This is a genomic window from Azospirillum endophyticum (assembly GCF_016595245.1).
In the GTDB taxonomy this organism is placed as follows: Bacteria; Pseudomonadota; Alphaproteobacteria; order Azospirillales; family Azospirillaceae; genus Azospirillum; species Azospirillum endophyticum.
On record NZ_JAENHM010000080.1, the window covers coordinates 1 to 48,453 of the forward strand.

Annotated in this window: 41 protein-coding genes; 19 read left to right on the forward strand and 22 right to left on the reverse strand. The window is 68.5% G+C overall.

What is annotated here, in order from left to right:
• Positions 1 to 840: 840 nt before the first annotated feature.
• Entirely contained in the window at positions 841 to 1,962 is a 1,122-nt protein-coding gene (gene ald, locus JHL17_RS32420; RefSeq protein WP_200198787.1) for an alanine dehydrogenase, read from the reverse strand.
• Positions 1,963 to 2,167: 205 nt separating this feature from the next.
• On the opposite strand from ald, the gene JHL17_RS32425 reads away from it, so the two are divergent.
• Entirely contained in the window at positions 2,168 to 2,647 is a 480-nt protein-coding gene (locus tag JHL17_RS32425; protein ID WP_200198788.1) for an Lrp/AsnC family transcriptional regulator, read from the forward strand.
• Positions 2,648 to 2,654: 7 nt separating this feature from the next.
• Here JHL17_RS32425 and JHL17_RS32430 read toward each other — a convergent pair whose 3' ends face one another.
• The 3 genes from JHL17_RS32430 to JHL17_RS32440 all read right to left on the reverse strand — a co-directional run bounded on the left by JHL17_RS32430 (position 2,655) and on the right by JHL17_RS32440 (position 8,267).
• Entirely contained in the window at positions 2,655 to 3,854 is a 1,200-nt protein-coding gene (locus JHL17_RS32430) for a DNA polymerase IV (protein ID WP_200198789.1), read from the reverse strand.
• Positions 3,855 to 3,955: 101 nt separating this feature from the next.
• A complete protein-coding gene (locus tag JHL17_RS32435) occupies positions 3,956 to 4,642 on the reverse strand; it encodes a LuxR C-terminal-related transcriptional regulator (RefSeq protein WP_200198790.1) in 687 nt (228 codons plus the stop codon).
• A 55-nt stretch (positions 4,643 to 4,697) separates the two neighbouring features.
• Positions 4,698 to 8,267 carry a NahK/ErcS family hybrid sensor histidine kinase/response regulator gene (locus tag JHL17_RS32440; protein ID WP_200198791.1) on the reverse strand — a complete coding sequence of 1,190 codons (3,570 nt, stop codon included), beginning with the start codon at positions 8,265 to 8,267 and terminating at the stop codon, positions 4,698 to 4,700.
• 504 nt (positions 8,268 to 8,771) lie between these two features.
• Here JHL17_RS32440 and JHL17_RS32445 point away from each other — a divergent pair.
• A complete protein-coding gene (locus JHL17_RS32445; RefSeq protein WP_200198792.1) occupies positions 8,772 to 9,023 on the forward strand; it encodes a hypothetical protein in 252 nt (83 codons plus the stop codon).
• Between the two features lie 106 nt (positions 9,024 to 9,129).
• On the opposite strand, the gene JHL17_RS32450 is transcribed toward JHL17_RS32445, so the two are convergent.
• The 3 genes from JHL17_RS32450 to JHL17_RS32460 form a co-directional block, all read right to left on the reverse strand.
• Positions 9,130 to 9,420: a hypothetical protein gene (locus JHL17_RS32450; RefSeq protein WP_200198793.1), complete on the reverse strand. Its 291-nt coding sequence runs from the start codon at positions 9,418 to 9,420 to the stop codon at positions 9,130 to 9,132.
• A gap of 93 nt (positions 9,421 to 9,513) precedes the next feature.
• Positions 9,514 to 9,762: a hypothetical protein gene (locus JHL17_RS32455; RefSeq protein WP_200198794.1), complete on the reverse strand. Its 249-nt coding sequence runs from the start codon at positions 9,760 to 9,762 to the stop codon at positions 9,514 to 9,516.
• 323 nt (positions 9,763 to 10,085) lie between these two features.
• Positions 10,086 to 10,613 carry a hypothetical protein gene (locus JHL17_RS32460; RefSeq protein WP_200198795.1) on the reverse strand — a complete coding sequence of 176 codons (528 nt, stop codon included), beginning with the start codon at positions 10,611 to 10,613 and terminating at the stop codon, positions 10,086 to 10,088.
• Between the two features lie 278 nt (positions 10,614 to 10,891).
• Here JHL17_RS32460 and JHL17_RS32465 point away from each other — a divergent pair, with 278 nt between their 5' ends.
• The 3 genes from JHL17_RS32465 (at position 10,892) to JHL17_RS32475 (ending at position 13,093) form a co-directional block, all read left to right on the forward strand.
• Complete coding sequence (locus tag JHL17_RS32465; protein ID WP_200198796.1) at positions 10,892 to 11,536, forward strand: DUF47 domain-containing protein; 645 nt, start codon at positions 10,892 to 10,894, stop codon at positions 11,534 to 11,536.
• 13 nt (positions 11,537 to 11,549) lie between these two features.
• A complete protein-coding gene (locus JHL17_RS32470; protein WP_200198797.1) occupies positions 11,550 to 12,563 on the forward strand; it encodes an inorganic phosphate transporter in 1,014 nt (337 codons plus the stop codon).
• 164 nt (positions 12,564 to 12,727) lie between these two features.
• The gene (locus tag JHL17_RS32475) at positions 12,728 to 13,093 is read left to right on the forward strand and encodes a hypothetical protein (RefSeq protein WP_200198798.1); all 366 of its coding nucleotides are present in this window, start codon (positions 12,728 to 12,730) and stop codon (positions 13,091 to 13,093) included.
• Between the two features lie 46 nt (positions 13,094 to 13,139).
• Here JHL17_RS32475 and JHL17_RS32480 read toward each other — a convergent pair whose 3' ends face one another.
• The gene (locus JHL17_RS32480; protein ID WP_200198799.1) at positions 13,140 to 15,923 is read right to left on the reverse strand and encodes a response regulator; all 2,784 of its coding nucleotides are present in this window, start codon (positions 15,921 to 15,923) and stop codon (positions 13,140 to 13,142) included.
• Positions 15,924 to 16,215: 292 nt separating this feature from the next.
• On the opposite strand from JHL17_RS32480, the gene JHL17_RS32485 reads away from it, so the two are divergent.
• The gene (locus JHL17_RS32485) at positions 16,216 to 16,641 is read left to right on the forward strand and encodes a tellurite resistance TerB family protein (RefSeq protein WP_200198800.1); all 426 of its coding nucleotides are present in this window, start codon (positions 16,216 to 16,218) and stop codon (positions 16,639 to 16,641) included.
• Between the two features lie 49 nt (positions 16,642 to 16,690).
• Here the strand turns inward: JHL17_RS32485 and lysA are convergent, their stop codons facing one another.
• Genes lysA through argH form a run of 3 tightly spaced genes read right to left on the reverse strand, consistent with a single transcriptional unit; the run spans position 16,691 to position 19,637 of the window.
• Positions 16,691 to 17,950: a diaminopimelate decarboxylase gene (gene lysA, locus JHL17_RS32490; RefSeq protein WP_200198801.1), complete on the reverse strand. Its 1,260-nt coding sequence runs from the start codon at positions 17,948 to 17,950 to the stop codon at positions 16,691 to 16,693.
• A gap of 47 nt (positions 17,951 to 17,997) precedes the next feature.
• The gene (locus JHL17_RS32495) at positions 17,998 to 18,192 is read right to left on the reverse strand and encodes a hypothetical protein (protein WP_200198802.1); all 195 of its coding nucleotides are present in this window, start codon (positions 18,190 to 18,192) and stop codon (positions 17,998 to 18,000) included.
• Positions 18,189 to 19,637 (reverse strand): argininosuccinate lyase, encoded by a 1,449-nt coding sequence (gene argH, locus JHL17_RS32500; RefSeq protein ID WP_200198803.1) that lies wholly within the window; start codon positions 19,635 to 19,637, stop codon positions 18,189 to 18,191. Before argH ends, JHL17_RS32495 begins: the two co-directional genes overlap by 4 nt.
• A gap of 90 nt (positions 19,638 to 19,727) precedes the next feature.
• Between argH and JHL17_RS32505 the strand changes: the two genes are divergently transcribed.
• Both JHL17_RS32505 and JHL17_RS32510 read left to right on the forward strand, forming a co-directional pair.
• Positions 19,728 to 20,360, forward strand: coding sequence for a TlpA family protein disulfide reductase (locus tag JHL17_RS32505; RefSeq protein WP_247893981.1), 633 nt, complete (start codon positions 19,728 to 19,730; stop codon positions 20,358 to 20,360).
• A gap of 60 nt (positions 20,361 to 20,420) precedes the next feature.
• Positions 20,421 to 21,176: a cyclic nucleotide-binding domain-containing protein gene (locus tag JHL17_RS32510; protein ID WP_200198805.1), complete on the forward strand. Its 756-nt coding sequence runs from the start codon at positions 20,421 to 20,423 to the stop codon at positions 21,174 to 21,176.
• Positions 21,177 to 21,258: 82 nt separating this feature from the next.
• Here the strand turns inward: JHL17_RS32510 and JHL17_RS32515 are convergent, their stop codons facing one another.
• On the reverse strand, positions 21,259 to 22,191 hold the full coding sequence (locus tag JHL17_RS32515; protein WP_200198806.1) for a LysR family transcriptional regulator: 933 nt from the start codon (positions 22,189 to 22,191) through the stop codon (positions 21,259 to 21,261).
• 121 nt (positions 22,192 to 22,312) lie between these two features.
• Here JHL17_RS32515 and JHL17_RS32520 point away from each other — a divergent pair, with 121 nt between their 5' ends.
• On the forward strand, positions 22,313 to 22,864 hold the full coding sequence (locus JHL17_RS32520; RefSeq protein WP_200198807.1) for a hypothetical protein: 552 nt from the start codon (positions 22,313 to 22,315) through the stop codon (positions 22,862 to 22,864).
• Positions 22,861 to 23,844, forward strand: a complete 984-nt coding sequence (locus tag JHL17_RS32525; RefSeq protein ID WP_200198808.1) for a zinc-binding dehydrogenase — start codon at positions 22,861 to 22,863, stop codon at positions 23,842 to 23,844. Before JHL17_RS32520 ends, JHL17_RS32525 begins: the two co-directional genes overlap by 4 nt.
• Positions 23,845 to 23,912: 68 nt before the next feature.
• Here JHL17_RS32525 and JHL17_RS32530 read toward each other — a convergent pair whose 3' ends face one another.
• From JHL17_RS32530 to hyi, 3 genes are all read right to left on the reverse strand, one after another.
• A complete protein-coding gene (locus tag JHL17_RS32530; RefSeq protein WP_200198809.1) occupies positions 23,913 to 25,190 on the reverse strand; it encodes a glycerate kinase type-2 family protein in 1,278 nt (425 codons plus the stop codon).
• A 450-nt stretch (positions 25,191 to 25,640) separates the two neighbouring features.
• Positions 25,641 to 26,525, reverse strand: a complete 885-nt coding sequence (gene glxR, locus JHL17_RS32535; RefSeq protein WP_200198810.1) for a 2-hydroxy-3-oxopropionate reductase — start codon at positions 26,523 to 26,525, stop codon at positions 25,641 to 25,643.
• A 36-nt stretch (positions 26,526 to 26,561) separates the two neighbouring features.
• Complete coding sequence (gene hyi / locus JHL17_RS32540; RefSeq protein WP_200198811.1) at positions 26,562 to 27,356, reverse strand: hydroxypyruvate isomerase; 795 nt, start codon at positions 27,354 to 27,356, stop codon at positions 26,562 to 26,564.
• A gap of 282 nt (positions 27,357 to 27,638) precedes the next feature.
• On the opposite strand from hyi, the gene JHL17_RS32545 reads away from it, so the two are divergent.
• From JHL17_RS32545 to JHL17_RS32580, 8 genes are all read left to right on the forward strand, one after another.
• Positions 27,639 to 29,684 (forward strand): NADPH-dependent 2,4-dienoyl-CoA reductase, encoded by a 2,046-nt coding sequence (locus JHL17_RS32545; RefSeq protein ID WP_200198826.1) that lies wholly within the window; start codon positions 27,639 to 27,641, stop codon positions 29,682 to 29,684.
• Between the two features lie 146 nt (positions 29,685 to 29,830).
• A complete protein-coding gene (locus tag JHL17_RS32550) occupies positions 29,831 to 30,667 on the forward strand; it encodes a GntR family transcriptional regulator (RefSeq protein WP_200198812.1) in 837 nt (278 codons plus the stop codon).
• Positions 30,667 to 31,704 carry a Gfo/Idh/MocA family protein gene (locus JHL17_RS32555; protein WP_200198813.1) on the forward strand — a complete coding sequence of 346 codons (1,038 nt, stop codon included), beginning with the start codon at positions 30,667 to 30,669 and terminating at the stop codon, positions 31,702 to 31,704. The genes JHL17_RS32550 and JHL17_RS32555 overlap by 1 nt, the downstream gene beginning before the upstream one ends.
• Before the next feature lie 262 nt (positions 31,705 to 31,966).
• Positions 31,967 to 32,605 (forward strand): TerC family protein, encoded by a 639-nt coding sequence (locus JHL17_RS32560; protein WP_200198814.1) that lies wholly within the window; start codon positions 31,967 to 31,969, stop codon positions 32,603 to 32,605.
• A 534-nt stretch (positions 32,606 to 33,139) separates the two neighbouring features.
• Complete coding sequence (locus JHL17_RS32565) at positions 33,140 to 34,144, forward strand: TRAP transporter substrate-binding protein (protein WP_200198815.1); 1,005 nt, start codon at positions 33,140 to 33,142, stop codon at positions 34,142 to 34,144.
• Positions 34,145 to 34,227: 83 nt separating this feature from the next.
• Positions 34,228 to 34,767 (forward strand): TRAP transporter small permease, encoded by a 540-nt coding sequence (locus JHL17_RS32570; protein ID WP_200198816.1) that lies wholly within the window; start codon positions 34,228 to 34,230, stop codon positions 34,765 to 34,767.
• Positions 34,758 to 36,041, forward strand: a complete 1,284-nt coding sequence (locus JHL17_RS32575) for a TRAP transporter large permease (protein ID WP_109096368.1) — start codon at positions 34,758 to 34,760, stop codon at positions 36,039 to 36,041. The genes JHL17_RS32570 and JHL17_RS32575 overlap by 10 nt, the downstream gene beginning before the upstream one ends.
• Before the next feature lie 938 nt (positions 36,042 to 36,979).
• Positions 36,980 to 39,562, forward strand: a complete 2,583-nt coding sequence (locus JHL17_RS32580; RefSeq protein ID WP_200198817.1) for a DUF4347 domain-containing protein — start codon at positions 36,980 to 36,982, stop codon at positions 39,560 to 39,562.
• 233 nt (positions 39,563 to 39,795) lie between these two features.
• Here JHL17_RS32580 and hydA read toward each other — a convergent pair whose 3' ends face one another.
• The 5 genes from hydA to JHL17_RS32605 all read right to left on the reverse strand — a co-directional run bounded on the left by hydA (position 39,796) and on the right by JHL17_RS32605 (position 46,210).
• The gene (gene hydA / locus JHL17_RS32585) at positions 39,796 to 41,238 is read right to left on the reverse strand and encodes a dihydropyrimidinase (protein ID WP_200198818.1); all 1,443 of its coding nucleotides are present in this window, start codon (positions 41,236 to 41,238) and stop codon (positions 39,796 to 39,798) included.
• A gap of 14 nt (positions 41,239 to 41,252) precedes the next feature.
• Complete coding sequence (locus tag JHL17_RS32590) at positions 41,253 to 41,975, reverse strand: TetR/AcrR family transcriptional regulator (RefSeq protein WP_200198819.1); 723 nt, start codon at positions 41,973 to 41,975, stop codon at positions 41,253 to 41,255.
• Between the two features lie 173 nt (positions 41,976 to 42,148).
• The gene (locus tag JHL17_RS32595) at positions 42,149 to 43,417 is read right to left on the reverse strand and encodes a Zn-dependent hydrolase (RefSeq protein WP_200198820.1); all 1,269 of its coding nucleotides are present in this window, start codon (positions 43,415 to 43,417) and stop codon (positions 42,149 to 42,151) included.
• A gap of 165 nt (positions 43,418 to 43,582) precedes the next feature.
• Positions 43,583 to 44,869 carry an NAD-dependent dihydropyrimidine dehydrogenase subunit PreA gene (preA, locus tag JHL17_RS32600; RefSeq protein WP_200198821.1) on the reverse strand — a complete coding sequence of 429 codons (1,287 nt, stop codon included), beginning with the start codon at positions 44,867 to 44,869 and terminating at the stop codon, positions 43,583 to 43,585.
• An 18-nt stretch (positions 44,870 to 44,887) separates the two neighbouring features.
• Positions 44,888 to 46,210 carry an NAD(P)-dependent oxidoreductase gene (locus JHL17_RS32605; protein ID WP_200198822.1) on the reverse strand — a complete coding sequence of 441 codons (1,323 nt, stop codon included), beginning with the start codon at positions 46,208 to 46,210 and terminating at the stop codon, positions 44,888 to 44,890.
• Between the two features lie 355 nt (positions 46,211 to 46,565).
• On the opposite strand from JHL17_RS32605, the gene ogt reads away from it, so the two are divergent.
• Positions 46,566 to 47,099 carry a methylated-DNA--[protein]-cysteine S-methyltransferase gene (gene ogt / locus JHL17_RS32610; protein WP_200198823.1) on the forward strand — a complete coding sequence of 178 codons (534 nt, stop codon included), beginning with the start codon at positions 46,566 to 46,568 and terminating at the stop codon, positions 47,097 to 47,099.
• A gap of 74 nt (positions 47,100 to 47,173) precedes the next feature.
• Here the strand turns inward: ogt and JHL17_RS32615 are convergent, their stop codons facing one another.
• Positions 47,174 to 47,962: a hypothetical protein gene (locus JHL17_RS32615; protein ID WP_200198824.1), complete on the reverse strand. Its 789-nt coding sequence runs from the start codon at positions 47,960 to 47,962 to the stop codon at positions 47,174 to 47,176.
• A gap of 123 nt (positions 47,963 to 48,085) precedes the next feature.
• Complete coding sequence (locus JHL17_RS32620; RefSeq protein WP_200198825.1) at positions 48,086 to 48,322, reverse strand: hypothetical protein; 237 nt, start codon at positions 48,320 to 48,322, stop codon at positions 48,086 to 48,088.
• Positions 48,323 to 48,453: the final 131 nt, after the last annotated feature.

The window sequence follows — 48,453 nt, forward strand, 5'->3', positions numbered from 1 at the left end:
TGTAGCCGATCGCGATCAGGCCGTAGATCGCACCGAGCGACAAGCCGTTGATCAATTGCTGTATGAAATATTCCATCAGGCAGGCTTCTCCCACTCTCCCAGATCACCGAACGGGCGGATGCCGAACAGGCAAGTGTGCGAATTTTGGTTTGAGCCGTGTGCGGCGGCGGAGTTCCGATCCGGATGAACGGGGGAGAACATCCAGGACCGAGGCAGGGGACGCTTGGAACCCAGCCGCCGCACCCGGTTCTTGCCGAAGCCCCGCCGGATGCGGGATCCGGCGGGGCTTCGGTCAAAGGCGGACCAGAAAAGTCGCTATAGGGGACCCTCGCGGGCTGGCATGCGGAGGGCCGGGCTCATCCGGCGGCCTGGAAAGGGGCCGACCGTCATCCATGCACGCAACGAAGTCGCGGGAGCGCGCTTCCGCGCCCGGGCGTCGTTCCGTTTTTCGACCATAGCCAACAGCTCCCCTTTGCGCAGCACGGCTTGCCGCCGTGGCGCCCCCACCGGCATCGCTGCCGGGCGACCATGGTGTGAATCAGCCGGATCGGACGGAAAGATCGTCCAGCCCGGTTCAGTCGGCGACGAACGCCGAGCCTTGCCCTGTTCTATTCTGTTCTTGGCTTCACACCCCGGCACTTTGGTGCCGGTGGCGGATGCAACCCTTTTTCTTGCCACAGACAGGTAAAGCAACTTGATCCGTGGACGCAACACTCTCTTTCCGGCAGACAAAAAAAACAACATTCCTCGTGCGCTCTTCGTCGAAATCAGAACGAAATTTCCAGGAAGACCAGTCCGGGAAAATTTCGTTCAGTCCTTTGTCAAAAGCTGTTCACATCTTCAGCGGACGAGGTTTCGCGGGTCGGTGAAGGGCTGGCCCAGCGCGTCGGCCACCGCCTCGTAGGTCAAGTGTCCGGCATGGACGTTCAGCCCGGCGAGCAGGTGCGGATCCTCGGCCAGCGCCCGTTTCCACCCCTTGCCGGCCAGTGCCTGGACGAAGGGCAGGGTGGCGTGGTTCAGCGCCTCTGTGCTGGTGCGGGCGACCGCGCCCGGCATGTTGGCGACGCAGTAATGGACGACGCCGTCCACCACATAGGTCGGGTCGGAATGGGTGGTGGCGTGGCTGGTCTCGAAGCAGCCGCCCTGGTCGATGGCGACGTCGACCAGAACCGAGCCGCGGCGCATGCCGGCCAGCTGGTCGCGGCGCACCAGCTTCGGCGCCGCGGCGCCTGGCACGAGCACGGCGCCGATCACCAGATCGGAGTCGGCGACCAGCCGGTCGAGCGTGTCGGCCGAGGCATAGACGGTCTTCAGCCGCGGCCCGAACAGGTCGTCGAGCTGGGCCAGCCGGGGCATGGAGCGGTCGGCGATGGTGACGTCGGCGCCCAGACCCATCGCCATGCGGGCGGCGTTGGCGCCGACCACCCCGCCGCCGATGACCAGCACCCGGCCGGGCAGCACGCCGGGCACGCCGCCCAGCAGGATGCCGGAGCCGCCGTTGCTCTTCTGCAGGGCGACGGCGCCGACCTGGATCGCCATGCGGCCGGCGATCTCCGACATTGGCGCCAGCAGCGGCAGGCGCCCGGCGCGGTCGGTCACCGTCTCGTAGGCGATCGCGGTGCAGCCGCTGTCCATCAGCAGCCGGGCCTGTTCGGGATCGGGGGCGAGATGCAGGTAGGTGAACAGCACCTGGTCGGGGCGCAGCCTGCGACATTCCGCCGGCTGCGGTTCCTTGACCTTCACGATAAGCTCGGCCTTCGCGAAGACCTCCTCGGCGCTGCCGGCGATCTCGGCCCCCGCCGTCCGGTAGGCTTCGTCGGAAAAGCCGATCTCGGCACCGGCGCCGCTCTGCACCAGCAGGGCATGCCCGTCCGCCGCCAGTTCGCGGACCGATGCCGGCGTCAGGCCGACCCGGTATTCGTGGTTCTTGATTTCCTTGGGAACGCCGATGCGCGTGACCATGCGAGATCTCCCCGATCCGAACTCCCGCTCCAGCCAATCCGGCGGAAACCAACTGGTATCCTAAGAAACCATCAGCTAGGCGGATTGTCTCAGTGATGTCACTATACGGCCGGCGGAGCGGGTGAATCTCTGCAAAGCCTTGCATGAATCTCCCATAGTGTGGTGGAGCTTTCGCATGATCCACCACGTCTTCGAATAAAATTGCATGCACGCCCTGGACGCCCTGGACCACAAGATCCTGCGCCTTCTCCGCAAGGACGGCCGGATGAGCAACGCCAAGCTGGCGACGGAGGTCGGGCTGTCGCCGTCGGCCTGCCTGCGCCGCCTGCACATGCTGGAGCATTCCGGCGTGATCCGCGGCTATACCGCCATCATCGAGACGGCGGACGAGGATCGGTCGGTCACGGTCATCGTGCAGATCACCCTGGAGCGGCAGACCGACGAGTATCTGCGCCGCTTCGACGCCGCCGTCCGCCGCTGTCCGGAGGTGCGGGAATGCTATCTGCTGTCCGGCAGTTCCGATTACCTGTTGCGGGTGGTGGCGCGGGACCCCGCCGACTACGACCGAATCTACAAGGATTCGCTGTCGCGCCTGCCGGGCGTGGTTCGCATCCAGTCGAGTTTCGCCATCCGCAGCGTCGTGCGCCCTGGCAGCTTGCCGGCACTGGAGGACTCCGCCGGCTGAGCCCCGCTCACCCGAACAGGTCCAGCTCCGGATCCGGCGCGGTTTCCGGGTGGGTCAGGTCGGTGCAGCCGATGCCGATCAGGCGGAAGGCGCGGCCGTCCACCTCGCGCTCCAGCAGGGCCATGCCGGCGGCCAGGATGGCGTCGGCCGAGCGGGTCGGCTCCACCCGGCGGGAGCGGGTGAGCTGCTGGAAATCCTTGGTCTTCAGCTTCAGCACCACGCTGCGGCCCAGCAGCTTCTCGCGTTCCAGCCGCCGGGAAACCTTGTCGGCCAGCGGGCGCAGTTCCTGCGCCAGGGCGGGCAGGGTGGTGACGTCCCAGTCGAAGGTCTCCTCCGATGAGATGCTCTTGCTCGGCGACTCGGGATGGACCCGGCGGGGATCCTCGCCGCGGGCATAGTTGTACAGCACCCGGCCCATGGCGCCGTAGCGCTTGACCAGCCAATGCTCGTCCTTGCCCTGCAGGTCGCCGACGCGGGTGATGCCGTCGGTGAACAGCTTGCGCTCCAGGGCCGGGCCGACGCCCCACAGGATGGTGACCCGCTTGGGAGCCAGGAAGGCGGCGGCCTCCGCCCGGCCGATCACGGAGAAACCGCGCGGCTTGTCGAGGTCCGACGCGATCTTGGCCAGCAGCTTGTTGTAGCTGAGCCCGATGGACGCGGTGATCCGCAGTTCCCGTTCGAAGCGGCGGACGATCTCCACCAGCGCCTGGGCCGGGCTGATGCTGAGGCGGTCCTCGACGCCGGCGAGGTCGAGATAGGCCTCGTCGATGCTGATCGGCTCGACCAGGGGGGTGAAGGCCTCCATGATCGCGCGGGCCTGATGGCCGACTTCCTTATATTTGGCGATGTTCGGACGGATGATGGTGGCGTCGGGGCAGCGGTCCAGCGCCTCCCGGATCGTCATGGCCGAACGCACGCCCGATATCCGCGCGACATAGCAGCAGGCGGCCACCACCCCGCGATGGTCGTCGCCGCCGACGATCACCGGCCGGCTCGCCAGCTCCGGCCGGTCGCGTTTCTCCACCGTGGCGTAGAAGCTGTCGCAGTCGATGTGGCCGATCGGCAGGCCGTGCAGTTCCGCATGGCGGAACAGCCGCCGGCTGCCGCATTTCGGACAGCGCGTCATCTCGCCCGGACCTACACCGGGCAGGGCGGCGGCGCAGTCGCGGCAGACGCTGTGCTGCGCACTGTCTTGGGGCGCGGTCATGATGGCGCCAGCTTAGCAAAGGCGCGTCCGAACCGCCAGCTTATGCGTACAAAGGAAGAACGGGCGGCAGGTTCGGCGGATCGAAGCGGGGGCGGCGGACATCACCGCAGCACGTCGCCCCCCACCGCCAGCCGGCCGGCGACCACGGCGGCCTGGGTGCGGCTGACCACGTTCAGCTTGCGCAGGATGCTGGAGACGTGGACCTTCACCGTCTGCTCCGACACGCTCAGTTCTCCGGCGATCTGCTTGTTCAGCTTGCCGTCGACGATCATCGTCAGGATGCGCAGCTGCTGCGGCGAGAGAGAGGCGAAACGCCGGGCGGAGTCCGCCTCGTCGGCCTCCGGCGAGCCGGCCGACAGCGGCGGCGCCCAGGTCTCGCCCGACAGGATGGCGCGGATGGCAGCCGCCATCGCCGGCATCGACAGCGATTTCGGGATGTAGCCCGAGGCGCCATAGGCCAGCGCCCGGCGGATGGTGTCGGAATCCTGCAAGGCCGACAGGATGGCGACCGGAACGGTCGGGTGGTGGGCCAGCATCAGGAACAGGCCGGCAAAGCCGTGGGTGCCGGGCATGTTGAGGTCGAGCAGGACGAGGTCGATCTCGTCCGGCCGCGGCCCCACTGCGGTCATCACCGAGTCGAGGTCCGGGCATTCGATCACCCGCACCTCCGGCATCGCCTTGCCCAGCGCGTCGCGCAGCGCCGCCTGGACCAGCGGATGGTCGTCGCCGATGACGATTGTCGTTCTTCCAGCCGGTGTCGATGCGCCTGCTGCGCTGTCTTCGCCCATGGCTTCCGCAACTCCCCCCAATTCACGGCCGCCCGGCTTTTGTCCGGTTCCGGCTTCAACGCTCGGTCACGGCGGCGGTTTGCAGCGCCGCCCCGTTCAGGAAGCGGCGCAGCGACGCCGGCTTCACCGGTTTGTAGAGCACGCCGCAGCCGCAACGCTCCGCCTCGGCCCGCACCGCTTCGGAGCGGTCGGCGGTCAGCAGCAGCCCCTTGACCGGACGGTCCCACAATTCCCGCAACCGCTCCAGAACCGCAAGTCCCGTCTGCCCGTTGCCGACGTGATAATCGACACAGACCACGTCGGGGAGCGTCCCGTCGAAGGGGGCCATCGCCGCCAGCGCGCCGGCCACGTCCGACGCCGTCGCCACCCGGCAGCCCCATTGGCCGAGCAGGGCGCGCAGGCCCGCCAGGATCGGTTCCTCGTTGTCGATGCACAGGACCAGCAGCCCGGCGGACAGGGCGGCGGGGGTGGAAACCGGGCGGTCGACCGGGGCGGCACGCGCCTGCTCCATCGGCACCTCCACCGCGAATCCGGTGCCGCGCCCGACGGTGGAGCGCAGGGTGACGGGATGGCCGAGCAGCCGGGCGATGCGGTCGACGATGGCGAGGCCGAGGCCGAGGCCCTTATCCGCGGGATTGCCGCCGCCATTCTCGCCACCCAGCCGGCGGAACTCCTCGAACACCTCGCGACGCTTGGTCTCGGGGATGCCGGGTCCGGTGTCCCACACCTCGATGCGCAGCCGGTCTCCTCCCATGGGATCGCCATGACCGGCGTCGCGGCGGCGGCAGCCGAGGAGAATCCGCCCCTCGGGGGTGTAGCGGACGGCGTTGGACAGGAAGTTCTGCAGGATACGGCGCAGAAGCTGCGGATCCGACCGCACGACGGCACTGCAGCCGACCACCTTCAGCGTCAGTCCGCGTTCCTGGGCCAGGGCGGAGAATTCCACCCCCAGCCCGCCCAGCAGCTCGTCGATGGCGAAGCTGCGCACCTGCACCCGGACATTGCCGGCATCGAGCGAGGAGATGTCGAGCAGCCCGCCCAGCAGCATCTCGGTGGAACGCAGGGAGGCGGCGGCGTTGTCGATCATGCCGCATTCGGCCGTCCGCTGGCCGGGCGTGGGCAAAGGCCCGCGCACGCTCTCCTCCAGCGCCGAGACGAACAGGCGGGCGGCGTTCAGCGGCTGCAGCAGGTCGTGGCTGGCGGCGGCGAGGAAGCGTGTCTTGCTGGCGTTGGCCGCCTCGGCCTCCGCCTTCGCCTGCTGGAGGGCGTCGGTGCGCTCCCGCACGCGATGCTCCAGGCTTTCGTTGGCTTCGCGCAGAGCCTCGGCGGCGCGGTAGCGCTCGGTGACGTCGGTGTAGGTCGAGACGTAGCCGCCTTCCGGCAGCGGATTGGCGAGGATCTCCAGCACCGTGCCGTCGGGACGGCGCCGTTCGTACCTGTAGGGCCATTGCAGATTCGCGGTGTCGCGGTTGGTCAGCAGCGCCTTCATGTCGTGGGCGCTGTATTCGCCGCGCTCGGTGTTGAAGCGGATCAGGTCGGCGAAGGGTACGCCGACCCGCACCATATCCGCCGGCAGGTCGAGCAGTTCCAGATAGCGGTGGTTCCAGGCGGCGATGCGGTGGTCGGCGTCGATCACGCAGATGCCCTGGCCGACATTCTCCAGCGTCGCCTGCAGCAGCTTGCGGTTGAAGTGCAATGCTTCCGAGGCCTCGTCCAGCATCGCCATGGCGTCGCCGCGCGACAGCGAGCGGCCGTTGGCCGAGCGGCCCTGGAGCGACGCCGCCATCACCACGCGCGCCGATGCCGCGCCGATGGCGCCGGCGATCAGCGTTTCCGTGAAGCGGACGGCGTCGAGATCGGCTGGTCCGGCCTCGCCCTTGCGGCCGGCGGCATAAGCGTCGAAGGCGGCGTTGCCGCGCTCCGCCCCGACGAAGCGGATGGCCAGTGCGCGCAGATCGGCCAGCCTGGCGGGGGCGTGGGGGGCGTCCTCGTCCTCTTCCTCGGCGGTGGCGGTGGTGTAGGAGACGGCCTGGGTGCGCTCCACCGCGCTGGGGCGGGCCAGCAGGGAGCCGGCGACGAAGGCGATCAGGTTGGCCAGCAGGCTCCACAGGCTGGCGTGGGAGATGGGGTCCAGCCCCTCGATCCCGAACAGCGCCTGCGGGCGCAGCCAGCCGATGCCCCAGGGGCCGAGATCGAGGAAGGCGTCGGGCACCGGCACGATGCGCGCCATCGATGGCACCAGCAGCGTGTAGACCCACAGCAGGAACCCGGCGCCCAGGCCCGCCAGCGCCCCCACCCGGTTGGCCCGCGGCCAGTACAGCCCGCCGAAGAAGGCCGGTCCGAACTGCGCCACCGCGACGAAGGAGAGCAGGCCGATGACGGTCAGCGGGTAGTCATGGTCGACCAGCCGGTGCATGACGTAGGCCAGCAGCAGGATGCCCAGCACCGAGAGCCGCCGCACCAGCAGCAGGGTGCCGACCATGTCGCGCCGGCCGACGCGGGCGGCGAAGTGCTTGCGCCTGAGCAGCAGCGGCATCACCACGTCGTTGCACAGCATGGTGCTGAGCGACACCGCCGCGACGATGACCATGCCGGTCGCCGCCGACAGGCCGCCGATGAAGGACAGCAGGCTGAAGCCGCCGGCCCCCGCCGCGATGGGCAGGGTGATCATGAAGGTGTCGGGGTTGATGCCGTCCTCGAAGGTGACAAGGCCGGCCACCGCGATGGGGATCATCAGCGCGCTGAGCGCCAGAAGGTAGGTCGGGTACATCCAGGCGGCGGCGCGCAGATGGCGGGGGCTGTCGTTCTCCACCGTCATCACATGGTACATCTGCGGCAGGCAGAGGAAGGCGATGATCGAGATCGCCGTGTTCGACCACCAGGTCGCGTCGGTGAAGTCGGGCGACAGCAGCGGTTCCGCCTGCGGCCGGGTGATCAGGTCGGCGTAGCCGTCGAACATGCCCCAGACGATGAAGGCCGCCACCGCCAGGAAGACGGTTAGTTTTACCAGGCTCTCGAAGGCGATGGCCAGCATCAGGCCGCGGTGGTGCTCGCTGGCGTTGATGTGGCGGACGCCGAACAGGATGGTGAAGACCGCCATCGACAGCGCCACCGCGAAGGCGGTGTCGCCCCAGACCGGCGGAGGCAGGGTGGCGGGCGCCGCCAGCGAGGGGGAGGTGAGCACGTCGAAGCTGGCGGCCACCGCCTTCAGCTGGAGCGCGATGTAGGGCAGCACCCCGACCAGCGCCGTCAGCGTCACCAGCGCCGCCACCGCCTGGCTCTTGCCGTAGCGGGCGCCGATGAAGTCGGCGATGGAGGTGACGTTCTGCGCCTTGGTGATGGCGATGGTCTTGGTCAGCACCGGCCTTGCCACCAGCAGCAGGATCATCGGCGCCAGATAGATCGGCAGGAAGTCGAATCCGCTGGCCGACGCCCGTCCGACCGAACCGTAGAAGCTCCAGCTGGTGTTGTAGATGCAGAGCGTCAGCGCATAGAGGATGCCGGTCGCCCGGGGCGAGGCCGACAGCAGCGCACCCCCGGCGGTGCGCCGGTCGCCCCACCAGGCGATGGCGAACAGCACCCCCAGATAGGCCGCCGAAACGGCCAGCACCAGCCAACTCTGCACGACCGACGGACCTCTTTGGGCGGGAGAAACCTCCTTCTCCCGGAGTGGGAAGGGGCATTCAAGCGACCGTACCCCAAGGCTCCGGCCGCCAACAACGGGGGGACTCGAAGCTGCCTAAAAATCATGCATCATTGAACGAAGGTAGGGCCACATATGGCTAACTCCACGAACTATTCTGTGCCTGCCCTGCGCCACTCTTCCGGCCGCCGCCGGTGCGACGGTCGGGGTTCCCGCTCCGGCCCTGCGGCGTCCACACCGGGTCCGGAGACCGCCGAAGCGGCCGTTTCCGTCTCTCCCCTCATGCGGGTCGGCCGCTTCGGCGCTGCGCATCCCGCGCTGCGGGACATGGGACATTCGGGGGGCCCTGTCGGTTTACTGCGTCGTCATCGCTGGGAAAGCGTCGCGAACGGCCCAATCTATGGCAAGATGGTCCATCGTGAGGGAGCCCGGCCGTCAATGCCGGTCCCGGTGCGTGGCTGAAACGGAAGACGGACGCCCAAGAGAATGCTGATCGACGCCTATTTGGGGTTCCGGGTCGGGGACGTGGTCCTGGACCGTGCGGAGCTTGCGGCCGGTACCGCCACCATCAAGGAAATCCACGTCGTCCCCTGTGACTGGGCGCATGGCCTGACCGGCATTGCCGTGATGGAGAACGGTGCCGAACGTTTCATCGTCCAGCTGAAGAAGGTCCGCCCGACGGATGAAGAGGTCGAGACCGAAAGCAACGTCCGGCCCTTGCGCCACCGCGCGCGCTGACCGCCACCGCGCGCGCTGAACACGGCGCAGAATACGAGAAGGGCCGCCGCCCCTGATCGGAGCGGCGGGCCTTCGTTTTTCAGGCGGTACGGAGCCCGCCGTCCCGTCAGTGACGAAGCTGGACGCGGCCGCCGTTCATGCGCGCGTCGTCGACGCGGACGATGACGGGGAGGCCGCGCAGGAAGGCGGCGCCGGTGTCGGTCGCCTCGACCAGGACATGGCCCTGGCGGTCCTGGCCGCGCAAACGGGCCTCGGTCGCCATGCCGGCATTGCGGACGGCGGCCGACAGTTCGGACACGGCCTTCCAGATGCGGGCGCGGTGTTCGGCGGCGCTGGCGCAGCCTGTCGCATCGGCGGCGGCCAGCGTTACGGTAAAGGAATGAAGCTCGATCGCCATGGTGGCACCACGGAACTTGGAGTGCGGGATTGTAAAACCCGGATCGTTCCGGCCATCGGCCGGATACGGCGCCGGCCCTTGGGATCGAGAAACTCAGTCGTAACGGGGAAGCTTCGACAGGACGATGTCGCTGATGAGGCCGCGGAGCTGGCTGACCGGGAGTTGTTCGACCGGAATGCTCACGGCGCGGGCGTAGGTCTCGCAGACGTGCCAGACGTGGTCGGGTTCGACCAGGATGTGCCGGGCGAGATCTTGGTCATCGGCGTTCGCCCGACCGGGGAGCGCCTTTTCGCAGGCCAGAGCGGTTTGCACCATGTCGCTGGCCAAAGTGTGCAGATTCATGGATGGCACCTTCCCATGCTCGGGAATTGGTTGGGGACACGAACAGATTAGGCTTTCGGACCAGCTTTCACAACGGTATCTATGACGTTCGGCTGTGACAATTAGACGTTTGATCCAGCCGGGCGCCTCGACGAGACCGTCGGGAACCATGCCTATAGCGGCATCAACATAGGTCGGGAAGAATTATTCCGCCCGTGACCGTTTCGCGGGGCAGACGCGGCGGATTCCGACCGGGGTCCTCGGCGATCTCCTCTTGCGCCGAGTCCGCTTTTCCACATGGGCCGAGCGTGCTTCTGCACATGGGGAGAGACGCCGTCCGCCGCTCAGGTCCGGATCAGCCCGTCCTGCTTCGGCGGTTCCGCCGAGGGGGACGGCGCGGGCGTCGGCGATGGGGCGGCGGGTGGCGTCAGCTGCCAGTTGTCCAGCGCCCGCCTCAAGGAGTCGAGCCCGGCACCGGCCGAGGATTTCGCCTCGTCGGCGGCGCGGGTGATGGCGGCGCAGAGGGCGGCGCGGCGCTTGGGATCGTCGCGGCTTTCCTCCAGCGCCCGGCCGACATCGTCGGTGGTGCCGCCTTTGGCGTCGGGCGGCGCCGTCTTCGGATCGATGCCCAGCAGCGGCAGCAGATACTCCCGGCCCTTCTCGCGTGCCACCGCAACGGCCTTGTCGCCGAACCGCTCCGCCGCCGCCAGCCCGGTGTCCCAGGCGCCGAGTGCCGCCGAGACGGTCGGGCTGCAGCGGCCTGCCGGATCCTCCGGCGGCGCCGTCTGGGCATGCAGCGGTGCGGCACACAGCAGCAGGGCGGCGAATGCCGGCGCTGCAAGGTGGCAATTGGGCTTGAGCAGGCGCGTCATGCTGGAGAACCCTGTGGTCGAAGGGGGCTTTCGGGTCAATTGGGGAGGCGGCCGTAAGCTTTCCATAGGCTTCCACCCCCAGCTGCCCATGGGCCCTGCCCCAACCGGTTCGGCCGGCGAAAAGCGGTCCTGTGCCGCGACCTGTGGCGATTTTGCTACCAAATGACTGTTTCATGACCTTTACATGACATGCCGTCGCTGCACCGCACCGCGAAGCGTGGTAAGAGCAGCCCGGAATTTCACCGGTTCCATACTCAATCCAGGCGAGTCACCGTCCCATGCTGCTGCGCGCATTCCGTTCGCTGATGCCGAAGGAGGAACGCTTCGTCGACCAGTTCGTCGAGCAGGCCCGCCATATCGTGGCAGCATCCATTGCGCTGGAAGCGGTGATGGACTCCGGACCGGACGACCGCGCGCAGAAGATCGCCGCGCTGAAGCGGGTGGAGAAGGACGCCGACCGCATCGCCAAGGATGCCGGGCGCGACCTGCACCGCGCCTTCATCACGCCGTTCGACCGCTCCGACATCCTGGCGCTGATCAACGCGCTGGACGACGCCATCGACCTGATGGACGAGGTGCCGCGCCATGCCGGCCTCTATGGGGTCGAGGTGTTCGACGAGTCGATGCGACGCTCCGTCGCCCTGATCCGCCAGCAGGCCGACGTGATAGTGGAGTTGATGCCGCTGCTGGGCTCGATCGCCCGCAACGCCGAGCGGATCGACCATCTCTGCGGCCGGCTGTCCGACCTGGAGGACGAGGCCGACGACGTGCTGCGCGACGCGCTGAAGGCGCTGATCGCGGAGAAGCCGGACATGATCGCCTTCCTCGGCCGGCGCGAGCTGTACGAGATGCTGGAGGCGGTGACCGACCGCTGCGACGACGTCGGCGACCTGGTCGCGGGCATCACGCTCGATCAGGTCTGAGGCGGCCGCGGTCATGGAGGCCCTGCAACTCGGCCTGCCGGCGATCGTCGTCATCATCCTGGTGGCGCTCGCCTTCGACTTCATCAACGGCCTGCACGACGCGGCGAACTCCATCGCCACGGTGGTGTCGACCCGCGTGCTGTCGCCCAAGCTGGCGGTGCTGTGGGCGGCCTTCTTCAACTTCATCGCCTTCCTGTTCTTCGGCCTGCATGTCGCCACCACCATCGGCACCGGCTTGGTCGATCCGCTGGTGATGGATCCGGCGGTGATCCTGGCGGCGCTGATCGGCGCCATCGGCTGGAACCTGATCACCTGGTGGCTCGGGCTGCCGTCCTCGTCCTCGCACGCGCTGGTCGGCGGCATCGCCGGGGCCGGCATCGCCAAGGCGGGGTTCGGCGCCATCATCGCCAGCGGATTCACCAAGACCGCGGTCGCCATCGTGCTGTCGCCGGGCATCGGCCTGCTGCTGGCCCTGCTGCTGATGCTGGTGCTGTCCTGGGCGCTGCGGCGGGCCGCCCCCTTCACGGTGGACCGGCAGTTCCGCCATTGGCAGCTTGTCTCGGCGGCGCTGTACAGCCTGGGCCATGGCGGCAACGACGCTCAGAAGACGATGGGCATCATCGCCGTGCTGCTGTTCAGCCAGGGCATGCTGGGCGACAGCTTCCACGTTCCCTTCTGGGTCATCATCGCCTGCCAGATCGCGATGGGGCTGGGCACGATGATGGGCGGCTGGCGCATCGTCCGCACCATGGGCTCGCGCATCACCGACCTGAAGCCCTACCAGGGCTTCTGCGCCGAGACGGCCGGCGCCATCACCCTGTTCGGCGCGACCTGGCTCGGCATCCCGGTGTCGACCACTCACACCATCACCGGCGCCATCGTCGGCGTCGGGTCCGCCCGCCGCACCTCGGCGGTGCGCTGGGGCCTGGCCGGCCGAATCGTCTGGGCCTGGGTGCTGACGATTCCCGCCTCCGGCATCGTCGCCTGGCTGTCCTACATGGTGGTGGCCGGCGTGCTGCGCCCGTAACGGCGCCGCCGCAGCCCACCCGCCGCCCTTCGGGGGCGGCGAATCGGGAAGAGAACACGGCGCGAACGGCGGGGCGGACGGATAAGGCCTTCGTGATGCAGCGCGGCCTTGACCCGCAAGGGCGGGAACGGCAGGATCGGTCCGGTGGAGACAGGATACCGGTCATGCCGCATATCGAACGCACCGACCAAGGCGAGCAGTATGTGCTTCCCGGCACCGAACGCCGGACGGCTCCCGGCTTGCCCTATGCGGCGGAAGCCGACGGCCAGCTGACCCTGCATTTCTACGCCCCGCCCGACAAGTCCGAACGCCGCCCCCGCCCGACGTCGGGGCGCAGCCTCGCGGCCGCTTCCTTGTCCGCAACCCAGATGGCTGCCGCCCAGATGGCAGGCGCGCCGCTGCCGGCCGGTCCGGCGATTCCTCCGGCCCAGATGGCGGGGCAGGCGGTCCCGGCGATGAGCGACGCCGCGCCGCAAAGCCTGTTCGGCCGCCGCCTCGCCCATTTCCCGCACGTGTTCGAGCAGCCCTGAACGGCCTGGATGGACGGCCCCGGGTGAACCGCCCTGCCGGCCGCCCTCAGGCTGCGCCGGTGCGGTTCCGTCCGGCCTCCAGGATGCGGGCCACCTGGCGCAGCAGGGTTTCGCGGTCGTAAGGCTTGCCGATGTGCCCGTTCATCCCGGCATCGCGACATTGGCGCCGTTCCGTATCGGACGACCCCGCGGTCAGCGCCAGGATCGGCAGGCTCCCCCGTGGCGGGGGCAGCGCGCGGATGGCGCGGCTGGCCTCCAGCCCATCCATGCCCGGCATCTGCACGTCCATCAGAACGAGGTCGTAGTCCCGGGATTCTACCGCCTGGACCGCAGCCGCTCCGTCGGCCACCAGATCGATGGCATAGCCGCTGTCGCGGAACAGGGCGGCCAGCAATTCGCGATTGATCGACAGATCCTCGGCGATCAGCAGGCGCGGCGGTCCGGAAGGTCGCATGGCCGATGCCGGGATGGCCGATGCCGGGGCAACCGGCGTTGGAGCTGCCGGCGTCGGGGCTGCCGACCCTGCCCGCCGTCCGGCGATGCGGACCAGTTGCCGGCGCAGATCCTCGATGGAAAAGGGCTTGGCGATCATCGCCACGTCGGGCCCGAAGGCGGCGGGGATGCCCACGGCATGGGCGGCGAAGCCCGAAGCCAGCAGCACGGGCAGGCCGGGACGCAAGCGGGTGGCCTGTCGCGCCAGCTCCGTGCCGTCCATGCCCGGCGGCATGACGACGTCGCTCAGCAGCAGATCGAGCCTTTCCTGTCCGTCCAGCACCACGAGCGCCTCGTTGGCGTTGGCCGCCGCGATCACCCGGTGCCCCCAGCCGCGCAGCAAGCCGGCCACCATGTCGCGCACGGTCGGGTCGTCATCCACCAGCAGGATCGACAGCGGCACCGTGGTCGATCCCGGGAGGGGGGCAGAGGGCATTGCGGGAGCGGGCTGAAGCATCAGGCCGCCCTCCGCGCCGCCGCCGACGCCGGTTCGGCCGGACCGGGGCGGCTTGTCCGTCGTCGCCGACAGCGACTCCGATGCGGCATGCGCCGCCGAACCGGGCTCCGCCGGCAGCAGGCGTCCGGCGGGCAGGCGCACCGTCACCGTGGTGCCGACACCCAGCGTGCTGTGCAGCGCCAGGGTGCCGCCATGCAGCTCGACCAGCCGCTTGGTCAGCGGCAGGCCCAGTCCGGCGCCCTCCACCCTGCGGTTGGCGGCAGTCTCGACACGGGTGAAGGGTTCCAGCACGCGGTCGACATCCTCGGGCGGGATGCCCAGCCCGGTGTCGGTGACGCGGATCACCGGCAGGCCCTCCTCGATGGCGGCCGACAGCGTCACCGACCCGCCCGACGGCGTGTATTTCACCCCGTTGGCGATCAGGTTCAGCAGGATCTGGCGAATGCGGCGGTCGTCGCCGCGCAGCTGCCGCGCCGCCGGCGCCACCGCCGCCGCCAGCAGCACGCCGGCGCGTTCGGCCCGCGGGGTCAGCATGCGGACGGCGAAGTCGGCGGCCTCCTCCAGGTCGCAGGGCCCCTCCTCGATCGTCAGCGCCCCGGCTTCGGCGCGCGCATGGTCGAGGATCTCATTGATCAGTTCCAGCACATGCTGGCCGCTGTCGCGGACATTGGCGGCATATTGCCGGTAGGTCGGCGTGCCGATCGGCCCCTCCGCCTCGCGGGCGATCAGGTCGGCGAAGCCGATCACCGCGTTCAGCGGGGTGCGCAGCTCATGGCTCAGCCCGGCCAGGAACTCGCCCTTGGCGCGGTTGGCGGCCTCGGCGGCCCGGCGTGCGGCCTCCGCCATGTCGCGGGCATGGTCGAGGGCGGCGGCAAGCCTGGCGCTCTCGTCGCGTTCGGCGCTGGTCCGCTCCACGGCGGTCCGCGCCTCGGCCAGCGCCACCTGCGCCTTGCGCTCGCGGTCGAGATAGCGCAGGCCCCAAGCCAGCATCCCGAGGATCGCCAGCAGCCCGACGACGGTCTCCAGCACCGTGTGCAGGGTGCGGGTGCGCCATTCGGCCATCGCCTCGTCCCGGTCGATGCCGGTCAGCACCACCAGCCCATAGTCGCCGACCGTCCGGTAGGCGGCGATGCGCAGCACCCCGTCCAGCACCGACGGCGACAGATACTGTCCTTCCGGCGCCTCGGGCAGCTTGGACCGGAACAGCGGTCCGGTGGCGACCGACCGTCCGGCCGAGGCCTCGGTCGCCGGGCGGCGGGCGACGACCTCACCGTTCGGGCGGTAGACGCCGACCAGCGGATCGAACGCGAATCCCAGCATGGAGTAGAAGTCGATCAGGGAGTCCACCCGGATCGACACGGATGCCACCCCGACGAACCGCCCCTCGTCGTCATGCAGGGCACGGGAGACCGGGAAGACCAGCGGCTGGCCGCCGTTCCGTGCCGGCTGGGCCGCGCCGATGTGCAGGCGCATCCCGCCGCGCAGGGACTCCAGTCCGGCCGGATCGGCGAAGCCGGCGATGCGGTTGGGGAAGCTGCCCGATTCCAGCACCGTCCGTCCGTCGGCGTCATGGATCCAGATCGCGTCCGCGCCATCGACCTGGGCGGCATATTCGCGCAGCCTGGACCAATGCTTCAGATCGCGGACGTTCCGGGGACCGCCGGCCTCCGCCACCATGCCCGCGGTCTGGTCGAGCGCGATGTCGGCGGTGCGGATGGTGCGGTGGACATGGTCGTCGACAAGTCGGGCCATGTCCCGGACCATGGCGAAGCGGTGCTGCAGCGTGTCCCGATAGTCGAAATAGATCCTATGGCCGGCGTTGCCGGCCAATGCGGCCAGCACGACCACCACCACCAGCGCGCCCCGTAGGAAGCGTCCCACACATCCCCCTTTTTGTGCCGATGCGCGATGCGGCCCCATCGACGCTTCGGGGGCAAACTATCATGAATCCCCTGGGGCCGGTGCGGTATTCGACGGAGCGCACCCTTGGGGTTTGTCCCGATGCCCGCATCGTCCGCAGCGATGATGGCGCCGGAAGGGCGGCGGCGCGGAGGGGGCCGCCGACCGAGGCCTTTCGCCGGACCCGGTGGAAAAATCACCCCTGCGCCGTCTTGCACGGCTTTCCCCATGGGCCCAAATGCGCGGGCATCCGAACCATAAGGGAGGCCGAAGGATGGGGCTGTTCGATATGTTCAAGGGCAACGCGCCGCTGGAGATGAATCCGCGGCGTGCGCTGGTGGTGTCGCTGGTCTACTGCATGGGATCCGATGGCGAGATCGATCCGGAGGAGGTCGGCCATCTCGTCTCCGTCCTCGGCCGCCGGGCCTCGCGCGAGGAGCTGGACGGCTGCCTCAAATATGCACGCGGCACCCCGCCGGACAGCTTCCTGGCCGAGGTGACGCCGAAGCTGAACCAGCAGCAGCGGCTGTGCATCCTGCTGAACATGATCGACAGCGCCATGGCCGACGGCGAGGCCGAGCAGGGCGAGCGCGACCTGATCATCCGCTTCCAGCAGGCCTTCGGCTTCGACGACGCGACGTTGCGGCCCTATTTCGAGGCGCTGACGGCGAAGAACAGCCGGTCCGTGCTGGACGCCTGAGGATGATCGCCCCCTCCCCAGCCTTTGCGAAGGGAGGGGGCGACGTCGTTTACAGCCAGTCCGGGACCCGCTCGGCCGCCAGCATCTCCTCGACCGTCGGGCGGGGGCGGATGACCGAGAAGCGGTCGCCGTTGACCAGAACCTCCGGCACCAGCGGCCGGGTGTTGTAGGTCGAGGCCATCACCGCGCCATATGCACCGGCCGACAGGAAGGCGACGAGGTCGTCGTCGGCCAGCGGCGGCAGCGGGCGCTGCACGGCGAAGGTGTCGCCGCTCTCGCACACCGGGCCGACCACGTCGTAGGGCTCCGCCGCGACGCCGGCGGCCGGCTCGGCGACGGGCACGATGCCGTGATAGGCGTCGTACAGCGACGGGCGGATCAGGTCGTTCATCGCGGCGTCGACGATGGCGAAGCGGCGGTGCAGACCCTGCTTCACGTAGATGACGCGGCTGACCAGGATGCCGGCATTGCCGACCAGCGAGCGGCCCGGCTCCAGCGTGATGCGGCAGCCGAGATTGCCGGTGATCGAGCGCACCATCGCGGCGTAGTCGGCCAGGTCGGGCGGCGCCTCGTTCTTGTAGGTGATGCCGAGACCGCCGCCGAGATCCAGGCGCTGGATGTCGTGGCCGTCCTCGCGCAGCTGGTGCAGCAGCGCCGCCACCCGCTCATAGGCCGCCCGGAAGGGGGCGAGGTCGGTCAGCTGCGAGCCGATGTGCACGGCGATGGCGACCGGCTTGACGCCCGGCAGGGCCGCGGCGCGGCGGTAGATCTCGCGCGCGTGGTCGTAATCGATGCCGAACTTGTTCTCTTTCTTGCCGGTGGCGATCTTGGCGTGGGTCTTGGCGTCGACGTCCGGGTTGACGCGGAAGGCGATGTCAGCCTCCACGCCCAGCGACGAGGCCACCTCGCTCAGCGCCTCCAGCTCCGGCACCGATTCGACGTTGATCTGGTGGATGCCGGCTTCGAGGGCGGCGCGCAGATCCTCGCGGGTCTTGCCGACGCCGGAGAAGACGATGCGCTCCGGCGGGATGCCGCCGGCCAGCGCCCGCTTCATCTCGCCCACCGACACCACGTCGCCGCCGGCCCCCAGCTTCGCCAGCGTGCGGATGACGGCAAGGTTGGAGTTGGCCTTCAGCGCGTAGCAGACGCCGGCATCCTGGCCGGCGAAGGCGCCGGCATAGGCGTTGTAGTGCGAGTCCAGCGCCGCGGTGGAATAGAGGTAGAAGGGGGTGCCCACCTCCCGCGCCACATCCTCCAGCGACACCGATTCGGCATGCAGCACGCCGTTGCGGTAGGCGAAGACACTCATGGGGGAACCGTTGGGAGAACTATGGGCGGGCGAACCGGTGCGAGCGGTCATGGGAACTGGACTCCGGAACCGGCCGGCTTACCGGGCTTCGGGTCCAGCGAGGGGTTGGGATAGCTGCGCGGGAAGGGATCGACCTGCCCCTCCGGAACCGGGCTGTCGACGAATTTCGGCTTCTTGCCGCAGCCGGCCAGCGCCAGGGCGCCGGCCAGGGCGAGGATCGTCAAAGTAACGCTGCGGTTCACAGGAAACGCTCCCGGGCGGCCTTCACCGCCTCCTGCACGCGGACGGGGGCCGGGCCGCCGAAGCTGGTGCGGCTGTTCAGCGACGCCTCGATGCTCAGCGCCGGATAGACGGCTTGCGTGATGCGCGGCTCGATGGCCTGGAGTTCGGCCAGCGTCAGGTCGGTCAGCCCGACGCGGCGGTCCTCCGCCGCCTTCACGGCGCGGCCGGTGACGTGGTGCGCCTCGCGGAAGGGCATGTCCAGTTCCCGCACCAGCCAGTCGGCGAGGTCGGTGGCGTTCAGGAAGCCGCGGTCGGCCGCCTCGCGCATCGCCGGAACGTTGGGCTGCATGTCGCGCACCATGCCTTCCATGGCGGCGATGCAGAGCGCCAGCGTGTCGTCGGCCTCGAACACCGGCTCCTTGTCCTCCTGCATGTCCTTGGAATAGGCCAGCGGCAGGCCCTTCATGGCGATCAGCAGGCTGTTCAGGCTGCCGATCACCCGGCCGGCCTTGGCGCGCACCAGCTCCGCGGCGTCGGGGTTCTTCTTCTGCGGCATGATCGAAGAGCCGGTGGTGAAGGCGTCCGACAGCTTGATGAAGCGGAACTGGGCCGAGCACCAGATCACGATCTCTTCGGCGAAGCGCGACAGGTGCATGCCGCAGATCGACGCCGCCGACAGATATTCCAGCGCGAAGTCGCGGTCGGACACCGCGTCCAGCGAGTTGGCGGTCGGCCGGTTGAAGCCCAGCGCCTCCGCCGTCATGAAACGGTCGATCGGGTAGGGGGTGCCGGCCAGCGCCGCCGAGCCCAGCGGGCATTCGTTCAGCCGGCAGCGGGCGTCGCGGAAGCGGCTGCGGTCGCGCCCGAACATCTCGACATAGGCCAGCAGGTGATGGGCGAAGCTGATCGGCTGCGCCGCCTGGAGATGGGTGAAGCCCGGCATCACCGTGCCGGTGTGCTGCTCCGCCAGGTCGATCAGCGCGGTCTGGAGCGCGGTCAGGCCGGCGATGGTCCGGTCGATGGCGTCGCGCACCCACAGCTTGAAATCGGTCGCCACCTGGTCGTTGCGCGAGCGGCCGGTGTGCAGGCGCTTGGCCGGTTCGCCGATCAGCTCGGCCAGCCGGGCCTCCACATTCATGTGGATGTCCTCCAGCTCCACCTTGAAGGTGAAGGCGCCGGCGTCAATCTCTGCCTTTACGCGGTCGAGTCCGCCGATGATGGCGTCGGCGTCGGCCTGGGTTATGATGCCCTGCTTGGCCAGCATCGCGGCATGGGCCTTCGACCCGGCGATGTCCTGGTCGGCGAGCCGCTTGTCGAAGCCGATGGAGGCGTTGATCTTCTCCATGATGGCGGCGGGACCGCGGGCGAATCGCCCGCCCCACATCTGGCTGGCGGCGGGCGCGGCGGCGCCGGTGGCGGCGCCAGTCGGGGTGGCGGAGTTCGGCGAGGTCTGATCGGCGCTCATGGGGACGGGTTACCGGGGCATTCGGGTGAAGGGGAGCGAGGAAGCGTGAGTATGCGGACTTTGGCGGCCGTCGCAACGGTTTGTGTGTGCATGGCCGGGGCCGGCCTGTGGTGGAGCGCCGGTGCGGCTCCCAACCCCGGCGCCACCACGCCGGAGGTGGTGCGGCTGGGCGCGGCGGATGCGCCATCGGGTGTCACGCCGGTCGCCTCCGGTGGAGCCGACAAGCTGGAGAAGTTCAAGGGTGCGGAGCCCAAGCCGATGCCACCCTTGTCCTTCGTCGACGCCGAGGGCCGGCGGATCGATCTGGCCGATTTCAAGGACCGGGTGATCCTGCTGAACCTGTGGGCGACCTGGTGCGGGCCGTGCGTGAAGGAGATGCCGTCGCTCGACCGCCTGCAGGCCCAGCTGGGCGGCGACGCCTTCCAGGTGGTGGCGCTGTCGCTGGACCGTGGCGGGCGGACGGCGGTGGAGCCCTTCTACAAGAAGACGGGGGTCGAGCATCTGACGGTGTTCCTCGATCCGGGATCGGAGTCGATGAAGGCGCTGTCCTTGCGCGGCCTGCCCACCACCGTGCTGGTCGATCCGGAAGGCCGCGAGCTTGGCCGCGTCGAAGGGGCGGTGGAGTGGGATTCGCCGGAGGTCGTCGCCTTCCTGCGCCAGTTCCTGGGGCGGGGTGGCGGCCCGGCGCGCGACCGTGGCGGGGTGATGAAGACGGGCGGCTGACGGGTTTCCGGCGATCGGGTACTCTGACGCATCGCTGTTCCGCCTGCCTTGAGCCACGCAATGACACCGTCCGCCGCTTCCGGTCCCAAGCGCTATACCATCGGTCCCGGCATCGTCATGATGCGGCAGGGCGAGCGCGCCGACCGGGCTTGGCTGATCGAATCCGGCGAGCTGGAGGTGCTGCTCACCGCCGCGGACGGCAGCGTCCGGCGGCTCAGCGTGGTCGGCAAGGGGGCGGTGGTCGGCGAGATGGCGCTGATCGACGACGGGGAGCGCAGCGCCACCGTGCGCGCGCTGACCGAGGTCGCTTGCGTCGAGGTAACGCGGGACGCCTTTCGCGGTCTGCTGAAGCGCAGCCCGCCGCTGGCCTCCTACCTGCTGCAGAGCCTGATCGCCGCCATCCGCCGCGACTATGGCCTGCCGCCGACCGAGCGGGTCGGCAACGCGGTGGATTTCCGCTCCACCAACTCGTTCCAGAAGGTGGTGGACCGCCGGATGATCCGCGAGGGGCATGTCTTCTTCAGCCCCAACGACCCGGTGAACGCCGCCTACCTGATCCAGTCCGGCCGGGTCGTGCTGCGCCACGGCCGTGGCACGCTGGGCGAGGACATCGCTACCGTCGGGCCGGGCAGCCTGTTCGGCGAGATCTACTTGCTGACCGGCCGGTTGCCGGACGTCACCGCCGTGGCGGTCGCCGGCGGCATCTGCGAGGTGATCGACAAGCGCAGCTTCGAGGAGGCGGTGGCGGCGATGCCTCCGATCCTGAAGTCGCTGACGCGGATCTACATCACGCAGGTGACGAAGAAAGCGCCATAGCGGCAATTTCGTCGAGCACCGCTTCATTGGGAGCTGCGGCGCTGGCGGGGAAGGCGGCGGCCGTCGCCCCGAAAAATCGGGATCAGGCAGCCCAGACCGGCGGCGTACCGATCACCGCACGGATGGCGCCGCTCACCACCCGGAATTTCGCGGAGGGTTGCGCCAGGGCGCGCAGCAGGTGGATGCCGGTATCCGACATGTTCCAGGACTCGGCTCCGGATTCGCTGTCGAGGGACAGGCGCAGGAGCGCGCCGTCCCGAACGTCGGCCCCCACGACCCAGTCCGGCAGGAAGGCAATGCCGATCCCGGAGAGGACCGCGCCCCGCATCGCCTCGAAATCATCGCAGCGGAAGACCACGCCGGCATCCTGCCGATGCCCCGCCGGATGGCCGAGGATGTCCGCCCAGCCGAGCAGATCGGCGCCATGCAGCTTGTCGATCAGCCGGTGGCCGGAGAGCGAGGCGCGGTTTGCCGGCGCCCCGTTGCGCGACAGGTAGTCCGGCGAAGCGACGAGAAGCCTTTTCTGTCCGGCGAGACGGGTGGCGATGAGCGTGCTGTCCGCCAGCTCTCCGATGCGGATCACCGCGTCGAGACGCTCGAGGACCGGGTCGGCCAGGCGTTCGGTCAGGTCGAGTTCGACCGTCAGCCGGGGATGGTCCCGCATCACCGCCTCCACCGCCGGAATCACGTAGCGCTTGCCGAAGGTGGGAAAGCAGGCCAGGCGGAAGACGCCGGTCACCGCCCCGTCGAAGGCGGCGATTTCCGCATGGGTGTCGGCCAGATCGTCCAGAAGCCGTTGCGCGCGTTCGAAGAGCCGCTCGCCGGCGTCGGTCATCGCCAGGGCGCGGGTCGACCGGACGAAGAGCGGCACGCCGACGCTGTGTTCCAGCGCGTCGATCTGGCGGGCGATGGCGGAGGGGGTGAGTCCGCGCCGCCGCGCCGCGTTGGAGAAGCTGCCGCCCCGGACCACGTCGACGAAGACTGTCAGGTGCTCCGCGAAGCGCGGATCGATCATCTTTGCGTTCCCGGCAAAAAGGTTTCGAGATCCGCCTGCATTCTCGCACCTGCGGGGGCTGGGTAAGCTCCATTCCACGAGCCGGGCGCTGGGGCCCGACCGGAGCGAAATGGAGAGTACAATGAAAGTTCTGGATCGCATCCTGTCGCAATCCGCCTATTCGGCCGAGATCGATGTGCCGCTGGATCGGGTGGACATCGAGGAATGGCTGTTTTCCCTGCCGGAGGCGGAATATCAGCGCTGCTGCGCGCCCGACCATATCGCCGCCGGCATCACCACGACCGACGACGGCCGCCGGATGTCGATCAATGTCGAGATGATCGGGACCGGGCTGGTGGTCCAGCATTACGTGGCCGAGGAAGCCGGCCCGGCCTATGTGCGGATGAATTCGATCTCGGACGTCTTCACGGCCAACGGCCGCACGCAGGTCAACGTCGTCTGGGAGTTGATGGCCGAAGCCATCGACAATGGCCGGACCCGCTACACGAACCGGGTGACCGCGCATCCGACGGATGCCTTCATGGAGTTTCTGGAGGCGCATCAGCTGTCCTACGAAGCCGCCGCCGCGGCCCGTCAAGCCGCCGGTGGCGACCACAACCGGCGCGAGACTCCCCTTTTCGCGGCCAGCATCGCGCGGCGTGCAAAGGCGCGGGCGCTGGAGGGCGTGAAGTGAAGGCCGCGGTCTTCCAGGATTTCGGCCGGGCGGATGTTCTCCGCCTCGCCGAAGTGCCGGCCCCCGAGATCCGGCCGACGGATCTGCTGGTGCGGGTGCGGGCCGCCGGCGTGAACCGGGCCGATCTTCTGCAGCGGCAGGGGGTCTATGGAACGGAGACTTACGGCGACAGCCCGCTTCTCGGTCTTGAACTGGCCGGCGAGGTCGTGGAGGTCGGCGGGGCGGTAACGGGGTTCCGCCGCGGCGACCGGGTGATGGCGATCACCGGCGGCGGCGCCTATGCGGAGGTCGCGCGCGTCGATCAGGCGCTGGCTGTCCATATGCCCGATCATCTCGGCTTCATCGAGGCGGCGGCGGTGATGGAATCCTTCGTCACCGCCTACGAGGTCGTCGGACATCTGGCGGGTCTCGGTGCCGGACAGACCATGCTCGTCCATGCCGCCGCGGGTGGCGTCGGCTCCGCCATGGTGCAGGTCGCCCGCGCCTTGGGGGGCCGTGTCCTGGCGACGGCCGGCGCCAGTCGCCTCGGCGATGTCCTCTCGCTGGGTGCCGAAGAGGTGGTCGACTACCGGTCGGGGGATTTCGAGGCGGAAGCCCGGCGGTTCACGGCAGGCCAGGGTCTCGACGCGGTGGTCGATTTCATCGGCGGCGATACGCTCGCCGCCAACCTGCGCAGCCTGCGGCCGGGCGGGATCCTGGTGCAGGTCGGGCTGATGGGAGGCGGAGGCGACGCGCCGATTCCTCTCGGCCTGCTTCTTCACAACCATCTACGGCTGGTGGGAACGGTGATGAAATCGCGGCAGCCGGATGAGAAGCGCGCGATGGTTCAGCGCTTTGCCGATCGCATGCTGCCGCTCGTCGCCTCCGGCACCCTGCGCGCCGTGGTTTCGCAGGTGTTTCCGCTGACGGACGTCGTGCAGGCGCACGAGGCGATGGAGCGCGGCGGCGGTTTCGGAAAGATCGTGCTCACAGTGCCTTGAGGTGGCCGTCAGAGGTGCACCTCTTCCAGTGTCGGCGTCTGCTGCCAGTCGATACCGGTCGCGATCGGTCAGGCTCGGTCGATCACGATCACCCGGAAGTCGTTGACGTTGGTCCGGGTCGGGCCGGTCACCACCAGATCGCCCAGCGCCTTGAAGAAGCTGTAGCCGTCGTTGTTGGCGAGGAAGGCTTTGGCGTCGAGGCCCATCGCCTCCGCCCGTTTCAGCGTGTCGGGACGCAGGATGGCGCCGGCATTGTCCTCGGTCCCGTCGATGCCATCGGTGTCGAAGGCGGCGGCCGAGATGCCGGGATGGCCGTCGAGCGCGACGGCGAGCGCCAGCAGGAATTCGACGTTGCGGCCGCCGCGGCCCTGGCCGCGCACCGTCACCGTGGTCTCGCCGCCGGACAGGATCACGGCGGGAACCGGGGCCGGCTGGCCGTGGCGGGCGGCCTGCCGGGCGATGCCGGCATGGACCTTGGCGACCTCGCGCGACTCGCCCTCGATGGCGTCGCCCAGGATGACCGGGGTATAGCCGCGGTCGCGGGCCAGTGCCGCCGCCGCTTCCAGCGCGTCCTGCGGGGTGGCGATGATGGTGGTGACGGCATTGGCAAGCCGGGGGTCGCCGGGCTTCGGCGTCTCGTCCTCGGCGGCCTCCAGGAAGGCGGCCACGGCCGGCGGCGGGGTGATGCCGTATTTCGCCAGGATGGCGCGGGCATCGGCGAAGCTGGTGGGATCGGGCACGGTCGGGCCGCTGGCGATCACCGACGGGTCGTCGCCCGGCACGTCGGAGACCAGCAGCGAGACGACGCGGGCCGGGTGGGCCATAGCGGCCAGCCGGCCGCCCTTCACCGCCGACAGGTGCTTGCGCACGCAGTTCATCTCGCCGATGTCGGCGCCGCTCTTCAGCAGGGCCTTGGCGACGGCGCGCTTGTCCTCCAGCGTGATGCCGGGGGCCGGCAGGGCCAGCAGGGCGGAGCCGCCGCCGGAGATCAGGCAGAGCACGAGGTCGTCGGCGGTCAGCCCCTGCACCATGTCGACGATGCGGCGTGCCGCTTCCTGCCCGGCGGCGTCGGGCACCGGGTGGCTGGCCTGCACCACCTCGATCCGCTCGGTCGGCAGATCATGGTCGTAGCGGGTGACGACGAGGCCGGTCAGCGGTCCCGGCCAGTGGTTCTCCACCGTCTTTGCCATGGCCGCCGCCGCCTTGCCGGCGCCGATGACCACCGTGCGGCCCTTCGGCGGCTGCGGCAGGGCCGCCGGCAGCCGGGTCTCGGCGGTCACCGCGGTGAGCGCCGCCTGGAACAGGTCGTGGAGCAGGGCATCGGCATTGGGGGCGGTGGTGGTCATGGTCGCTCGGGCGTCGTGGATGGCGGGGCGCTTAGAATGCACGGGAAAGCTGGGCAGGCCAATGGTTTGGGTGGGGAGGCATCGGCTTCGATTGCCCCCACCCTGACCCTCCCCTGCGAGAGCGCTACGGGATGCACAGATCTCGCGCTTGCAACAATGCATGCAGTCTGGCGTTGAGAAAAGCCCCTCTCCCCTCGCGGGAGAGGGGTTGGGGTGAGGGGGGCAAACTGAATTTCCCAGGCCTCTGGCCAGCCGCACCCCTCATCCCAACCCGCGGGTCGGGAAAACGCCGTTGGCGTTTGGCCGATCCCGCCCCGCAAGGGGAGAAGGGCCACTCGCTACCAGAGGATGTATTCCCTTCGCGGATGCGAGATCTGTGAATGCCGTAGCGCGAGAGCGGGGTAGGTTAGGTGGGGGCAATCGAAGCCGACACCTACACGAGGCAAGCCCTCACTTCGACCCGACTTCGTGCCCGGCCAGCAGTTCCAGCGCGCGGAGCATGCCGGAATGGTCCCAGGCGGCCCCGCCCTGCGCGGCGCAGGCGTTGAACAACTGCTGGCAGCTCGCGGTGTGCGGCAGCGACAGGTTCAGCGCCTTGGCGCCGCTCAGCGCCAGGTTCAGGTCCTTCTGGTGCAGCTCGATGCGGAAGCCGGGGGTGAAGTTGCGGTTGATCATCCGCTCGCCATGGACCTCCAGGATGCGCGAGGAGGCGAAGCCGCCCATCAGCGCCTGACGGACCTTGGCCGGATCGGCCCCGGCCTTGGAGGCGAACAGCAGGGCCTCGGCCACCGCCTCGATGGTCAGCGCGACGATGATCTGATTGGCGACCTTGGTGGTCTGGCCGTCGCCGTTGCCGCCGACCAGCGTGATGTTCTTGCCCATCTTCTCGAACAGCGGCTTGACCGTGTCGAAGGCTTCCTGCGGGCCGCCGACCATGATGGTCAGCGAGGCGGCCTTGGCACCGACCTCGCCGCCCGACACCGGTGCGTCGAGGTAGGAGCAGCCGAGATCGTTGATGCGCTTGGCGTATTCCTTGGTCTCGATGGGGGAGATCGAGGACATGTCGACCACGATCTTGCCCGCCGACAGGCCGGCGGCAACGCCGTTCTCGCTGAACAAGGCAGCGCCGACATGGGGGGTGTCCGGCACCATGGTGATGATGACCTCGGCCGCCGCCGCGACCTCCGCGCCGCTCGGGCAGGGGATGGCGCCCTTATCGGTCAGCTCGGCCGGGACCGGCTTGATGTCGTGGACGTAGAGGGTGTGACCGGCGTCCAGCAGGTGCCCCGCCATCGGGGTGCCCATGATGCCGAGACCGATGAATCCGACCTTCATGACTATGGTCCTTTCTCGCGTGATGTTGGGGACGCCTCAGGCGTGTGCCGGTTCGGTCCTGTAGGGGGCGAACCAGCCGAGCCCCTCGTCCGTCGTCGTCTTCGGCTTGTATTCGCAGCCGACCCAGCCGCTGTAGCCGATGGCGTCCAGATGCTTGAACAGGAAGGGATAATTGATCTCGCCGGTGCCCGGTTCGAAGCGGCCGGGGTTGTCGGCCAGCTGGACATGGGCGATGCGGGCAAGGTTGGCCTCAATCGTGCGGGCCAGATCGCCTTCCATGATCTGCATGTGGTAGATGTCGTACTGCACGTAGAGATTGTCGGAGCCGATCTTGGCGATCAGATCCAACGCCTGCTTGGTGCGGGTCAGGTAGAAGCCGGGGATGTCGCGGGTGTTGATCGGCTCGACCAGCAGCTTGATCCCGGCGCCGGCCAGCGCGTCGGCGGCATAGGCGAGGTTGCCGACCAGCGTGCTTTCCGTCGTTGCGGCGTCGGCCCCCTGCGGCAGGATGCCGACGAGGCAGTTGACCTGTTTGCAGCCCAGCGTGCCGGCATAGTCGATGGCGCGGGCGACACCGTCGCGGAATTCCTGCATGCGGTCGGGCAGGATGGCGATGCCTCGCTCGCCGCCGCCCCAGTTGCCGGCGGGCAGATTGTGCAGGACCTGGGTCAGCCCGTGCCGGCGCAGCTTCTCGGCCAGCGCGTCGGCGGCGAAATCATAGGGAAACAGATACTCGACCCCACGGAAGCCGGCATCGGCCGCCGCGGCGAATCGGTCGAGGAAGGGATGCTCGTTGTAGAGCATCGTCAGGTTGGCGGCGAATTGCACCATGACCGAACTCCGGTTGCGCGAATTGGCCGCCGGGATGGAGGGGCGGCCCTTGGGTTGGGAGCTTGACCGCCGCGCAGGTCCTTGAGCCAGTTCGCCGAACGGCTTTTTCACACAGCGGAAAGCGGGGTGCGCGAATGATCACGCCCCGACGGTCAAGGCGTTCGTGGCGGAACTAAGTTGACGCATACGTCACCCTGAACTAGGATTCGCGCCGTCAATCATCCGTCTGCCTAGCGCCGCCAGAAGCGCGGGTTCGATAACCGGAGGAAGCGCCTCGTGACCATGCCCGGCTCCCAGCCCTACCCGCATCTGCTGGCCCCGCTCGACCTCGGCTTCACGGTGCTGAAGAACCGGGTGCTGATGGGGTCGATGCACACCGGGCTGGAGGACCGGCGCCGTCATTTCCCGCGGCTGGCCGCCTATTTCGCCGAGCGGGCACGCGGCGGGGTCGGGCTGATGGTGACCGGCGGCTTCTCGCCGAACGTGGAGGGGTGGCTGTCGCCCTTCGGTTCCACCCTGGCGCGGCACGGCGCGGCGCGGGCGCATCGGGTCATCACCGAGGCGGTGCATGCCGAAGGCGGCAGGATCGCGCTGCAGATCCTGCATGCCGGGCGCTATGCCCACAGCCCGTTGTCGGTGGCGCCGTCGCGCATCAAGTCGCCGATCACCCCCTTCACCCCGCGCGCCCTGACCGCTCGGGGGGTGGAGCGCCAGATCCGCGCCTATGTCCGCTGCGCCGAGCTGGCGCGCGAGGCCGGCTATGATGGGGTGGAGGTGATGGGGTCGGAAGGCTACCTGATCAACCAGTTCCTGGTCACCCATACCAACCAGCGCACCGACAAATGGGGCGGGCCTTACGAGAACCGCATGCGCTTCCCGGTGGAGATCGTGTCGCGCATGCGCGAGGCGGTCGGGCGCGACTTCATCATCATCTACCGCCTGTCGATGCTGGACCTGATCCCCGACGGCAGCACATGGGAAGAGGTGGTGCAACTCGCCCAGGCCATCGAGCGGGCGGGGGCCACCATCATCAACACCGGCATCGGCTGGCACGAGGCGCGGGTGCCGACCATCGCCACCAGCGTGCCGCGCGCCAACTTCGCCTGGGTGACGGGCAAGCTGAAGCAGGCGGTGTCGATCCCGCTCTGCACCACCAACCGCATCAACACGCCCGAGGTCGGCGATGCGGTGATCGGCGAGGGGCTGGCCGACATGGTGTCGATGGCGCGGCCCTTCCTGGCCGATCCCGACTTCGTCGCCAAGGCGGCGGCGGGCAGGGCGGCGGCGATCAACACCTGCATCGCCTGCAACCAAGCCTGTCTGGACCACATCTTCTCCGGCAAGACGGCCAGCTGTCTGGTCAACCCGCGCGCCTGCCACGAGACGGAGCTGGTGATCGCGCCTGCCGCCACGCGCAAGCGGGTCGCCGTGGTCGGCGCCGGGCCGGCCGGACTCGCCTGCGCCACCACGGCGGCGGAGCGCGGGCATGAGGTGCATCTGTTCGACGCGGCCGACGAAATCGGCGGCCAGTTCAACATGGCCAAGCTGGTCCCCGGCAAGGAAGAGTTCCACGAGACGCTGCGCTATTTCCGTCACCGGCTGGCGGAGACCGGCGTGGTGCTGCATCTGGGGCGGCGGGTGACGGCCGATGAGCTGACCGGCGCCGGGTACGACGCGGTGGTGCTGGCGACCGGGGTGGTGCCGCGCGACCCGAAGATCCCCGGTCAGGACCACCCGAAAGTGCTGACCTATGTCGACGTCCTGCGCGGCGCCAAGCCGGCCGGCCGTCGCGTCGCGGTGGTGGGCGCGGGCGGCATCGGCTTCGACGTCAGCGAATTCCTCACCCAGGAGGCGCCGTCGCCCAGCCAGGATCCGGCACTGTGGCGGGCCGAATGGGGGGTTGCCGACCCGGCCGAGGCGCGCGGCGGCGTCGCCGGCATCCGCCCGCACCTGACGCCGCCGGCCCGCGAGATCGTGCTGCTCCAGCGCAAGGCGAGCAAGCCCGGCGCGGGGCTGGGCAAGACCACCGGCTGGATCCACCGGGCGCAGCTGAAGATGAAGAACATCCAGGCGCTGTCCGGCGTGAATTACGAGCGCATCGACGACGAGGGGCTGACCATCAGTTTCGGCGAGAAGCGCGAACGGGTGCAGACGCTGGCGGTGGACAGCATCGTGCTATGCACGGGGCAGGAGCCGCTGCGCGAACTGCACGCCCCGCTGGAGGCCGCCGGCATCGCCGTCCACCTGATCGGCGGCGCCGACGTCGCGGCGGAGCTGGACGCCAAGCGCGCCATCGCCCAGGGGACGAGACTGGCGGCGGGACTTTAAGGGCAGCCCCCGCCCCCCACACCCATGACGGGAGTAGGAGCGCCTTTGTCACACCCGGATCCGAACGGGGGATGAGCGAAATTGCTTGCCGCGCTAGCTGATATATTAGTATTCTTGGGCATTCGCTTCTGAGGAGGCTGGACGCCATGCCATCGGGCAACCCGCCGGCCAAAACCGGTTCCATCGCGGCTCCCCCGCCATCGACGCCTCCGGCAGTGCCGGTCAAGGCGGCGCCGCTCCTGGTCCGCCCACCGGCGCGCCGGGACATGCGGCGCGGTCCGACCGCCGCCGACGCGATCCACCGCGACCTGCGGGCGGAGATCGTGTCGCTGAAACGCAAGCCGGGCGAACCCATCGCCGAAAAGCAGATCGCCGAGGCCTATGGCGTCAGCCGCACGCCGGTGCGCGAGGCGGTGCTGCGGCTGGCCGACGAGGGGCTGATCGAGATCTTCCCGCAGTCCGGCACCTTCGTCGCCCGCATCCCGCTGGGCGCCCTGCCGGAGGCCGGCGTCATCCGCAAGGTGCTGGAACGGGCGACCGTGCGCTTCGCCGCCGAGCGGGCCAGCCGCAGCCAGATCGCCGCCTTGCACGCCTGCCTGGAGCATCAGCGCGAGGTCGATGCGGAGGGCGACGCCGACGGCTTCCATCAGGCCGACGAGGCCTTCCACGCCCAGATCACCGAGATGGCGGGCTATCCCGGCTTCTGGGGCATCATCCAGCAGGCCAAGGTCCAGCTTGACCGCTGCCGCCGCCTGACCCTGCCGGTCCCCGGCCGCATGCGCACGGTCATCGCCGAGCATGAGGCCATCGTCGAGGCCATCGCCGGCCACGACCCCGACCAAGCCGAACGGAGCCTGGTGCGCCATCTGGACAATCTGCAGATCACCGTGGACGACGTGCGCAACGCCGCCCCGCTCTATTTCTCCGGCAGCCTGACCGACGGGATGACCGATGGGCCGGCCGCCTTGAACGGAGCCTCCTGATGCACACTGCCCGCCGCCGCGTCGGCGTCGTCGGCCTCGGCATGGCGTCGGCGCCGCATGCCCAGAGCCTGATCGATCTGGCCGGCCGGGTGGAGGTGGCGGGCTGCTTCAGCCCGTCGGCCGCCCGCCGCGCCGCCTTCGCCGCCCGCCACGGCCTGCCGGTGGTCGACCGGCTGGAGGCCCTGCTGGAGGATCCGGCGCTGTCCGCCGTCCTGCTGCTGACCCCGCCCGACACCCATGCGGACTTGGTGGCGCGCTGTGCCGCCGCCGGCAAGCATGTGCTGCTGGAAAAGCCGCTGGACGCGACGCCCGAGGGCGCGCGGGCGGTGGTCTCCGCGATGGAGGCGGCCGGGCTGACGCTGGGCGTCATGCTGCAACACCGCTTCCGCGCCTCGGTCGAGCGGCTGGCGGCACTGATGCGGGACGGTGCGCTGGGCCGGCCGCTGACGGCGGCGGTTTCCGTGCGCTGGTGGCGCGACGCCGCCTATTACGCCCAGCCCGGCCGCGGGATGAAGGTGCGCGACGGCGGCGGCGTGCTGCTGACCCAGGCGATCCACACGCTGGACGCCTTCGTCGGTCTGGTCGGCCTGCCGGACCGCGTCGCGGGCTTCGCCGCCACCAGCGTCCTGCGCAGCATGGACACGGAGGACATGGTCGCCGCCGCCCTGCGTTACGGCAACGGGATGCTGGCGACGGTCGACGCCACCACCGCCGCCTATCCCGGCTATCCGGAGCGGATCGAGATCGCCGGCACCGGCGGCTCCGCCGTCCTGGCCGGCGACCGGCTGGAGGTGCAGCTGGTCGCGGGCGAGCGCATCGTCATGGGCCAGGACGGCGCCACGCTGGGCGGCGGGGCCGATCCGATGGCCTTTTCCCACCAGCATCACCGCGCCGTGCTCTCCGACTTCCTCGACGCGCTCGACGAAGGGCGCCGGCCGCGGGTGGATGGGCGCGAGGCGTTGAAGGTCCATCGGCTGATCGAGGCCATGCTGGAAGCGTCGGGCAGCGGCAAAACCGTGGAGGTCGGCACGCCCTGACAGATTCTTGCAATTCCGAAGGCCGGAAGCGCGACCTTGCGGAATCCACCACTTTGGCGTAAAGCGCCAGGACCAGGCCGGGCCCCTCTGGCAACCGTCACCGGTTGCGATGTCGGACTGGGAACATGAAGGAGCGGCCCGCGCCTCGTGCCCCTGACCGGGGTTTTCCCGTCCGACGCCTTCGGCACGGCCCGACCGGTCAAGCAGACTCCGCGCGGTCTCTCCTCCGACACTCAATCGTGATGCGAGGACCTGCGTCCAAATGACGGAACTATTCACCACCGAGGCGCTCATCGCGCTGCTCCAGGTCATCATGATCGATCTGGTGCTGGCCGGCGACAACGCCATCGTCATCGGTCTGGCCGCCGCCGGTCTGCCGAAGGAGCAGCGCGGCAAGGCGATCCTGATCGGCATCCTGGCCGCCACCGTGCTGCGCATCGCCTTCGCCGCCGTCACCACCCAGCTTCTCCAGATCATCGGGCTGCTGCTGGCCGGCGGCGTGCTGCTGCTGTGGGTGTGCTGGAAGATGTGGCGCGAGCTGCGCGAGTCCCACGAGGAGGACGAGGCGGTCGAGGCGCTGGAGGGCGATGGCGCCGAAGCGGCCGGCCCACGCAAGACGCTGGGGCAGGCGGTCTGGCAGATCGTGGTCGCCGACGTATCGATGTCGCTCGACAACGTGCTGGCGGTGGCGGGCGCGGCGCGCGAGCATCTGGGGGTACTGGTCATCGGACTGACCCTGTCCATCGCCCTGATGGGCCTCGCCGCCAGCTTCATCGCCCGCATCCTGCACAAGCACCGCTGGCTGGCCTATGTCGGCCTCGCCATCATCCTCTATGTCGCCCTGCACATGATCTATCGCGGCGTCCTGGAGGTGTGGCCGCTGGTGAACGGCCACGCCTGACCGGCCGGATGGGGGAGGGCTGCGGCGAGCGCTGGGGCTGAATGTCGCACCCACCCCCCTGCGGCGATGCGTGAACTGGCTGAAACCCGCCCCCGCGGTCACTTTGTCCCTCTCCCCGCCGATCCTGATCAGTTTAAACTCCGAACGGTAGTTGCCGCTTTGAACTTTCAGGGTTGCGCGCAGATTGATATACTAATATCCTAAGTAACGTGAACGGGGGGGCGGCGCCAAGCAAGCGGGGGCTGAACGAGGATGGGGTCGAGGGCGTAGCCGGTGTCGGCCGCGCAGAATGGACGGTTGCGCGCAGCGTCATCGCAGCGCTGCGAAAGCCGGCCGCCATGACATCGCATTCTCCGTGCTTCGCCTGCCACCGGTCCACGGGTTCGTCCAGTCACATGCAGGCGGCCGGTCGTCCGCCCGGTGTGGCCGCCAAGTACGCCTGCCAGAGTACGCCTGCCAGGTAACCCTGAAAACACCAGAACAAGAGAGGCCGGACCCCATCGGGCTCCGGCCCCGCTCTCAGGAGGAGAACCTATGAAGTTTTCGCTGACGTCGGTCCGCACCGCGCTGCTGGCCGCTTGTGCCGTCTGCGGCATCCTGGCCGCCCCCATCCTGTCGGCCCCGGCCGATGCGCGCGACTTCCGGTCCGCCGACATCCACCCGACCGACTATCCGACCGTCGAGGCGGTGCGCTATGTCGGCAAGCTGGTGGCGGAGCGCAGCAACGGCAAGCTCGGCATCAAGGTGTTCCCGAACGGCGCGCTCGGCACCGAGAAGGACACCATCGAGCAGCTGAAGATCGGCGCGCTCGAGATGATGCGCATCAACGTGGCGCCGCTGAACAACGTGGTGCCGGAGACGATGGTCACCGCGCTGCCCTTCATCTTCCGCGACACCGGCCACATGCGCCGCGTCCTGGACGGCCCGATCGGCGACGAGATCCTGGCGGCGATGGAAAGCCAGGGCATGATCGGCCTGGCCTTCTACGACAGCGGCTCGCGCAGCATGTATTCGGCCGCCAAGCCCTACAAGACGCTGGCCGACATGAAGGGCGCCAAGATCCGCGTCCAGCAGTCCGACCTGTTCGTCGCCATGATCCAGGCCCTGGGCGCCAACGCCACGCCGATGCCCTTCGGCGAGGTCTACACCGCGCTGAAGACCGGCATCGTCGACGCCGCCGAGAACAACTACCCGTCCTACGAATCCTCGCGCCACTTCGAGGCGGCCAAGTACTTCACGCTGACCGAACACGCGATGGCGCCGGAAGTGCTGGTCTTCTCCAAGGTCGCCTGGGACCGCCTGTCGAAGGACGATCAGGCGACGATCCGCAAGGCCGCCAAGGACTCCGTGCCCTACATGCGCAAGCTGTGGGACGAGCGCGAGCTGAAGTCCAAGGAGATCGTGACCCAGGCCGGCGCCCAGATCGTCGAGGTTCCGAACAAGCAGGAATTCATCGATGCGATGAAGCCGGTCTACACCCAGTTCGCGAACACGCCGAAGCTGCAGAGCCTCGTCCAGCGCGTCCAGGAAACCAAGTGACGACTTTTCGGTAACGCCAAGCAGGGGTGGCTTGCGGTTCGTCCCGGGTGGGACGGGCCGCGCCGCTCGAGGGGAGCCGCAGCATGGATATCGAGCTGCAAGCAATGGACGTCAGCCCGCCGCATGCGGCCGGCTGGTTGACCCGCATGAACGCGGTGCTGGCCAAGACCGGCATGTATGTCGCCATCATCGGCCTGATGATGATCGTCTGCGTCGTCTTTTATCAGGTCTTCGGCCGCTACGTGCTGAACAACTCGCCGACCTGGGCGGAAAGCCTGGCGATCGTGCTGGTGCTGTACGTCACGCTGATCGGCGCCGCCGTCGGTGTCCGCGACGCCGGCCATATCGGGCTGGAATCCCTGCTGGTGATGCTGTCGGACAGCGCGCGCCGCAAGATGGACGTCCTGATCTACGGCCTGGTCGGCATCTTCGGCGCCTGCATGGCCTACAACGGCTGGGTGCTCGGCAGCTCGGTCGCCTCCTACACGATCCCGAACCTCCACGTCTCCGAAGCGGTCCGCTACGTGCCGCTGGTGCTGTCGGGGGTGCTGATCGTTCTCTTCTCCATCGAGCATATCGTCGCCATCCTGCGCGGCGAGGAGGTCAAGCCGTCATGGAACTGACCATCCTGTCCATCACCTTCTTCGGCTTCCTCATCCTCGGCATTCCGGTCGCCTTCGCCATCGGCCTGTCGGCGCTTTGCACCATCCTCTATGAAGGCCTGCCCGTCGCGGTGGTCTTCCAGCAGATGATGTCGGGGATGAACGTCTTCTCGTTCCTCGCCATTCCCTTCTTCGTCTTCTCCGGCGAGCTGATGCTGCATGGCGGCGTCGCCGACAAGATCGTCACCGCCGCCAAGAGCATGGTCGGCCATATCCGCGGCGGGCTGGGCATGTCCAACGTCGTGGCCTGCACGCTGTTCGGCGGCGTCGCCGGATCGCCGGTCGCCGACGTGTCGGCGATGGGCGCGGTGATGATCCCGATGATGAAGCGGGAAGGCTATCATGCCGACTACGCGGTCAACGTGACCACCCACGCCGCGCTGGTCGGCGCGCTGATGCCGACCAGCCACAACATGATCATCTATGCGCTGGCCGCCGGCGGAAAGGCGTCCATCGGCGCGCTGATCGCCGCCGGCCTGATGCCGGCGCTGCTGCTGATGGTCTGCAACCTGGGCGCCGCCTACTACGTCGCGGTGAAGCGCGGCTATCCCAAGGGGACCTTCCCCGGCTGGGACATCCTGGCGCATTCCTTCGCCGCCGCGGCGCCGGGCCTGCTGATCGTCGTCATCATCCTGGCCGGCATCACCACCGGCGTGTTCACCGCGACCGAGTCGGCGTCGGTGGCCGTGATCTACGCGCTGCTGCTGACCACCTTCGTCTATCGCACGCTGAGCTGGGAGAAGTTCCTGGCCGCCGCCGCCAAGACGGTGAAGACCACCGGCGTGGTGCTGCTGCTGATCGGCGTGTCGACCATGTTCCAGTACCTCATGGGTCTCTATGAGGTGGCGGACATGACCGGCGAGCTGCTGGCCGGCGTGTCGACCAACCCGCTGATGATCTTCCTGCTGATCAACATCATCCTGTTCCTGCTGGGCACCTTCATGGACATGGCCAGCACGATCCTGATCTGCACGCCGATCTTCCTGCCGATCGCCATGCAGTACGGCATGGACCCGGTGCAGTTCGGCATCGTCATGCTGATCAACTGCGCGCTCGGCCTCAATACCCCGCCGGTCGGCACCACCCAGTTCATCGGCTGCGCCATCGGCGGCGTGTCGGTGGGCGAGGTGATGCGCTCCATCACGCCTTTCTACGGGGCGCTGTTCGTGGCGTTGCTGCTGGTCACCTATGTCCCGGCCTTCTCGCTGTGGCTGCCGCGCATGCTGATGCATTGAATAAGCGCTGAGAAACGGGGCCGCTTCGCGCCTCCCTGAACGACTTCTCTCCTGAACTGGGCCATCGGGTTCTCCCGATGGCCCTATTTCTTGTGCGCCCAGCATGGGCGCGTTCTTGAGGGTGGAAGTCCCTCCGTAAGCTGGTCACAGCGAACGAAGAGAAGCGCAACTGCGGAAGGGTGACCGACCGTGGGGAGGAAGCGTGGATCGCAGCTGCGGGCCGATGGACAAGAATCGGATATGAGGCGGTGCCGATCAGGGCGAGCNCCGTGCAGCGAAGGAGCGCGTTCTTGACCGTAGGAGATCTCGCCTTATGCCTGAAAGGGCGACGGGGCAGGGTCGGGACTGGCCCGAACCGGAGCGAGAAGTCAGCCGAGGCCATAGTAGGGAGCGGCAAGGCCGCGACCGAAGGGCTGAACGAGGGGGAATGCCCAGCCTCCGTCGATGTGGAAGGCACTGCGTCAGATGCCCGCGTCAGCGGAGCGGTTCAGCAGAGGGCGAGGTGACGCCTCATCCAAGCTGGACAGCGACGAAGCCGACCGCCCGCGACGGACCAAGATGGACATGGGGAAACCTCAACCCCTCGAACCGCCCGGTGCGGACCCGCATGCCGGGTGGTGTGGGAGGGGACCGGTCAGCGTGGACCGGCCCCTATCCCGATTGCGCGTCGCCCAACTCCGAATTGGAGGTAATTTCCTTGGGTCGCCCCTAATTTGGGGAAAAGAGTGGCAAGCCGCCACAGCAGCCAAACCAGCCGGGTGGCGTCGAAATCGATGGGGAACGTACTTCTTTCGCCGCCTCGGAGAAAACAGGTCGCCCAGCCGGAGCAAGTGCTTCCCAAGGAATGATGGGCTTATTGGATGTTGTTCTGTGGACATGATCCCGTACATCACAGAACGCGCAAACGACTTCCAACAATTCCCCAGAAAGGGGTTTTCATGCACGGGATCATTCTTGCCGATGCCGCTCTGGCCGACCTCGATGCGCTGATCGGCCGGCATGCGCCGGACGTGACGGTGGTCCGGGTCGCCGCGGACGAGGACGCGCTCAGCCTGCTGGCCGATGCCCTGGAGGCCGCCCGCGAGGCAGGCCCGGCCGCGGTCCACCTGATCGCCCATGGTGCCCCGGGCGTGGTGAAGCTGGGGGCGACGCCGCTCGACACCAGTGCCCTGCTCGACCGCCGCTGGCCCGATGCGACCGGCTGCGAAATCCTGATCCACGCCTGCGACGTCGGCGCCGGCCGCAACGGCCGCCGCTTCGTGGAGCGTCTGGCCGCCGTCACCGGTGCCCGCGTCGCCGCCGCCAGCCATCCTGTCGGCAATCCGGCCGACAACCAGGATGGCTCGGCCGGCCAGGGTGCCTCCTGGGACCTCGACGTGGTGACCGGCCCGATTCTGGCGGCGCGCCCGTTCGCCGGGGCCGAGGCTTGGCCGCACCGGCTCGCCTACAGCGGCACCGCCACCAGCGGCAACGACACGCTGATCGGCGACAATAGCGGCAACACCATCAACGGGCTGGCCGGCAACGACAGCATCGTCGGCGGCACCGGCAACGACAGCCTGATCGGCGGGATCGGCAACGACACGCTGGTCGGCGGCGGCAACAGCGGCCAGTCGGCCGGCGACACCATGAACGGCGGGCTGGGTGCCGACCATTATGTCGGCGGCAGCGGCTTCAACATCGTCACCTACGAGAACGCCACCAGCGGCCTCACGCTGGACCTGACCAACGGCGCCAACAACACAGGCGAGGCGGCCGGCGACACCTTCGTCAACATCCAGCGCTGGATCGGCTCCGAATATGCCGACAGCCTGACCGCCGGCGACACCGCGGTGTGGTTCTGGGGCCATGGCGGCAACGACGTCGAGCATGGCGGCGCCGGCAACGACACGCTGGAGGCCGGCGACGGCAACGACAGCGTGTTCGGCGGCGGCGGCAACGACCTGATGTACGGCCGCGCCGACAACGACCAGCTGCACGGCGAACTCGGCAACGATACGGTGGCCGGCGGCGGCGGTGCCGACCTGATCGATGGCGATGCCGGCAACGACCTGCTGAAGGGCGACTGGGAGCGCGACACCGTCTATGGCGGCGACGGCGACGACACCATCCTGGCCGGCATCGTCAGCTCGGGCAGCTACGCCCAGACCCAGGCCGACCTGATCTATGGCGATGCCGGCAACGACCGCTACATCGTGGTCAGCCAGTACGATGCCGGGACCGTCAGCTTCGACGGCGGCGCCGGCACCGACACGCTGGAACTGCGGTCGGACAATCTGACCAGCTACAACGGCTACAACCTCGAATATTACAACGACGTCGCCTCGCCGAAGATCGACATCAGCGGCATGACGCTGACCAGCGTCGAGACGCTGGCCCTGACCGGCAGCCAGCACCATACCGTGACGATGACGGCGGCCCAGGGCAACGGCTTCGGCAGCATCACCGGCGCCACCACCGGCGACGCCTTCGCCATCGCCGGCGCCTCGCTGTCGGGGACGGTCGGCAGCGGCACCGGCAGCACGCTGACGGCCGGCAAGGTCCAGGCGGAGACGGTGAACGGCGTCACCCTGGTCCATGTCGGGCTCGACTCCACCGCCGGGTCCGACCTGACCCTGCGCATCGCCGGCAGCTTCGCCGCGTCCAGCATCAGCCTGTCCGGCAACACCATCACGCTGGGGCAAGGCGGCGGATCGACCGGCGGCGGCGATACGGGGGGCGGCAACACCGGCGGTGGTACCGGCGGTACGGGCGGCCAGACGCTGACCGGCACCGACGGCCGCGACTATCTGGCCGGCGGCAGCGGCAACGACACCATCGTCAGCAACGCCGGCGACGACTATATGACCGGCGGCGCCGGCAGCGACACCTTCGTGTTCAAGCCGGGCGACGGCTGGGATTACGTCGGCGACTTCCAGGCCGGCAGCGGCGGCGACGTGCTGAACGTCGCCGGCTGGAGCGGCTTCAAGGACTTCGCGTCGGTGATGGCCGTCACCGTGCAGGACGGCGCCAACACCGTCGTCAACTTCGACAACAACAACAGCGCCATCCTCGCCAACGTCACCCGCGGCAGCCTGACCGCCGCCAACTTCTCCTTCACGGCGACCGGCGGCAGCACGGGGGGTTCGACCGGCGGCGGCTCCACCGGCGGCACCCCGGGCCAGACGATCACCGGCACCTCGGCCGGCGAGTATCTGGCCGGCGGCAGCGGCAACGACACCATCACCGGCAATGCCGGCAACGACTACATGATCGGCGGCGCCGGGCGGGACACCTTCGTCCAGCATGCCAGCGACGGCTGGGACGTGATCGGCGACTTCCAGGCCGGCAGCGGCGGCGACGTGGTCGACATCCGCAGCATCGCCGGTTTCACCAGCCTGAACGACGTGCTGACCCACTCGACCCAGGACGGCGCCGACCTGTCGATCGACCTCGGTGCCTTCAACTCGGTCAAGCTGATGGGCGTCGACCGCAACAGCCTGACGGCGGAGAACTTCCTGTTCGCCAGCTCGGTGGGGTGATCGGGGGAGTAAAGCTCCCTCTCCCGTCCCGGGAGAGGGAAGGGGCCCAAGCGGAGCTTGGGAAGGGTGAGGGGTGATCCAAGGATTATGGAGTCCATGTTCGGATCGCCCCTCACCCTCCCGCCTTCGGCGGGGCCCTCCCTCTCCCGGCGCTCTCAGCGGATCTTCGATCCGCCTGACGCCGTCAGCACAAACAAAGTTTGTGTGAGAGGCGGGAGAGGGCCCTTTCTTGCCTACCGCTCCACCGCCACGGGAGCATTCAACGCGTTCCGCTTCGCCACCGCCTCGTAGACCGGCGGGAAGGCGGGGCGGTTGACGTAGCGGCCGGCGCCGCGCACCGCGCGGCTCTCGCCCAGCGCATGGACGATGCGGCCCTGGCTCAGCGTGTAGGCCGGGGTGCCGGTGACGGTCATGCCTTCGAAGATGTTCAGGCCGACCTTCTGCATCTGGGACTTTGCCGAGATGGTCTTGGTCGCCTTCGGATCCCACACCACCAGATCGGCGTCGGCCCCGACGCTGACCGAACCCTTGCGCGGGTAGAGGTTGAAGATCCTCGCCGCGTTGGTGGAGGTCACGGCGACGAACTCGTTCATCGTCAGCCGCCCGGTGTTGACGCCGTGGGTCCACAGCGCGGTCATGCGGTCCTCGATGCCGGCCGTACCGTTCGGGATTTTGGTGAAGTCGTTGCGGCCCATCGCCTTCTGCTCCGCGCAGAAGCAGCAATGGTCGGTGGCGGTGGTGTGCAGATGCCCCGCCTGGAGGCCGCGCCACAACGCGTCCTGATGCTCTTTGGGGCGGAAGGGCGGGCTCATGACATGGCCGGCGGCGAAATCCCAGTCGGTGTTGCGGTAGACCCCGTCGTCGATCAGCAGATGGCCGGCCAGCACCTCGCCGAACACGCGCTGGCCGTCGTCCTGGCCGCGCTTGATCGCCTCCAGTGCCTCTTTCGCCGAGACATGGACGATGTAGACCGGCACGCCGAACACCTTGGCCACCTGGATGGCGCGGTTGGCAGCCTCGCCCTCCACTTCCGGCGGGCGGGAGAGGGGGTGGGCCTCGGGTCCGGTCAGGCCCTGGGCCAGCAGCTTCTTCTGGAGCTGGAAGACCAGTTCGCCGTTCTCGGCATGGACGGTGGGAATCGCGCCCAGCTCCAGGCAGCGCTGGAAGCTGTTCACCAGCGTCTCGTCATCGGCCATGATGGCGTTCTTGTAGGCCATGAAGTGCTTGAAGCTGTTCACGCCGTGGTCGGCGACCAGCGTGCCCATATCCTTGTGCACGCCCTCGTCCCACCAGGTGACGGCGACGTGGAAGCTGTAGTCGCCGGCCGCCTTCTCCGCCCAGCCGCGCCAGGTGCGGTAGGCCTCCATCAGGTTCTGCTTGGGGTTGGGGATGACGAAGTCGATGATCATCGTCGTTCCCCCGGCAAAACCGGCGGCGGTGCCGCTGAAGAAATCCTCCGTCGTCACCGTGCCCATGAAGGGCAGTTCCATGTGGGTGTGCGGGTCGATGCCGCCGGGCATGACGTAGCAGCCGCCGGCATCCACCACCTCCGCCCCCGCCGGCACGTCGAGCTTGTCGCCCACCGCGGTGATGAGGCCGTCCTGGCAGAGGACGTCGGCACGGCGGGTGTGCTCGGCGGTGACGACGGTGCCGCCGCGGATCAGGATGATGGACATGCTCGGGCGCTCCCTCAAGAGTGTGTTGGGCAAGCGATTGGTGGGACGGAGTCGGTGGGCGTTTCGGCTATCACAGGGTCCGGCAGGCCGGCGGCGCGCAGGACCAGCCGCAGCACCTCCGCCGTCATGGCGGCGAAGTCCTGGCGGGTCAGGGTGCGGCGGCCCAGCACCTTGCGGATCTGGACGTCGAAGTCGGCGTAATGCTGGGTCACCGCCCAGATCATGAACAGGAACTGGCGGGCATCCACCGGGGCCATGCGGCCGGCGGCGACCCAGCCGTCGATCACCGCCGCCTTGGCGTCGACCAGCGCTTTCAGGTCCTCGGCCAGGAAGCGTTCGACCTGGGTGCCGCCATGCAGGATCTCGTTGGCGAAGACCTTCGACGCATGGGGCCGCGTGCGCGACGCTTCCATCTTGGCGGTGACATAGGCGGTCAGCGTCGCCGCCGGGTCGGCGTCGGGGGTAAAGGAGCCGATGGGGGCCAGCCACAGCCGCAGGATGTTGTCGAGCACCGCGCGGTAGAGATCGTCCTTGGTGCCGAAATAATAATGGAGGTTGGCCTTGGGTAGGCCGGCCCGCTCGGCGATGTCGGCCATGGTGGCGCCGGCGAAGCCGGCCTCGGCGAAGACGCGCTCGGCCGCCTTCAGGATGCGCTCGACGTTCTCGCGCCGGATGCGGCCCTGGGGCTGGGCGTTGTCCACGGTGTCGGCAGTAGCTCGCGCCATCGCTTTCGCCATTGCTGTTGTTCGATACCCTCTCCCGTCTCGGGAGAGGGAGGGGACCCACGAAGTGGGGAGGGTGAGGGGTGATCCAAGAATCCCGAAGCGCATGGCTTCGTGCCAGACCCCTCACCCTTCCCACCGCTTTGCGGCGGGCCCCTTCCCTCTCCCGGGACGGGAGAGGGAGCGTATCACGCGGGCGCTTTCACTTGCTCGGCCATGGCGTTGGCGCGGTCGAGAACGGCGTGCAGCAGCACCTCGCAGCCGGCGGTCGACCATTCCGGGGTCGTCTCCTCGACCTCGTTGTGGCTGATGCCGTCGATGCAGGGGATGAAGACCATCGCCGTCGGCGCCACCTTGGACAGGTAGCAGGCGTCGTGGCCGGCACCCGACACGATGTCGCGGAAGCTGTGGCCGGTGCGCTCCACCCCCTTGCGGACGGCGGCGACGCAGCTCTCGTCGAACTTGATCGGGGCGTAGTACCAGATCTGCTGGAAGTCGGTCTCCAGCCCGATCCCGCCGGCAATGCGCTCCACCTCGGCGCGCAGCTCGCCGTCCATGGCGGCGAGGATGCCGTCGTCCGGGTGGCGGAAATCGACGGTAAAGAAGACGCGGCCGGGAATGACGTTGCGGCTGTTGGGATGGATCTGCATCAGCCCGACCGTGGCGCAGGCCAGCGGGCCGTATTTCATGCCGATGCGGTTCACCGCGTCGACGACGCGGGCGGCCCCCAGCAGCGCGTCCTTGCGGCGGACCATCGGGGTCGGGCCGGCATGGGCCTCCTGGCCGGTGAAGGTGATCTCGTACCAGCGCTGGCCCTGGCAGTCGGTGACGACGCCGATGGTCTTGCCTTCGATCTCCAGGATCGGACCCTGTTCGATGTGGGCCTCGAAATAGGCGCCGACCTTGCGGCCTCCCACCTCCCGGTCGCCGGCATAGCCGATGCGGGCCAGCTCCTCGCCCATCGTCTTGCCGTCGAGATCGGCACGCGACAGGCCGTAGTCGAGGTCGAACACTCCGGCGAAGACGCCGGACGACACCATGGCCGGGGCGAAGCGGGAGCCCTCCTCGTTGGTCCAGACCGCGACCTCCACCGGGGCCTCGGTGACGTAGTTCATGTCGTTCAGGCTGCGCACCACCTCCAGCCCGGCCAGCACGCCATAGACGCCGTCATACTTGCCGCCGGTCGGCTGGCTGTCGAGATGGCTGCCCATGATGACGGGGGGCAGGCTGTCGTCGCGGCCGGGACGGCGGGCGAAGATGTTGCCCATCCTGTCGACCGACACCGTGCAGCCGGCCTCCTCGCACCAGCGCACGAACAGGTCGCGGCCCTGTTTGTCGAGATCGGTCAGCGCCAGCCGGCACACGCCGCCCTTGGGCGTGGCGCCGATCTGCGCCATGTCCATCAGGCTCTGCCACAGGCGCGAACCGTTCACGGCGACATTCTGCGGGGTGGACATGTTGCTCTCTCCTGAACGGAAGGGCGCCTCATCCCTTTTCGGTCGGGCCGGCGCCATCTCTGTTTCGACGTCATCCCCGCGAAGGCGGGGATCCAGAGTTTCGGAAACGGTCCCCGTGACAAAGCCTGGATCCCCGCCTTCGCGGGGATGACGGCCGAGGGAGCGTCATTCGGCGGCGGCTTCGGGGACGCGCATCGGGTTGCGGGCGTCGTTGGGCCAGGTGACATAGGGCAGGTCGTTCCGCTCCGGCACCATGGTGATGCAGTCCGGCACCGGGCAGACATGGCTGCACAGGTTGCAGCCGACGCACTCCTCGTCGACCACGGTGAAGAGGCGGCGGCCTTCGCCGGCATCGATGCGGATCGCCTGGTGCGAGGTATCCTCGCAGACGATGTGGCAGCGGCCGCAATCGATGCACAAGGCGGGGTCGATCACCGCCTTGGTCGAGAAGTTCATGTTCAGGTCGTTCCAGTTAACGACGTTGCGCACGGCGCGGCCGCTCAACTCGTCGAGGCTGCGGTATCCCTTCTCGTCCATCCAGTTGGACAGGCCGCCGATCATGTCCTCGACGATCTTGAAGCCGTAGGTCATGGCGGCGGTGCAGACCTGGACGTTGGTGGCGCCCAGCGCCAGGAACTCCGCCGCGTCGCGCCATGTGGTGATGCCGCCGATGCCGCTGACCGGCAGGACGCGGGTGTCGGGGTTGCGGGCGATCTCCGCCACCATGTTCAGCGCGATCGGCTTCACCGCCGGGCCGCAATAGCCGCCATGGCTGCCCTTGCCGTCGACCACCGGGGTCGGGGCCATGGCGTCAAGATCGACCGCGACGATGGAGTTCACCGTGTTGATCAGCGAGATGGCGTCGGCGCCGCCGCGCCTGGCCGCTTCGGCCGACCACAGGATGTTGGTGATGTTGGGGGTCAGCTTGACGATCACCGGCAGGTTGACGGCGTTCTTCACCCAGCGGGTGACCTGCTCCACCATCTCCGGCACCTGCCCGATGGCGGAGCCCATGCCGCGCTCGCACATGCCGTGCGGGCAGCCGAGATTCAGTTCCAGCCCGTCCGTCGCCCCGGTCTCGGCGACGCGGCGGGCGAGGCCGGCCCAGGCGGCCTCGGTCATGGTGGCCATCAGCGAGACGACCATGGCGCGGTCGGGCCAGTCGCGCTTGACCTCGATGATCTCGCGCAGGTTGACCTCCAGCGGCCGGTCGGAGATCAGCTCGATGTTGTTGAAGCCGATCATCCGGCGGTCGGTGTCGAGATGGGCGCCATAACGGCTGGAGACGTTGACCACCGGCGGGTCCTCGCCCAGCGTCTTCCACACCACGCCGCCCCAGCCCGCCTTGAAGGCGCGGACGACGTTGTAGGCCTTGTCGGTCGGCGGGGCCGATGCCAGCCAGAAGGGGTTGGGGGAGCGGATGCCGGCGATGGTGCTGCGAAGATCGGCCATGATGGGGGCTCCCTTTCCTCAGGCGGTCAGGTGGCTGTGGATGGCGAGGGCGGCGAGCTTGCCGTCCTGCACCGACTGGACCGTCAGATCCTCGCCGGTCGCGACGCAGTCGCCGCCGGCCCAGACCTTGGCCAGCGTGGTGCGGTAGGTCCCGTCGATGGCGATCTTGCCGCCGGTGACCTGCAGGCCGTCCAGCGCCTTGGCCGCCAGCTTCTGGCCCATCGCCTTCAGCACCATGTCGGCCTGGAGGGTGAAGGTCTCGCCGGTGCCGGCCAGCTTACCGTCGGTCAGGCGGGTGCGTTCGAAGGTGATGGTGGTTTCGCCGATCTCTTGCGGAGCGGCGAAGGTCTTGAGGACGACGCCCTCGGTCTGGGCCAGTTCCTGCTCCCAGGCGGTGGCGCCCATCTGGGCACGGCCTCGGCGGTAGACCAGGGTCACGTCCTCCGCGCCCAAGCGCTTGGCCTGGATGGCGGCGTCCACCGCGGTGTTGCCGCCGCCGATCACCACGACGCTGCGCCCTACGGCGGGGGGCTGGCCGGGGGAAGCCTGACGGACGCGTTCGATGAAGGCGGTGGCGTCCTCGACGCCCGCGCGCTCCTCGCCGGGGATGCCGGGACGGTTGTTGGCGCCGAGACCGACGCCGAGGAACACGGCGTCGAAGTCGGCGCGCAGGCCGTCGAGCGATAGGTCGGCGCCCAGCTTGCGGCCATGCTCCACCGTGATGCCGCCGACGCCGAGGATGAAGGCGACCTCGCGCTGGGCGAAATCGTCGGCCATCTTGTAGGGGGCGAGGCCGTATTCGTTGAGGCCGCCGGACTTGGCCTTCGCCTCGAACACCGTCACCTGATGGCCGAGCGTGGCAAGGCGGTGGGCGCAGGACAGGCCGGCCGGACCGGCACCGACGACGGCGACGCGCTTGCCGGTGGTGGCGGCGCGGGGGAAGGGGTGGGCCGGTTCGCCATCAATGAGGCGGTCGGTGGCGTGGCGTTGCAGCCGGCCGATGGCGACGGGGCGGTCCTCCGCCCGGTTGCGGACGCAGGATTGTTCGCACAGCGTCTCGGTCGGGCAGACCCGGCCGCAGGTGCCGCCCATGATGTTTTCCGACAGGATCGTCGTCGCCGCACCCTTCAGGTTGCCGGTGGCGATTGAGCGGATGAAGGCCGGGATGTCGATGCCGGTCGGGCAGGCCTTGATGCAGGGGGCGTCAAAGCAGAACAGGCAGCGGTTCGACTCGGCGAGCGCCTGGACCGGCGTCATCGCTGGCGTCAGGTCCGCGTAAGGCGAGGCGGGGAGATCCGCATCGGATTTCTGGGCGGCGGCAAGCGTAGCGATCAGGGTCATGGCGGATGGCTTCCCTTCGGTCGCAGAGCGGCGTGTCCACCGAAGCGTCAGCAACCCGCGTGCCAAGAAAACCAACCAGCACGGCCCCAGCATCGCCAAGGCGCGGCGGCTGCGGAAAAGCTGACGGCTCGGTCAAAAACTGACGGTATGGACAGGCATGCCGTCATCATGCCAGCCATGCGGATTGTACGCAACTCAGCCTTTTGGCGCCTCTTTTGGCGGCGATACGCGGGAAACGCCTGGGAAGCGGGGAGATCGGAAACGGGAAACTGCGCCGTATCAAAGGGTTGCATCGTAGAGCCGCTGCCTTCAATTTCAGCAGCGCGCCTCTGTGACAGGGATAAGGGGTATCGCCATGCCCGCTGTGTCCAGCCTGCTGATCGACCGCACCGCCACGCCGATTGGCGAACTCATCGTGGTGGCGGGCGAGGACGGCGCCTTGCGCGCCATCGACTGGACCGACCATGAGGACCGGCTGCGCCGGCTGCTGCGCCTGCACCATCCCGCTGGTTATGAATTGCAGCCGTCGGCCGATCCGGGCGGATTGACACGGGCGATGGATGCCTATTTCGCGGGCGATCTCGCCATCATCGACCGGCTGCCGGTGCACACCGGTGGGACGCCGTTTCAGCGTGCGGTGTGGGCGGCGCTGCGCGGGATTTCCTGCGGCGGCACCGTCAGCTACCGCGAGCTTGCGGCGCTGGCCGGTCGTCCGGCGGCGGTGCGGGCGGCAGGGCATGCCAACGGCGCCAACCCGGTCAGCATCGTGGTGCCCTGCCACCGGGTGATCGGTTCCGGCGGAGCGATGACCGGCTATGGCGGCGGGGTGGAGCGCAAGCGCTGGCTGCTGGCCCATGAGGGGGTGTCGGCAGAAGGTGCCGGACGCTGAAATCCCGGTTCGGCTTGGATTTCGCGGTTCGATCGGGTGCTATGCCGCGCGTTCGATCCGGGCCGGGGAATACCTCATCCTAGCTCGGTCCGGTCGGAATCGTCGCCCGGCACCGCCACGGGATCGTCTTGGATCATGAGGGCGAAAGCGGCGGGAGTGTCCGGGCCAGGCTGTTGGATCAGAACCGGCGTGATGGTGCTGCCGGCCGCGATCTTCGTCAGGTAGGAGGCGCCGTTCGTCAGCCATCCGCCCTGGGTCTGGTCGTAGATCAGGGTCACGCCGTCGGCCGGGGCCGTCGCCAGGTCGATCGCGACGGCGGAGCCGAAGCAGGTCGTCAGGATCGTTCCGGCCCGATAGGTCGGGGTTCCGAAGAAGAACAGGGCGGACCCGGTCGGCGCCGTCGTCACCATGAAGGTCGGTTGCGCGTTGAAGGCCACGGACGGCACAGCGGAGGACGGAACGTTCGACAGGGACAGGCTGCGGGCGATGCCGACGGTGTAGCTGGTGGAGGCGCCGTTGACGAAGTAAACGGTGCCGGCAGGGGCGCCGGAGGCCACCGAGAGGGAGCCGCTGGGATCGATGGTGGCGATTTGTCCGGCGGCGATCGCGGCTGGGCTTCCGATCGTGATCGTGCTGTTGTCGGCGATCTGGGAAATCGAATCATAGGCGGTCAACTGGCCCGACAGCGTCACGATGTTGTTCTGGAGATAGGCGTTGGTACAGACGGCGACCGCCGGCCTGCCGCTTTTGTTCGAACTGACGACGCCGACCATTCCGAAGAGGTTGTAGCCTGAAGTCTTCAGCCCGGTGAATGTGGACGATTCGATCGTTATGGTGATGTAGAAATTGCTTTGGGCGCTCATCACCGATCTCCGGGGGTGCCATTCGCTGCCTGGTCGATCCCGTTGTTTGATCGACAGGATCCGGCCGGTGCGGCGGCGGCGCCGGACTGCGCATGGCAATCCGGACGCCGCCGCCGTGAGGCATCACTGGGGATTGATCAGCAGCGGCTTCAGCGCGGCGTTCGGCGCATAGACCTTCGCCCAGGTCGCCCCGTCGGTCTGCCATCCCTGGTTGACGACATAGCTGACCGAACGGGCGTTGCCGGGCGCCCCCGTCAGATCCACGGAAACGCTCTGCGTGTAGGCGTTGTAGAGCACGGTGCCGGTGTTGACGGTCTGGGTGGCGAACATCAGCAGCACATATTGAATCGGTACGATCACGTCCGTCGTCTGGCCGAGAAGGCTGATCGCGCAGAGCGGGGCGGCGGGACCGCCGTTGGCCGACTGGCTGAGAGGCTGACCGGAAATAAAGTTGCGTAATTTCGCCGACCTGTGATTCGTTCAAGTTGCGA

Excerpts from the sequence above, each read along its gene's own strand:
- ald (WP_200198787.1), bottom strand. The coding sequence starts at position 1,962 with ATGGTCACGCGCATCGGCGTTCCCAAGGAAATCAAGAACCACGAATAC.
- JHL17_RS32425 (WP_200198788.1), top strand. The coding sequence starts at position 2,168 with ATGCACGCCCTGGACGCCCTGGACCACAAGATCCTGCGCCTTCTCCGC.
- JHL17_RS32430 (WP_200198789.1), bottom strand. The coding sequence starts at position 3,854 with ATGACCGCGCCCCAAGACAGTGCGCAGCACAGCGTCTGCCGCGACTGC.
- JHL17_RS32435 (WP_200198790.1), bottom strand. The coding sequence starts at position 4,642 with ATGGGCGAAGACAGCGCAGCAGGCGCATCGACACCGGCTGGAAGAACG.
- JHL17_RS32445 (WP_200198792.1), top strand. The coding sequence starts at position 8,772 with ATGCTGATCGACGCCTATTTGGGGTTCCGGGTCGGGGACGTGGTCCTG.
- JHL17_RS32450 (WP_200198793.1), bottom strand. The coding sequence starts at position 9,420 with ATGGCGATCGAGCTTCATTCCTTTACCGTAACGCTGGCCGCCGCCGAT.
- JHL17_RS32455 (WP_200198794.1), bottom strand. The coding sequence starts at position 9,762 with ATGAATCTGCACACTTTGGCCAGCGACATGGTGCAAACCGCTCTGGCC.
- JHL17_RS32460 (WP_200198795.1), bottom strand. The coding sequence starts at position 10,613 with ATGACGCGCCTGCTCAAGCCCAATTGCCACCTTGCAGCGCCGGCATTC.
- JHL17_RS32465 (WP_200198796.1), top strand. The coding sequence starts at position 10,892 with ATGCTGCTGCGCGCATTCCGTTCGCTGATGCCGAAGGAGGAACGCTTC.
- JHL17_RS32470 (WP_200198797.1), top strand. The coding sequence starts at position 11,550 with ATGGAGGCCCTGCAACTCGGCCTGCCGGCGATCGTCGTCATCATCCTG.
- JHL17_RS32475 (WP_200198798.1), top strand. The coding sequence starts at position 12,728 with ATGCCGCATATCGAACGCACCGACCAAGGCGAGCAGTATGTGCTTCCC.
- JHL17_RS32485 (WP_200198800.1), top strand. The coding sequence starts at position 16,216 with ATGGGGCTGTTCGATATGTTCAAGGGCAACGCGCCGCTGGAGATGAAT.
- lysA (WP_200198801.1), bottom strand. The coding sequence starts at position 17,950 with ATGAGTGTCTTCGCCTACCGCAACGGCGTGCTGCATGCCGAATCGGTG.
- argH (WP_200198803.1), bottom strand. The coding sequence starts at position 19,637 with ATGAGCGCCGATCAGACCTCGCCGAACTCCGCCACCCCGACTGGCGCC.
- JHL17_RS32505 (WP_247893981.1), top strand. The coding sequence starts at position 19,728 with ATGGCCGGGGCCGGCCTGTGGTGGAGCGCCGGTGCGGCTCCCAACCCC.
- JHL17_RS32510 (WP_200198805.1), top strand. The coding sequence starts at position 20,421 with ATGACACCGTCCGCCGCTTCCGGTCCCAAGCGCTATACCATCGGTCCC.
- JHL17_RS32515 (WP_200198806.1), bottom strand. The coding sequence starts at position 22,191 with ATGATCGATCCGCGCTTCGCGGAGCACCTGACAGTCTTCGTCGACGTG.
- JHL17_RS32520 (WP_200198807.1), top strand. The coding sequence starts at position 22,313 with ATGAAAGTTCTGGATCGCATCCTGTCGCAATCCGCCTATTCGGCCGAG.
- JHL17_RS32530 (WP_200198809.1), bottom strand. The coding sequence starts at position 25,190 with ATGACCACCACCGCCCCCAATGCCGATGCCCTGCTCCACGACCTGTTC.
- glxR (WP_200198810.1), bottom strand. The coding sequence starts at position 26,525 with ATGAAGGTCGGATTCATCGGTCTCGGCATCATGGGCACCCCGATGGCG.
- hyi (WP_200198811.1), bottom strand. The coding sequence starts at position 27,356 with ATGGTGCAATTCGCCGCCAACCTGACGATGCTCTACAACGAGCATCCC.
- JHL17_RS32545 (WP_200198826.1), top strand. The coding sequence starts at position 27,639 with ATGCCCGGCTCCCAGCCCTACCCGCATCTGCTGGCCCCGCTCGACCTC.
- JHL17_RS32550 (WP_200198812.1), top strand. The coding sequence starts at position 29,831 with ATGCCATCGGGCAACCCGCCGGCCAAAACCGGTTCCATCGCGGCTCCC.
- JHL17_RS32555 (WP_200198813.1), top strand. The coding sequence starts at position 30,667 with ATGCACACTGCCCGCCGCCGCGTCGGCGTCGTCGGCCTCGGCATGGCG.
- JHL17_RS32560 (WP_200198814.1), top strand. The coding sequence starts at position 31,967 with ATGACGGAACTATTCACCACCGAGGCGCTCATCGCGCTGCTCCAGGTC.
- JHL17_RS32565 (WP_200198815.1), top strand. The coding sequence starts at position 33,140 with ATGAAGTTTTCGCTGACGTCGGTCCGCACCGCGCTGCTGGCCGCTTGT.
- JHL17_RS32570 (WP_200198816.1), top strand. The coding sequence starts at position 34,228 with ATGGATATCGAGCTGCAAGCAATGGACGTCAGCCCGCCGCATGCGGCC.
- JHL17_RS32575 (WP_109096368.1), top strand. The coding sequence starts at position 34,758 with ATGGAACTGACCATCCTGTCCATCACCTTCTTCGGCTTCCTCATCCTC.
- JHL17_RS32580 (WP_200198817.1), top strand. The coding sequence starts at position 36,980 with ATGCACGGGATCATTCTTGCCGATGCCGCTCTGGCCGACCTCGATGCG.
- hydA (WP_200198818.1), bottom strand. The coding sequence starts at position 41,238 with ATGTCCATCATCCTGATCCGCGGCGGCACCGTCGTCACCGCCGAGCAC.
- JHL17_RS32590 (WP_200198819.1), bottom strand. The coding sequence starts at position 41,975 with ATGGCGAAAGCGATGGCGCGAGCTACTGCCGACACCGTGGACAACGCC.
- JHL17_RS32595 (WP_200198820.1), bottom strand. The coding sequence starts at position 43,417 with ATGTCCACCCCGCAGAATGTCGCCGTGAACGGTTCGCGCCTGTGGCAG.
- preA (WP_200198821.1), bottom strand. The coding sequence starts at position 44,869 with ATGGCCGATCTTCGCAGCACCATCGCCGGCATCCGCTCCCCCAACCCC.
- JHL17_RS32605 (WP_200198822.1), bottom strand. The coding sequence starts at position 46,210 with ATGACCCTGATCGCTACGCTTGCCGCCGCCCAGAAATCCGATGCGGAT.
- ogt (WP_200198823.1), top strand. The coding sequence starts at position 46,566 with ATGCCCGCTGTGTCCAGCCTGCTGATCGACCGCACCGCCACGCCGATT.
- JHL17_RS32615 (WP_200198824.1), bottom strand. The coding sequence starts at position 47,962 with ATGAGCGCCCAAAGCAATTTCTACATCACCATAACGATCGAATCGTCC.